A 55,292-nucleotide genomic window follows, 5' to 3' on the forward strand; every position below is an offset into this window, starting at 1 on the left:
CGAATTTCGGGCGGCTCGTCGTCGGGCGCGGCCGCGTCGGTCGCCGACGGGATGGCGGCCGTCGCGCTCGGCACCGACACCGGCGGCTCGATCCGGATTCCGGCCGCGCTGTGCGGGCTGACGGGCTTCAAGCCGACCGCGAGCCGGATCCCGACGCAAGGCGGCGTGCCGCTGTCGACGACGCTCGACTCGTTCGGGCCGATCGGGCTGACGGTCGCGTGCTGCGCGCTCGTCGACCGGATGCTCGCGGGGCTCGAGCCGCACGTGCCGGCCGCCCGGCCCCTCGAAGGCGTACGGCTCGGCGTGCTGACGAACTACGTGACGGACGGCGTCGATGCCGACGTCGCGGCCGCGCTCGACACCGCGCTCAAGCATCTCGAAGCGGCCGGCGCGATCGTCACCGAAGTGCGCTTCCCCGCGCTCGACCGGTTGCCGGAGATCAACCGTTTCGGCTTCTCGCCGATCGAGGCGTACGCGTGGCATCGTCCGCTGCTCGCCAAGCATCGCGACCAGTACGACCCGCGCGTACTGACGCGAATCCTGAAGGGCGAACCCGCGAGCGCGGCCGACTATCTCGATCTGCTCGCCGCGCGCGCCGCGATGCTCGACGAAGCCGCGCACACGGTCTGGGCGCGCTTCGATGCGCTCGTCGCGCCGACGGTGCCCGTCGTGCCACCGCGCATCGCCGACCTCGAAACGGACGACGACGCGTTCACGCGCACCAACGCGCTGATCCTGCGCAACCCGAGCGCGTTCAACTTCCTCGATGCGTGCGGGCTGTCGCTGCCGTGCCACGCGCGCGACGCGGCGCCGGTCGGCCTGATGCTCGCGGCGGCGCCGCATCGCGACGACGCGCTGCTGGCGATCGGCCAATCGGTCGAGGCCGTGTTGAACACGATCCGCTGACCGCCAGTCAGCCGCCGGCGGGCAACGCGCGCGGTGCGGCAGGTTGCCGCACGCGCGCTGTCAGTTTCGTGCCAGATCATTCGCGCTAAAATCGCGCGATTGTTTTCCGGACCGACCGACGAGGAACCCCGCCGACATGAACGACTACACGCTTGCACTCCGCCGCGAACGCCATCTGCTGATGCTGCTCGGATGGGTGTGCATCGCCCTGCTGGCCGGCGCGCTGTACCTGCAGTACGTGAAGAACGAAGACCCGTGCCCGCTGTGCATCATCCAGCGCTACTTCTTCTGCGCGATCGGGATCTTCGCGTTCCTGGCCGCCGGGATCCGCAACTGGCGCGGTGTCTGGGTGCTCGAGCTGCTGATCGCGATCGCCGCGGCCGGCGGTGTCGGCACGGCCGCGCGGCACCTGTCGATTCAGATGAATCCGGGCTTCAGTTGCGGCTTCGACACGCTGCAGCCGATCGTCGACAGCCTGCCGCCCGCGCAGTGGTTCCCCGGCATGTTCAAGGTCGCCGGGCTGTGCGAGACCGTCTACCCGCCGATCTTGGGCATCCTGCTGCCCGGCTGGGCGCTGATCGGCTTCGCCGCGATCCTGATCGCGGTCGTCGCGAGCCTCTGGCGCCATCGCCGCAAGCTCGCGGGCTGACCGAGCCCGCGTTGCCGGCCGACAGCATGCACGGCCCGACCGAATGGGCCGCGCGCCGCCGGCGAGTCGCCACCGGGCGCCGGCCGATGCGTGCGCCGGCCCCGCCCCGTCGTCGCGCGTAAACACCTACCCCGCCGCCGCGCGGATGTCCGGGCCGGCGGCGCGTCGCGCGATCGCCGCGCCTCGCCCCGTCACACGTGCGTTTCGGCCCGATGCGCATGCATCGGCACCCCGATCCGGCGCGGCGGGCCTATGATCGACATGATCGCCGCCTGATACCCCGGATCACCGCCCGGCCATGTTCCCGCCGCGTGGCGATGCTATCTTCGGGACTGGATGGCGATCTACGTGCGCGAGGCCAGGCGGTCCCACCGCTGCCTGCGTAACGCGCGCCCGATCCGCAATGTCGACTGGATTCATCATGACAACGCAAACCATCCGCATCCATCACCCTCATGGCGTCCGCGCGTCCGGCGGCGCCGTTCGCGCACGCCGGTCCGCGGCCCCCGCATGGCATCAGCCGTGCCGCCGGCCTGCCCCGCTCCCGTCCGTCCTCGTTGCCGCCACGCCCGCCAGCCCGCGCCGCGCGTCGTGCCGCGTCGTCCCGAACGGAGCGTGCTGATGGAAGCCTGGCTCGGCGATCTGCAGCAACTGCTCGCGCACGGCGAAGCGGCCGTGCTCGTGACGGTCGCGCATACCGACGGCTCCGCGCCGCGCGAAGCCGGCACCAAGATGCTCGTCACGCGCGACACGGCCCGCCATACGATCGGCGGCGGTCATCTGGAATGGAAGGCGATCGAGATCGCGCGGCACCTGCTGAAGGACGGCGCGCACGTGCCGCACGCACGCCGGCTCGAGCGGCTCGCGCTCGGCCCGAGCCTCGGCCAGTGCTGCGGCGGCGCCGTGGTGCTCGCGTTCGAACGGCTCGACGTCGGCGACCTCGGCTGGATCATGTCGCTCGCCAAGCGCGTCGCGGCCGGCGCCGCGACCGTGCGTAGCGTATCATTCGGCCCCTCGCCGGGCGCGCCGCTGCTGAGCGAGCCCGAATCGGAAGCCGCGCGGGCCGACTGCCTGCTGTGGGAAACCGGCGGCGTGTCGCTGATGACCGAAACGATCGCGCCGTATGCGTTCCCCGTCGTGCTGTTCGGCGCGGGGCACATCGGCACCGCGCTCGTGAAGGTGCTGGCGACGCTGCCGTGCCACGTACGCTGGATCGACGGGGCCGACGCCGCGTTCCCGCCGGCCGACGCGCTCGCCGGCATCGGCAACGTCACGATCGACGCGACTGCTTCCCCGGCGGACGCGGTCGACGCGGCGCCGCCGCGGTCCTACTTCGTCGTGATGACGCACGACCACGCACTCGATTTCGTGCTGGCCGAGCGCATCCTGCGACGCGGCGACTATGCGTACTTCGGGATGACCGGCTCGCGCACGAAACGCATGCAGTTCGATCACCGGCTCGCGGCGATCGGCATCGACCCGGCCCAGGTCGCGCGGATGCGCTGCCCGATCGGTGTCGAAGGCATCGTCGACAAGGCGCCCGAAGTGATCGCGATCTCGGTGGCCGCGCAGTTGCTGCAGGCCGTCGAGGCGAATGCGGCCGCGCAAGCTTCCCCTACCTACTGACCGACCAAGAACGACGCCATGACCCCGACATTCAAGGACAAGATTGCCCGCGCGCCGAAAGCGGAGCTGCACATCCATATCGAAGGCTCGCTCGAGCCCGAACTGATCTTCGCGCTCGCGCAGCGCAACGGCGTGAAGCTCGCGTACGATTCGATCGATGCGCTGCGCGCCGCGTACGCGTTCACCGACCTGCAGTCGTTCCTCGACATCTACTACGCCGGCGCGAGCGTGCTGCTCACCGAGCAGGATTTCTACGACATGACGGCCGCGTACTGCGAGCGCGCGCTCGCCGACAACGTCGTCCACACCGAGCTGTTCTTCGACCCGCAGACACACACCGAGCGCGGCGTGCCGATCGAGACGGTCGTCGCGGGCATCGAGCGCGCACTCGCCGATGCCGAGCGACGCGGGCTGTCGAGCAAGCTGATCCTGTGCTTCCTGCGCCACCTGTCCGAAGCGGACGCGCTCGCGACGTTCGAATCCGCGTTGCCGCTGTTCGAGCGCTATCGCCATCGGCTGATCGGCGTCGGCCTCGATTCGTCCGAGCTCGGCCATCCGCCGGCAAAGTTCGCTCGCGTGTTCGACAAGGCGCGCGCGCTCGGGCTGAAGCTCGTCGCGCATGCGGGCGAGGAAGGTCCGCCCGCGTACATCTACGAAGCGCTCGACGTGCTGAAGGTCGACCGGATCGACCACGGCGTGCGCAGCATCGAGGATGCGGCGCTCGTCGAGCGTCTCGCGAAAACGCGCACGGCACTCACCGTCTGCCCGCTGTCGAACCTGAAGCTGTGCGTGTTCGACGACATGACGAAGCACACGCTGAAGGCACTGCTCGACCGCGGCGTGGCGGTGACGATCAACTCCGACGATCCGGCCTATTTCGGCGGCTACGTCAACGAAAACTACTTCGCGACGGCCGAAGGGCTGCAACTGACGGATGCCGAAGTCCATGCGGTGATCCGCAACGGCTTCGAGGCGTCGTTCATCGAACCGGCGCAGCGCGACGCACTGTACGCGCGCCTCGACGCGTACTGGCAGGCCGCGTGACGGCCCGCATCGAGGCCCGCTAGACAGATGAAACACGGCAACGGCATCCGCTTCGCGTTTCCCCGTTCGGCCTCGCGCCGGGCCGGCCGCCTGCGTGCTCGCGAAGCGGCGGCGCGGCGCGTCGTCGCCCGCATGCGCGCTCCGTCGTGGCTTGCCGTACCGTTCGCTGCCGCACCGGTTGCGCGCGCAACGGCCGCGCGGTGCGCGGGCAACCACGCGCTGGCGGCTTCGGCCGCCACGTTCGCCCGCGCCATCGCCGCCGGTCGTGGCGCACGCAGCATGCCGCCGCTCGTGCAGCACCGCGCCGCCCCCGTGCGGTGTCGACCGTTTTCTTCTGTTCGCCTTACCTTGATGCAGGACCCTTCGTCATGACGCAAACCGCTTTCCGTTCCCAACTGCTGACCTTCAACGGCGACCCGGCGCAATCGAGCCAGGCCGCGAACTACGAGACCGACGGGCTCCTGATCGTCGACGACGGCAAGGTCGTCGCGGCCGGCCCGTATGCGCCGCTCGCGGCGACGCTCGCGCGCGATGCGGCGGTCCACGACCTGCGCGACAAGCTGATCGTGCCCGGCTTCATCGACACGCACATCCACTATCCGCAGACGGACATGATCGCGTCGCCGGCGCCGGGCCTGTTGCCGTGGCTCGACAAGTACACGTTCCCGACCGAGCGCCGGTTCGGCGACCCCGAGCATGCGCGCGAAGTCGCCGACTTCTTCGTCGACGAACTGCTCGCGTGCGGCACCACGAGCGCGCTCGTCTACTGCACGGTGCACAAGCAGTCGGCCGACGCACTGTTCGCGGCGAGCGACGCGCGCGACCTGCGGATGATCGCGGGCAAGGTGCTGATGGATCGCAACTGCCCCGAATTCCTGCGCGACACCGCGCAGTCGGGCTACGACGACAGCGCCGAACTGATCGGCCGCTGGCACGGCAAGGGCCGCCAGATGTACGCGCTCACGCCGCGCTTCGCGCCGACGTCGACCGAGGCGCAACTCGAGGCGTGCGGCGAACTCGCGCGCCGCCATCCGGACGTGTTCGTGCAAAGCCACGTCGCGGAAAACGTCGACGAGGTGAAGTGGGCGGCCGAGCTGTTCCCCGGCCACCGCAGCTATCTCGACATCTACGACCGCTACGGGCTGCTGCGTCCGCGCGCGGTGTACGGCCATTGCATCCACCTCGACGACGAGGATCGCCGCCGGATGGCCGAGACGCGCACCGTCGTCGCGCACTGCCCGACGTCGAACTTCTTCCTCGGCAGCGGCCTGTTCGATTTCGACAAGGCCGGCGAATACGACGTGCCCGTCACGCTCGCGACCGACGTCGGCGGCGGTACGTCGTTCTCGATGCTGCAGACGATGAACGAGGCGCACAAGGTCGCGCGGCTGTCGGGCTACCACCTGAGCGCCACGCGGATGTTCTGGCTCGCGACGGCCGGCGCCGCGCAGGCGCTCGACCTCGCCGACACGGTCGGCACGCTCGCGCCGCGCACCGAGGCCGATTTCGTCGTGCTCGATCCGCAGGCGACGCCGCTGCTCGCGCGCCGCACGAAGCGCGCGGATTCGCTCGAGGAACTGCTGTTCGCGTTCGCGCTGCTCGGCGACGACCGCGCGGTGTACCGCACCTATGCGGCCGGCAAACTCGTGCACGAGCGCGGCGCCGCGCGCGGCCCGGCCGCCGCGTAGCGACCCGCGCCGCGCTCCGGCATGCGCGGCCGCTTCGCCGTCGTCATGCCGGCAGTCGAATGCGGTGCGGTGCGGCGCGCCGCACCGCGGCCCGGCCGCTTTCCGACGCGCGATGCGCCGTGCTAGAATTCGCCGCTCATTGGGGAGTAGCCGCTCCGCTCGATGTCCCGCGCCCCCGGCGCGCATCGTGACGGAGGCGTCCGTCAACAGACTTGGCCGTTCGGCCATGGCGGGCGCAGCCACGTTGGCCTGGCGAGACCGATGGTTCACTGCGCGCCGCATCAGGGCCCGGCGCGCGGTGGATCGTCGCTCGCTTGCACAACATCGGCCCGTGGAACCCCATACGTGTCTCAAGCCTTCCTGATCTCCACCGGCGCCGTCGCCCTCGCTGAAATCGGCGACAAGACCCAACTGCTTTCCCTCGTTCTGGCCGCGCGCTATCGCAAGCCGGTGCCGATCATTCTCGGCGTACTCGTCGCGACGCTCGTCAACCACGGTTTCGCCGGTGCGTTCGGCGAATGGCTGGGCGTGCTCGTCACGCCGTCGATCATGCGCTGGGCGCTCGCGTTCTCGTTCATCGCGATGGGCTTGTGGATCCTGGTGCCGGACAAGCTCGACGAGGACGAAGCCCATGCGACCCGCTCGCGGCTCGGCGTGTTCGGCGCGACGCTGGTGGCGTTCTTTCTCGCGGAAATGGGCGACAAGACGCAGATCGCGACCGTCGCGCTGGCCGCGCGCTTCCAGGATTACATCGGCGTCGTGGCCGGCACGACGTTCGGGATGATGCTCGCCAATGTGCCGGCGATCCTGCTCGGCGACCGCTTCGCGCACAGCCTGCCGACGAAGCTCGTGCACGGGATCGCGGCCGTGCTGTTCGTCGTGCTCGGCGCGCTGGCGCTGCTCGGCATCGGAATCTGAAAGGAATCGGGCCGGCGCGGCCGGGCGGCCGCGCCGACGCGAATGCCGCGCTACTTTGCGACGGCCGCGCCCGAGGCCGGCGCCGCCGGCACCGCGCGCTCGTTGGCGGCCGGCGCCGCCGGCCCGCCACGCTTGTCGACCGGCAGCCGGACCGTGCGGACCGCACCGTTCGACAACGGAAAATCGGCGAGCGCGCTACGCGCGAGGAACGGCATCGCGTACAGCAGCGTGCCGTTGTCCCCGGTCGTGCGCGCGGTCACGTTGTAGACCTCCTTGCCCGTCGCGCGCTCGGTGATACGGATGCCGAGCACGTAGTCGAAGACCTGGTACGTCTGCGCGACGTAGCCGGCCGGCATCGGCCCCCAGGGCCCCCACGGGCCCCAGGGGCTCCACGGCCCGCCTCGCCAGTACGGCCCCGGCCCCATGAACCACGGGTCATAGTAGACCGGCTGCGGCACCGTCACGAGATCGCTGCCGACCGAATAGGTCAGCCCGACCAGATAGCGTGCCTGCGACTGCGGCACCTGCCGGAACGCATACGCGGACAGCTCGTTCGCGACGATCGGCTCGTAGGTCGACTGCTCGATGCTGTTCTTCTGCGCGTCCGTGCGCGTGAACGCATAGGTGCGGGTCGCGTCGCTGCCGCTCCAGTCGGAGAAGGCCGTGACCCGGGTGGTCACGTAGCTGGTGCAGCCGGTCAGCAGCGCGACGCACAGCACCGCCGCCCAGCCCGCACCGCGAAAAATCCATTCGCGTTTCATGTTGATCCTCGTCGATCCGTCACCCGTTCGTCGCACCGCGCGAACGACAACGGGATGTCGATAATACGCGGACTGCCGGAAGCGGTAAAAAGTTCGCCCGACACGCCGCCGCAAGCCTTTGTACAATGACCCGGTTCGCCTGGCCCGCGCGACGGGCCCGTCCCCCACTCCACCGATCTCGACGACCATGTCCGACAACGCCTCCTCCACCGTGATCCGCCGCGCCGACTACACGCCGCCGGCCTTCCTCATCGATTCCGTCGCACTCGAATTCGATCTCGCCCCGGCCCGCACGATCGTCAGGAATACGATGCGCGTGCGCCGCAATCCGGACGCCGCGCCCGCGCCGCACCTGGAGCTGATGGGCGAGGCGCTCGAATTCCTCGGCGCGCGGCTGGATGGCGCGCCGCACGGCGCGGTGCGCGCGCACGAACACGGGCTGACGGTCGAGAACGTGCCCGACGCCTTCGAGCTGACGCTCGAAAGCGCGTGCGCGCCCGACCAGAATACGACGCTGTCCGGCCTCTACGTGTCGAGCGGCAACTTCTTCACGCAGTGCGAAGCCGAGGGCTTTCGCCGCATCACCTACTTCCTCGACCGCCCCGACGTGATGGCGTCGTACACCGTCACGCTGCGCGCCGACAAGGCCGCATACCCGGTGCTGCTGTCGAACGGCAACCTCGTCGATTCGGGCGACCTGCCCGACGGCCGCCACTTCGCGAAGTGGGAAGACCCGTTCCGCAAGCCGAGCTACCTGTTCGCGCTCGTCGCCGGCAAGCTCGTCGCGATCGAGGAGAAGATCACGACCGGCTCCGGCAAGGAAAAGCTGCTGCAGGTGTGGGTCGAGCCGGCCGACCTCGACAAGACGCGTCACGCGATGGATTCGCTGATCCACTCGATCCGCTGGGACGAGAAGCGCTTCGGCCTCGAGCTCGATCTCGACCGCTTCATGATCGTCGCGGTCGGCGACTTCAACATGGGCGCGATGGAGAACAAGGGGCTCAACATCTTCAACACGAAGTACGTGCTCGCAAACCCCGAGACCGCCACCGACACCGATTTCGCGAACATCGAGTCGGTGGTCGGCCACGAGTACTTCCACAACTGGACCGGCAACCGCGTGACCTGCCGCGACTGGTTCCAGTTGAGCCTGAAGGAAGGGCTGACGGTGTTCCGCGACCAGGAATTCTCGGCCGACATGGCGGCCGGCGACGACGTCGAATCGGCGGCTCGCGCGGTCAAGCGCATCGAGGACGTGCGCGTGCTGCGCCAGTTGCAGTTCGCCGAGGACGCGGGCCCGATGGCGCACCCGGTGCGCCCGGAGAGCTACGTCGAGATCAACAACTTCTACACGATGACCGTCTACGAGAAGGGCTCGGAAGTCGTGCGGATGTACCAGACGCTGTTCGGCCGCGACGGCTTCCGCAAGGGGATGGATCTCTACTTCAAGCGCCACGACGGCCACGCGGTGACCTGCGACGACTTCCGCCACGCGATGGCCGACGCAAACGGGCGCGACCTCGCGCAGTTCGAGCGCTGGTACAGCCAGGCCGGCACGCCGCGCGTGTCGGTGCGCACCGCTTACGACGCGGCCGCGCGCCGCTATACGGTCACCCTCGCGCAAGGCTACGGCGACGCGTCGCCGGCCGCGCGCGAAACGCAGCAGGGGCCGCTGCTGATCCCGTTCGCGATCGGCCTGATCGGCCGCGACGGCCGCGACCTGCCGCTGCGTCTGGACGGCGAGGCCGCCGCATCGGGCACGACGCGCGTGCTCGAGTTCACCGACACCGAGCAGACCTTCACGTTCGTCGACGTGCCGGAAGCGCCGCTGCCGTCGCTGCTGCGCAACTTCTCCGCGCCGGTGATCGTCGAGTACGACTACAGCGACGACGATCTCGCGTTCCTGCTCGCGCACGACAGCGATCCGTTCAACCGCTGGGAAGCCGGCCAGCGCCTCGCGACACGCGCGCTGCTCACGCTCGCCGCGCGTGCCGCGGCCGACGCGCCGCTCGCGCTCGGCGAGAACTTCGTCGCCGCGTTCCGCCGCGTGCTGACCGACGAAAGCCTGTCGCCGGCGTTCCGCGAACTCGCGCTCACGCTGCCGTCGGAAACCTACCTCGCCGACCAGATGGCCGAGGCTGACCCGGCCGCCGTGCATCGCGCGCGCCAGTTCGTGCGCCGCCAGCTCGCAACCGCGCTGCGCGCCGACTGGCTCGCCGCATACGAGCAGCAGCAGACGCCGGGCGCCTATGAGCCGACGCCGGAAGCGTCGGGCCGCCGCGCGCTGAAGAACCTCGCGCTCGCGTATCTCGCCGAGCTCGACGATCCGGCCGATGCCGTACGCCTCGCCACGGCCCAGTACGACGCGGCGAACAACATGACCGATCGCGCGGCCGCGCTCGGCGCGCTTCTGTCGGCGTCCGCCGCGGGGGCGAACGGGCCGGCCGAGCATGCGCTCGACGACTTCTACCGTCGCTTCGAAAAGGAAGCGCTCGTGATCGACAAGTGGTTCGCGATGCAGGCGGCCCAACGCGGTACGCCCGCGCAGCCGACGCTCGCGAAGGTGCGCAAGCTGCTCGCGCACCCCGCGTTCAACCTGAAGAACCCGAACCGCGCGCGCTCGCTGATCTTCAGCTTCTGCGCGGCGAACCCCGCGCAATTCCACGCGGCCGACGGGTCGGGCTACGCGTTCTGGGCGGAACAGGTGCTCGCGCTCGACGCGATCAACCCGCAGGTCGCGGCGCGCCTCGCGCGCTCGCTCGAACTGTGGCGCCGCTTCACGCCGGCGCTGCGCGACCGGATGCGCGAAGCGCTCGAGCAGGTCGCCGCCGGCGCGAAATCGCGCGACGTGCGCGAGATCGTCGAGAAGGCGCTCGCGTAAGTCACGCGATCGCCCGCTGTCGCGTCCGCGCGATCGAGCCGGTGCCGCCTCACGCGGCGCCGGCTTTTTCATTGCGCGGGCGCGGCTGAAACCGCTCGCGATCGCGGGGTCGGACCGCCCGGCCGGCCGCCGCTGCGATAAACGCCCCCGCCCGCCGGCGTCGCCCGATACCGCGCCGATTCGGCGGCCCGGCCATGTAACCGGACGAAAAAAGCCGGCGGCACCGCAGGCGCGACGGGTAAAATTGCGGCCATTCAAGGATTCTTTCGCCTTTCGGAGTCTGTCATGTCCATTGCCCGCCGCACCACGCTGTCGAAGTTCCTGATCGAACAGCAACGTGAGACCAACAACCTCCCCGCCGACCTGCGCCTGTTGATCGAAGTCGTCGCCCGCGCGTGCAAGGCGATCAGCTACAACGTGTCGAAGGGCGCGCTCGGCGAAGCACTCGGCACCGCCGGCAGCGAGAACGTCCAGGGCGAGGTGCAGAAAAAGCTCGACATCCTGTCGAACGAAATCCTGCTCGACGCGAACGAATGGGGCGGCAACCTCGCCGCAATGGCGTCGGAGGAAATGGAAACGTTCTTCCCGATCCCGGCGAACTACCCGCGCGGCGAATACCTGCTCGTGTTCGACCCGCTCGACGGTTCGTCGAACATCGACGTGAACGTGTCGATCGGCACGATCTTCTCGGTGCTGCGCTGCCCGGACGGCAAGCAGGCGACCGAGGAATCGTTCCTGCAGCCCGGCACGCAGCAGGTCGCGGCCGGCTATGCCGTGTACGGCCCGCAGACGGTGTTCGTGCTGACGACCGGCAACGGCGTGAACTGCTTCACGCTCGACCGCGAAGTCGGCTCGTGGGTGCTCACGCAGAGCAACATGCAGATCCCGGCCGACACGCGCGAATACGCGATCAACGCATCGAACGCCCGCCACTGGTACGACCCGGTCAAGCGTTACGTCGACGAGCTGAACGCCGGCAAGGACGGCCCGCGCGGCGACAACTTCAACATGCGCTGGATCGCGTCGATGGTCGCGGACGTGCACCGGATCCTGAACCGCGGCGGCATCTTCATGTACCCGGCCGACAAGCGCACGCCCGATCGTCCGGGCAAGCTGCGCCTGATGTACGAAGCGAACCCGATGGCGTTCATCGTCGAACAGGCGGGCGGCGCCGCGACGACCGGCACGCAGCGCATCATGGAAGTGCAGCCGACCGGCCTGCACCAGCGCGTGCCCGTATTCCTCGGCTCGAAGAACGAAGTCGAGCGCGTGACCGGCTATCACGACGAAGCAAAATAATTGCACTGCAGCACTGGACGGAGGCGCGAGACATCAGTACAATCGCGCCTTCGCGATGTGGCCCTAACGGGTCGCATCGCGGTGAAGTGAAAGCGGAAAGTCCGCCGGATCGAGGGTTTCGCGAAGCAGTAGCAGCAAGCTGAAAAAATTTCGCAAAACCTATTGCCAAGATCGCGGATTTGACCATATAATTTCATTTCTCTGCTGCCGGTGTAGCTCAGTTGGTAGAGCAGCGCATTCGTAATGCGAAGGTCGTAGGTTCGACTCCTATCTCCGGCACCAAGACATAAAGGTCTGACAAGCATCGCTTGTCAGACCTTTTCTCTTTTCCGGCGCCGAAATCGTGAGGCCGGTCGACGACGCCCTGCCGATCGCGCAGCGCGCGATCCTCGCGGCGGCCGTTATCTGCGCCACCTCACCGACACCTCCCGCACGACTTCTCCCCACTCGGCGGCGGCCATGGCCCCGACGGCCGGCTGTCCGACCTGTACGGCGCAAGCAACAGCATCGTCCATCACGTGCCCGGCCGCCGGCACGCCTCGCACATTGACGCCATGGCCGCCGCGCTCGATCGCGCTCCATCCACCTACTTCGACCAATGCCAGTCAGTCAGGATACCGAATGATGACGGACGCCGAATGCGACGCCCTCTACGCCGCCGCGCGGGCCACACGATGCCCCGGATCGGTGAAGCCGATACGTCGCTCTTGCTCGCCCTTGCCTGCCCGTTTCGCACTGCTGGCGATCGGCGATGCCGTGACCGTTGCGCGGCTGACACCCGACGCTGCCGACGGACGGCCCGAGGTGCCCATGCACGCCACGATGCGCCCGATCGACGAATTTTCGGCCGCGCCTCATTCCTGCAGACCGGCTTGGCCGCGCGCCATGCGCGGTGCGCGCACGAATCGAGCCGTACGCAGACAAATCTCCCTGGAAAATCTCCTTAAGGGTGCATAACATTACTTAACGATTCCGACCCGCCTATCGCGTTACATTGCGTGGGCGGTGCGGCGGCCGCAGCCGCTTTCAACCAGCTTGCGGCGCGCGACCGCCCGTGCCCGGTCATTTCGACTCAACCCAAGGAGAGCACCACCATGACTCATGGCTTGATTATGTGGCTCATCATCGGCGCGATCGCCGGCTGGCTGGCCGGCTTGCTCGTGAAGGGCGGCGGCTTCGGGCTGATCGTCGACATCATCGTCGGGATCGTCGGCGCGGTGATCGGCGGCTGGCTTGCCGGACTGCTCGGCATCAGCATCGGCAGCGGCTTCATCGGCTCGGTGATCGTCGCGGTCATCGGCGCGGTGATCCTGCTGTTCGTGATCCGCCTATTCAGGCGAGCGGCCTGACGTTTTCTCTCCACGCGCCTTCGGGCGCGTTTTCGCATCGGGCCGGCGCGCGGCGCGTTCGCCGCGCGCCACCGGCTCCGTCAACGCTTCGCGTGCCGCAAGCCGCCGTCGAGCACGTCGGCCGTCAGCAATCCGCTGCAAGCTTCACGCACACCATCGCGCCCGATCCACAGGGTGCGCGGCATCTCCCCTCTCCATTGCGCATCGAGCGCCACCCGCAGCCGCTGGGGTATCGGCTCCGCGTTCGCACACTGCACGCCCTGCGAATCGGCGGCTTTCGGGCCGCCGAGCGCCTCGTGCGCGCCGGCGGACGACGGCGTCGCAAGCCGCGGCGCGCAGCCTGCCGCGAACGGTTTCACAGCGACCACTTCAGTTCTCCATAGAACGTGCGGCCCGGATACGGGTGGAACACGTAGTAGCGGCGGTCCGTCAGGTTGTCGATGCCCGCCGACGCGCTCCAGTGACGATCGAAGCGGTAGCGCGCCTTCAGATCGACGACCGTAAACGAGCTCGTGCCACCGTAGACGTCCGGATTCACGTCGCTGTTGTCGAGCGTGTTGAACTGACGGCCCGAGTAGCGCACGCCGACGCTCGCCAGCCAGTGCTCGTCGAAGCGATACGACGCGAGCAGGTTCGCGCGCATGCGCGGAATCCGCGGAAAGCGCGAACCGACGTAGGCCGGGTTCGCGGCATCGGCGAGAATCTGCGCGTTGCTCGCCGATACGTTCGCGTCGATGTTCAGCCCGCGCAGCCCGACGTTCTCGCCGCTGAACGCCAGTTCGACGCCGCGTACGCGCACGCGGTCGACGTTCGACACGTTGGTGACGGTGGTCGCACCCGCCACCGTCGTCTGGCTGTAGATCGAATCGCGCAGGTCGCTCTGGAACACGCTGGCGCGCACGACGCCGACACCCACGTCGCGTTCGGCCGTGAAATCCCAGTCGATCGCCTTTTCCGGCCGCAGGTTCGGGTTGTTGTTGACGATCGCGTTATTCGAAATCGTGCCCTGGAACAGCTCGCCGACCGTCGGAAACCGCGTGCCGGTCGCGAACGAAAGCCGGAAGCGCCAGACATCCGTCGCGTCCCATTGCAGCGCGACTTTCGGCGATAGCGCGTTCGCGCTCCGGTCCGCATAGCCGAGCGTGCCGTTCGCATTGCCGAGCGCGCCGCCATACGCGTCCCAGCGCTCGTAGCGCAGCCCGAGCGTCGCGAGCCAGCCCGGCGCGAAGCGCCACGCGTCCTGCCCGAACAGCGCCTGCGTGCGCGTATCGCCGCGATAGACGCTCGCGAGCGACGTGGTCGGCCCGGCCAGCCAGTCGGCCGTGTTGTACGTGGCGTTGCGCAGGAAGTAGTTGTCGTAGTGATAGCCGAACGTGAACGTATGGCCTTTCACTTCCGGCGCCTCGGCCTTCAGGTCGAGCGTGCGCCAGCCGGTGCCGTCGCCCTCGAACAGCGTACCCGCCCCGCCCTGCACGGTCGAGGCCGCGCGCAGCACGTCGCGCGAGACGTCGTACGCGGACACGACGCCCGACAGCCGCCAGCCGGAATCGAGCCGGCCGTTCAACCCGAGCGCGTACAGCCAGTTCTCCTGGTCGCCGCGCTGCGGCGCGAACGCGTTCGGCGCGACAGTCATGTTCTGGCCGCCGATCGACACGTTGCCGCCGTAGACCGGCTTGCCCGTCGCGTCGCGCAGGAAGGTCTCGCCGTGCTGCCGGTAATGGTTCTCCCAATGCCCGAGCGTCAACGTCGCATCGACGTGATCGGAAAACGCATAGCCCATCCGCACCGTCTCGTTGAGCTGCTCGGTCCGCTCGATCGTCTGCGCGCCGACGATGGTCCGCCGCTTGCCGTTGGGTCCGATGTCGGTCGCCGCGCCCGCCACCGGGACGGCGGCGCCCAGCTTCGGGTTGTAGGCGGAATTGGGGCTCGCATACTGCATCGGCTGGCCGTCGTTTTCCAGCCGGTCGAGCGACAGCGCGAACCAGAACCGGCCGACGCGGTTCGCGATCCGCGCGGTCTGGTGATTGCCGCCGAAGCTGTCCGCGAATCCGTAGCCGTCGTGGTAACGCTGCGTGAAGAACTGCGTCGACAGCGACGCCTCGAGCTGTTCCGGGCGGCGCGTGGTGAGCAGCACGGTCGAGCCGATCGAGTTGCCCGGATACAGCGCGGAAAACGGGCCATAGAGCACGTCGACGCGCGCGATGTCGTCGGGCGGAATCAGCGACCAGCGCGGCGGGTACGCATAGCTCGAACCGAGCAGGTTCGACAGCAGCACGCCGTCGGCATAGACGAGCCCGCGCGCGCTCTGCAGTTCATTGAAGTCGCGGCCCGCGAATACGCTGTTGCGGTCGCCGATGTAGCGCTTGCGAACCATCAGGTTCGGCGCGTACTTCAGCGCGTCCTCGGTGGTGGCGTTGGTGTGCGCATCGATCTGCTCGCGGGTGATCGACGTGACGACGGCCGGCGTATCCGGGTCGACGGGTTGCCGCTGCGCGGTCACGCTGACGGCGGACAGCGTCTCGCCGGCCGGCGGGGCCGATGCGGCGACACCGGCGGAGGCCGGCGCGGTGGCGGCAGGACGATCGGCGTGACCGCCGCGGGCGGCCTCGGCACGGACATCGTCGGCTGAAGCCGCGTAAGCGGCCGGCCATGCGAAAGCGGCCGCGCATGCGAGCGCGAGCTGGCCGCGCGACGGCCGCGCGGCAAGGGGAGACGACATGAGTGAGTTCCTGAAAACGTGATCGGACGCCGCCGGACACCGGGGCGCGAATCGCGCACGAACGACGCGACGCGCGGGCCGGGGCCGCGGGCGGCTCGCACGCCACCAGGGCGCGCGGACGACATCAATCAGACCGGAACGTTTTCAGGCGGGGCGCGCGGCTGCGCGAGACGGATGCCCTTGCAGCGCACGTCGGGAACGAGCGGCGCAGCCACCCGATACGCGAACGTGCGCACGAAACCCGGCATCGCGGGCAGGCTCGCGCCCAGCGCGACGTTCGCCGCGAAGCCGGGGCAGTACACGCAATGCGGGACGCCGGCGTGGTCGAACGACGACGTGTCGCGGTCGTCGCCCGCTTGCGCGAGCACGACCTGACGGGCGCCCGCTGCACTGCACAACTCGAGCGTGAGCGTGCCGGAGCCGTTCGACGCAAGACGCGCGTAGCCGACGACGGGCGACAGTACGTTCAGTACCAGCGCCAGCCATACGAGGCCGATCCATCGCGTCGTTCGTCTCATCGCGGTCCAGGAAAAAGTGCGCGCAAGTATAGCAAGCGGCCCGATCGTTGCCGATCGCGCGGTTGCCATACCGGGCATCGCACCGCGCGTCGGAGCGCATGTGCCGTTAATACAACAGAGACAAAATCTAACGATTCGACGCTGGCATAAATCCGAGCGCGAGGTTGATAATCATTGAACCTGCTGGAGAAACGATCATGGACGAAAGACCAACTCGCATGCCACCACCCGAGCAAGTGATGAGCCCGGATCCGGAACCCGTCGGCGTGGAATTCCTCGCCGAGTTGCCCGAGCACGTTCGGGCATTCTTCGACGAGCAGCACAAGCTGTACTCGCCGAAGTGAACGTCAGTTCGGTTCTGTAACCGCCACGTGTCGATCATCGCTATCGTGCGGTTCATCCGTGCGCCTCGCGCGCCATTCGCCTCGCACCCGGGCCGCAACAGCCTGACGGTGCCGGATCGGCTCGCCTGCTGATTCTGCTGTCGCGACGCTACGCCGCGCGACTGTCTTCGTCTATCCTTCTGGTTTTCCACGTCCGGCCCGCCCGGCTCTCCCGATCGTTCCGATGAAGCAAGCCATTCGTGCCAGCCTCGCTGTCGCCGCGCTCGGCGTCGCCCTCTTCTCCCCGCATACCGCCCGTGCAGACGGCGACGACACCGCCCTCACCAACATCGTCGCGCTCGCGTCGCAGCGGCTCGCGCTCGCCGAACCGGTCGCGCGATGGAAATGGGCGAATCACAAGGCCATCGAGGACCAGCCGCGCGAAGCGGCGCTGCTCACCGCGGTCGAAAAACGCGCCGTCCAGGCCGGCGTCGATCCCGCGTTTGCCCGAACCTTCTTCGAGGATCAGATCACGGCGAGCAAGGACGTGCAGAACGCACTGTTCGCGACCTGGCGCACGACGCGGCCGCCGGAAGGCACGCCGCCCGACCTCGCGACCAGCACGCGGCCGGCACTCGACCGGCTGACGCAGAAAATGCTCGCCGGTCTCGCGCAGGTCGCCCCGCTGCGCGAGGCGCCCGATTGCCAGGCGCGGCTCGCGCGCAGCATCGCGAACTGGAAGACGCTCACGCGTTACGATTCGAGGCAGACGCAGGCCCTCGATACCGCGCTGTCACACGTGTGCGCCGCCGGCGGGGCCAGCGCGATCGGCTGACGCAGGCGAGGCGACGGACCCGGGCCGCCGCGCTCAATCGGCCGGCGTGAGCGCCGCGAGCGGAATCATCTGCAAGCCGCGCGCGAGATGCGTCTGCAGCAGGCGATGGGTGAAGGGTTCGAACGCCCCGCCCGCCGTGTCGGCCACGAGCCGCGCGGCCGCATCGAGCGATTCCGCCGAACCGAGATAGCACCAGCCGTCGATCACGTGAAACAGGCGGCGCTCGCCGTTCGCCTCGAACGCGACGGCGCCGTCGAACGGCCAGGGCGCACCGCCCGCGCGAGCGGCGTCGGCTGCGGGGCGCCGGTTGTACGACGGACGCAACCGCGCGATCCATTGCGCTTCGGCAAGCATCGCCCCGAGCTCGTTGCCGGTCTCGCGCCACTCGACGCGCCGCACCTGCTGCGCCAGCCGCATTTCCTTCGACGACCGGCGCTCGCCGGTCAGCAGCGCGCGCAGCCGCTGCCGCACGCGCACGCTGCGGCCGACATACAGCGCTTCGTCGCGCTCGCCGAACAGCGCATACGCGCCGCACCCTGCCGGCGCGGTATCCAGCCACGCCTCGGTCAGGTCGCCGCCCAGACGGAAGTGGCGCGTCGTCCGCGCGATCTGGTCGCGCAGCCGCTCGAGCGGCACGATGTCGTGCAGTTGGCGCCAGAACTGCCAGAGGAGGTCGGCATCGGCCAGCGCCCTGTGGCGCGCGGCCGGCACGAGCCCATGCCGCTCGATCAACGCATCGAGCCCGTGCCGCGATTCGCGCGGAAACAGCGCGCGCGACAGCCTTACAGTACAGAGCACATCGGGATTGAAGGCGAGCCCGGCTCGCTCGAATTCGGCGCGCAGGAAGCCGCGATCGAAGCTCGCGTTGTGCGCGACGAACAGCTTGCCGTCGAGCCGCTCGAACAGCGCCGGCGCGAGCGACGCGAACGTCGGCGCATCGCGCACCATCGCGTCCGAGATGCCCGTCAGTTGCTGGATGAACGGCGGAATCGCCTGCCCCGGATTGACGAGGCTCGTCCACGTCGACACGCCGAGCGGCCCGATTTCGACCACGCCGATTTCGGTGATGCGATGGTCGGCGGACGAGCCGCCGGTGGTTTCAAGGTCGACGAAGACTAGCGGCTGTTCGCTGGCGGGATCGGGCGGACGGGAATCGGACATGAAAAGACTGGGAAACGGTGCTTTCGTGAGTATGCACCGGCATGCGTACTCGCGGCCAGCCCGAGCCGGCATGCTCCGTCCCCGGAAAACAAAAAGCCCCCGCGATGCGGGGGCCGGACGTGATCGGCAATGCGAGGCGCGTCAGACCGCCTGGATATTCGCTGCCTGCTTGCCTTTCGGCCCGACTTTGACGTCGAACGAAACACGCTGGTTTTCCTTCAGCGTCTTGAAGCCGTCCATCCGGATTTCGGAAAAGTGCGCAAACAAATCTTCACCGCCATTGTCCGACGTAATAAACCCAAAACCTTTAGCATCGTTAAACCATTTCACGATACCGGTATCCATGTCTGCGTTCCCCACTCGATAAGATCAAAAAAGCTATTTTTATAGCCGTTACCCGAAATCCCGAAACATTGCGCCGGCATCCGCACCGGCGCGCCGCCCGAGGACGGAGTGCTGACTTTATAAATTGGACAATCCGGGTGCGTCAAGAAAATTTTTGACGTGTGCTTTATCGAAAAGATGCTAATACCGCTGGAATCGGTACACCATCATCCTTGATTAATTGATTCGCATCAAAAACCTGTCAACATTACCGGGATCGGATCCTCGATAATCATCGGGAGCGAAATTTCTACCGGGGACAAATCGACCCGGTAAAATCCTCGGGTTTTTTCCGGGTTGCGGAAATGCGGAGACATTGCGATCCTGAAGCAACGCCGAAAGGAAGGAGAGGGTCATGTGGCTGGACGGAATCAAGCGCTTCGCGAGCCGGCTCGGGCGCGTACGTCGCAAGTCCCGCGCCCTGGCCGAGTCCGCGCGCGAAGCGCCGTGCGACGCCGAATTCGATATGACGTGGCACGGCGATCACTGGCAGAACCTGCTCGCATCGCCTCTGGATGCCCGTCACTACGTGATGGAAGACTGGACCTACACGCCGCCGCCGATCGAAGCAGAAGAAGCCGCGCCTGCAGGCAAGCGCAAGCGCCGCTCGTACACGCGGTAGCGCACCGCGCAGCGGGGCAAAAAAAAGCGCGACTGGGAAGTCGCGCCGACAAAGGTTTGGAGATCTTTTCCGTCAACGAAAAAGTCTGCTTCGGAAAGCAGAGATCGCAGTATAGCGAGAGAACTACCTTTCATTATCCATGCTCCGCACAAACCTCTATTGCCGATGTGTCAATAATCGCGCTATAGAAGCCCCCGCTCGCTGCTGACTGTCTGTCGCGGCCGCGCAACGCCCGTTACGTCGTTCCCATTGCTGCTTCCTTTCGCTGCACCGCCGCAGATCCTTGCGGGACACGCGTTCGCGCGCACCCGTCGATTTTTGCGGATTCCAAAATACATTATTTCTTAAAGCGCCAGCCGCCCTCGCTCGACGCCCTTCATACACTGAAGGTGGCTTTCTGACGATCGCACGGCCGCGCCGCCGGAGCGACTACGGCGTCAGGCGAACACGGCCAGTCCGCCGCAGGTTCGATCGACATCCTGTTTGGAGACAGATCCATGAAAAAGACCTTGATCGTCGCCGCGTTGTCGGGTGTATTCGTCACCGCAGCCCATGCGCAAAGCAGCGTGACGCTGTACGGCCTGATCGACGCAGGCATCACCTACACGAACAATCAGCATGGCCACAGCGCCTGGCAGGAAACGAGCGGTTCGATCAACGGCAGCCGATGGGGCTTGCGCGGCACCGAGGATCTCGGCGGCGGCCTGAGAGCTATCTTCACGCTGGAAAACGGTTTCGGCATCAACAACGGCACGCTCAAGCAGAACGGCCGCGAATTCGGCCGGCAGGCGTTCGTGGGCCTCGCGCACACCACCTACGGCTCGCTGACGCTGGGCCGTCAATACGACAGCGTGGTCGACTATCTCGGGCCGCTGTCGCTGACCGGTACCCAGTATGGCGGCACCCAGTTCGCCCACCCGTTCGACAACGACAACCTGAACAACTCGTTCCGGATCAACAACTCGGTCAAGTACCAGAGCGCCAACTACGGCGGCCTCAAGTTCGGTGCGTTGTACGGGTTCTCGAATTCGTCGGCGTTCGCGAACAACCGCGCGTATAGCGGCGGCGTGTCGTACAGCTACCTCGGCTTCAATTTCGCCGCGGCCTACCTGCAGTTGAACAGCGACGTCAACGCGCTCGCGCAGGCCGCCTCCGATCCGGGTGCGGTCACCGGCGACTGGACCTTCGCGTCGCGCGTGCAGCGTACCTGGGGCGCCGGCCTGAATTACGGGTTCGGCCCCGCGACGGTCGGCTTCGTGTTCACGCAGACGCGCCTTAGCGGCCTGCGCGCGATCAGCGCCGGCCAATCGGGCGTGACGGGCGGCATCACGGGCCTTGGCGACAGCGGCCGCTTCAGCAACTACGAAGTCAACGGCCGCTACGCGCTGACGCCGGCCCTGTCGCTCGCCGGCTCCTACACGTATACGCAGGGCCGCCTGTCCGGCGACAAGCCGACCTGGCACCAGTTCAACCTGCAAGCCGACTACGCGCTGTCGAAGCGCACCGACGTGTACCTGCAGGGCGAGTTCCAGAAGGTCAACAGCGACGGGCTCGACCTCGGCGCCAACATCAACGGGCTGGGCGCCGCATCGTCGACCAACAAGCAGATCGCGGTCACGGCCGGCTTGCGCCATCGCTTCTGAGCGACCGGCACATCGCCGTACGCGGAAAGACGAAGCGCCCCGACGGGGCGCTTTTGCTTTGCCGCGTCGCGCCGGCCGACGCTCAGGCGTCGCCGCGCGCCGGATACCGGACGTCGAGTATGTCGATCGGCTGAGGGCCGGCCGGCGTCATCAGCGTGACGGTATCGCCGATCTTCGCCTTGATCAGCGCACGCGCGACCGGCGAAATCCAGCTGACGCAGCCGCGGTCGAGATCGACCTCGTCGATGCCGACGATCGTCACCGTGTGGTCCTCGCCGTCCGGCGTCTCGTAATCGACCGTCGCGCCGAAGAAAACCTGGTCGACGTTCTCCTGCCGGCTCGCGTCGACGACCTCGGCGAGGTCGAGCCGCTTCGTCAGGAAGCGGATGCGGCGATCGATCTCGCGAAGCCGCCGCTTGCCGTAGATGTAATCGCCGTTCTCCGACCGGTCGCCGTTCGAGGCGGCCCACGACACGAGCCGCACGACCTCGGGACGTTCGACGTCGATCAGGTTCAGCAGCTCGTCCCTCAGCCGCTTGTGGCCGGCCGGCGTGATGTAGTTCTTCGCGCCCGCCGGAATCGCGGGTTGAGCCGGGTCGAGATCGTCGTCGTCACCGTCCGACTCTTTGACAAACGCCTTGTTCATGATGCGGATTCAACGTGAATGACTGATCCTCCAAGGGTACACGAAGGGCGCCCGGCCAAGGCCATCGCACCAAATTCGCGAATAAGGCTTCCCTTTTTATACGACTCTGCTATACTTCCGCTTCTGCGTGCGGCTGTAGCTCAGTTGGATAGAGTACTTGGCTACGAACCAAGGGGTCGTGGGTTCGAATCCTGCCAGCCGCGCCACCTTTTCGAGGGCCTTCCGAACCGAAGGCCCTTTCAGTTCGAAGCAGTGAAGTGTGTTGTTGCGTGCGGCTGTAGCTCAGTTGGATAGAGTACTTGGCTACGAACCAAGGGGTCGTGGGTTCGAATCCTGCCAGCCGCGCCACTTATTTGGGGGCCTTCCCATCGCAGAAGGTTCCGACAGTTGAAGCAGTACCGTTTTGCGTGCGGCTGTAGCTCAGTTGGATAGAGTACTTGGCTACGAACCAAGGGGTCGTGGGTTCGAATCCTGCCAGCCGCGCCACCTTAAAAGGGCTTTCCTCCGGGAAAGCCCTTTTTCTTTTTGCACCCGCCTCCCCTCGTCCGCACCATCGCCTCGCACGCCTTCGGCAAACGTCACGTGCAGTTTCGCCCGCCGCAACGAAAACGGCGGCCATTGGCCGCCGTCCGTGGATCACCGCACTCCCCCCGCGAAGGGGCGCGTGAATGTCAGTAATCCTGCCGCTCGCGCTCGATGCGCATGCCACCGTCGTGGCGCGCATGCGCCCCGTCGTCGGTCGAGCGCTCTCGCATGATCCGCATCACGTCCGGATTGGTTCTCACGCGCCGCATCACGTTCGCGAGATGCACGCGGTCGCTGACCTGGATCACGAAGCGCAGCACCGTCGATTCGTGGGTCAGATCCTCGTCCATCGCGATATGGACGATGTTCGCGTCGGCCGACGTGATGTCCGCCGCGACGCGCGCGAAGATGCCCTTCGTGTTCTTCACGAGCGCCTTCACCGCGACATCGAACAGGCGGCCCGGCTGCGGCGCCCATTCGACGTCGATCCAGCGGCCCGGATCGCGGCGATGGATGCGCTGCGCGACACGGCAATCCGTCGTATGAATCGCCATGCCCAGACCGATGCCGATGTAACCCATGATCGCGTCGCCCGGGATCGGCCGGCAGCATGCGGACAACTGCACGGACATCCCCTCGGTGCCGGTAATCACGACCGGCGGCGCATGATGCGCGGGATGCCGCTCGGACTTCGGCAGATCGTCGTCCGCGTCGCGGCCGCTCATCAGCACCTCGATGCGCTTGGCCATCACCGCGGCGACGCGGCGGCCGAGGCCGATGTCCGCGAAGATTTCCTGCCGGCTCTTGTTGCCCGTCCACTGCACGAGCTTCTCCCACACTTCCGGCTCGACATCGGCCAGCGCGAGGCCATAGCCCTTCAGGCTCTGGTCGACGAGCCGCTCGCCCAGCTGCACGGACTCGTTCAGGCGCATCGTCTTCAGGTAGTGGCGGATCGCCGAGCGCGCCTTGCCGGTACGCACGAAGCCGAGCCACGCGGGATTCGGCTTCGAATACGGCGCGGTGATCACTTCGACGATGTCGCCGCTCTTCAGCTCGGTGCGCAGCGGCAGCAGCTCGTTGTTGATCTTCACGGCCACGCACTGGTTGCCGAGATCGCTGTGGATCGAATACGCGAAATCGAGCGCCGTCGCACCGCGCGGCAGCGCCATGATCTTCGACTTCGGCGTGAACACGTAGACCGCGTCGGGGAACAGGTCGATCTTCACGTGCTCGAGGAATTCGCTCGAATCGCCCGCTTCGCTCTGGATGTCGAGCAGCGACTTCAGCCACTGGTGCGCGCGCTTCTGCACGTCGCTGAGATCGGCGCTGCCGTTCTTGTACAGCCAGTGCGCGGCGACGCCCGCCTCGGCGATCTCGTGCATCTTGCGCGTGCGCACCTGGAACTCGATCGGCGCGCCGAACGGGCCGACGAGCGTCGTGTGCAGCGACTGATAGCCGTTGATCTTCGGGATCGCGATGTAATCCTTGAACTTGCCGGGCACGGGCTTGTACAGCGCGTGCAGCGCGCCGATGCACGTGTAGCAGTCGAGCGGGCTGTCGACGACGACGCGAAAGCCGTACACGTCGAGCACCTGCGAGAACGACAACTGCTTGTCGCGCATCTTGCGATAGACGCTGTAGATGGTCTTCTCGCGGCCGGTGATCTCGGCGTCGATCTTCGCGTCGGCCATCGCACGCTGCGCGGCCTCGAGGATCTTGCTGATCACTTCGCGGCGATTGCCGCGCGCGGCCTTCACGGCCTTCTCGAGCGTCGCGTAGCGATGCGGGTTGAAGTTCGCGAAGCTCATGTCCTGCAGCTCGCGATACGTGTTGTTCAACCCGAGCCGGTGTGCGATCGGCGCGTAGATGTCGAGCGTTTCGCGCGCGACGCGGCGGCGCTTTTCCATCGGTACCGCGCCGAGCGTGCGCATGTTGTGCAGGCGATCGGCGAGCTTCACGAGAATGACGCGCACGTCGCGCGCCATCGCGAGCAGCATCTTGCGGAAGTTTTCCGCCTGCGCTTCCTCGCGGCTGCGGAATTCCATCTTGTCGAGCTTCGACAGGCCGTCGACCAGTTCGGCGACCTTCGGGCCGAACCGCTCGGCCAGCTCGTTCTTGGTCACGCCCTGGTCTTCCATCACGTCGTGCAGCAACGCGGCCATCACGGCCTGCGCGTCGAGCTTCCAGCCGGCGCAGATTTCCGCGACGGCGACGGGATGGGTGATGTAGGGTTCGCCGCTCTGGCGATATTGACCGAGGTGGGCTTCGTCGCTGAAGTGGAACGCCGCCTTGACCTCTTTGATTTCGTCCGGAGCGAGATACTCGGCAAGCGCGGCCGTCAGTTTCGCGATCGAAACGACGCCGTGCTTGCGCGGCTGCTCCGGGGTGGCGGTCGGCCCGAACAGATGCCGGAAGGATTGTTCGAGGACCGCGTCGATGTACTGGCGCGCAGGCGACTGAGCCGTGGCTTCGGTGGTCGGATCCGCGGAGGCGGACGATGGGGTGGTGCTCATATTCGCCTCCAGGTCGAGTCGTTGCGCGCGTGGACTACATGGCTGGAACGGGCCGGATGCGCGTTACACCGGCACCTTCTTCAGCATCTCGACGCCGACCTGGCCGGCAGCGATTTCGCGCAGCGCGACGACGGTCGGCTTGTCGCGGCTTTCGATTTTCGGCGTATGGCCTTGCGCGAGCTGCCGCGCGCGATAGGTGGCGGCGAGCGCCAGTTCGAAGCGATTCGGGATTTGCTTCAGGCAGTCTTCGACGGTAATGCGAGCCATGTTGGTGATTCCTTCTGAATATAGTCCTTATTCTACCTTATGTCCCTCGTGCCCCGCGTCATTCCGCGTGGGGCAGATGGATGCCGAGCTCGATGAACAGCTCCGTGTGTCGCGCGTACTGCGAAGCAAAACGCAGGCGCGTCGCCGCGACGATGCATTCGAGTTCCGCGAGCGCACGCTCGAAATTCTCGTTGATCACCACGTATTCCGCTTCCGACGCGTGCGCGATCTCGCTGCCGGCCGCCAGCAGGCGTCGCGTGATCACGTTCGGCTCGTCCTGGCCGCGCTTCTTCAGGCGCTCCTCGAGCGCGTCGAGCGACGGCGGCAGGATGAAGATGCCGACCGCGTTGCGGAACTGCTTCTTCACCTGCAACGCGCCTTGCCAGTCGATTTCGAGCAGCACGTCGTGGCCGTTCTGCATCTGCTCCTCGATCCAGACGCGCGACGTGCCGTAGTAGTTGCCGTGCACTTCCGCGCTCTCGAGGAATTCGTGCGCCGCGTGACGCGCGCGGAAATCCTCGACGGTCGTGAAGTGGTAGTGCTGGCCGTCCTGCTCGCCGGGGCGCGGCTTGCGCGTCGTGTACGAGATCGACAGGCAGATGTCGCTGTCCTTCGACAGCAGCGCATTCACGAGCGTCGACTTGCCGGCGCCCGACGGCGCGACGACCATGAACAGGTTACCGGGATAGACGCCGCCGTGCAGCGAATGCGACGCGTGGCCGTCGCGATGGGAATCGGTCATGACAGCCTCCGCCGGGCCGCCCCCTCGGAGGGCAGCAAACATAGTGAGCGTGGGGGTCGTTTCATCTCTTTTACTCCAGGTTTTGCACTTGCTCGCGCATCTGCTCGATCAGCAGCTTCAGCGCCATCGACGCGTCGGCGAGTTCCTTCGCCGCCGCCTTCGAGCCGAGCGTGTTCGCTTCGCGATTCAGTTCCTGCATCATGAAGTCGAGACGCTTGCCGACGCGGCCGCCCTTCTCGATCACGTGACGCGTTTCGTTCAGGTGCGCGGTGAGCCGCGACAGCTCTTCCGCGATGTCGATCCGGATCCCGTACATCGTCACTTCCTGACGGATGCGCTCCGCGGCTTCCTCGCGCGTGACGACCGTCGAGCCGCCTTCGGGCGCCGCGATGCCGAGCGCTTCCTGCAGCCGCTCGACGATCTTCTGCTGATGCTTCGCGATCAGCTCCGGCACGAGCGGCGTGATGCGCGCGACGATCGCCTCCATCTCGGTGACGTTCGACAGCAGCATTGCCGCCAGTTGCGCGCCTTCGCGCGAACGCACGACGACGAGCTCGCCGATCGCTTCCTTCCCGCAGGCGAGCACCGCATCGCGGATCGCCTCGGCCGACACGCCGCTCTCGGCGAGCACGCCGGGCCAGCGCAGGATCTCGCCCGCGCGCAGGCGGCCGACGCCCGGGAACGAATCGAGCACCGCGCGTTCGAGTTCGGCAAGCTGGCCGAGCGCCGACTGGTTCAGCGCGCCCGCGCCGATGCTCTGCTCGCCGCGCTGCAGGTTGATACGCACGTCGACCTTGCCGCGCGACAGCTTGTTCATCAGCATTTCGCGCAGCGCGGATTCGCACGCGCGCACGTCGTCCGGCATCCGGAAATTGAGATCGAGGAAGCGCGAGTTCACGGTGCGCAGTTCGACCGACACGCTGGTGCCGCCGTTGCCGGTGGCCGTCGCGAGTTCGCGCGTCGCGCTCGCGTAGCCCGTCATGCTGTAGATCATGGTTCGTCTCGCCGTCTGGTGCCCTCGCGGGCGGGGGATATGTCGAGGCGCCCGGCGCATCGGAAAGCGCGGGGCGGCAAGCGCGCATTATCCCATTTTTGCGGGACACCCCGCCGGGCGCGCGCGGCGTTCGGCGCTAAAATCGGGGTTTCCTCTCCTTCCGCGATTTCCCCATGACGTCTTCCGTTTCCCGCCCGAGCGGCCGCCGCGCCGACGAACTGCGCAAGGTCGCCCTCACGCGCCACTACACGAAACACGCCGAAGGCTCCGTGCTGGTCGAATTCGGCGACACCAAGGTGCTGTGCACCGCAAGCGTCGCCGAGCGCGTGCCCGAATTCCTGCGCGAGCGCAGGCAAGGCTGGCTGACCGCCGAATACGGGATGCTGCCGCGCGCGACGCACACGCGCAGCGACCGTGAAGCCGCGCGCGGCAAGCAGACGGGCCGCACGCAGGAAATTCAGCGCCTGATCGGCCGCGCGCTGCGCGCGGTGTTCGATCTCGAGGCGCTCGGCCCGCGCACGATCCACATCGACTGCGACGTGATCCAGGCCGACGGCGGCACGCGTACGGCCAGCATCACCGGCGCGTTCGTCGCCGCGCACGATGCCGTGTCGACGCTGATCGCGGCCGGCAAACTCGCGCGCTCGCCGATCACCGACCACGTCGCCGCGATCTCGGTCGGCGTGTACGAAGGCGCGCCGGTGCTCGACCTCGACTACGCGGAAGATTCGCGCTGCGACACCGACATGAACGTCGTGATGACGGGCGCGGGCGGCTTCGTCGAAGTCCAGGGCACGGCCGAAGGCGTGCCGTTTTCGCGCGCCGAGATGAATGCGCTGCTCGACCTCGCGCAAGGCGGGATCGCCGAGCTCGTGCAGTTGCAGAAAGCTGTCCTGGGCACGAACCATGCGTGACGACCGCACCCTCGCGCCGCTGTCGCGCATCGTGCTCGCGTCGAACAACGCCGGCAAGCTGCGCGAATTCACCGCGCTGTTTTCCACGGTCGGCATCGAGATCATGCCGCAGGGCGACCTGGCCGTGCCCGAGGCGGAAGAGCCGTTTGGCACGTTCATCGAGAATGCGCTGACGAAGGCGCGCCACGCGTCGCGGCTCACCGGGCTGCCGGCGATCGCCGACGATTCCGGCCTGTGCGTGCGCGCGCTGCGCGGCGCACCAGGCGTCTATTCGGCGCGCTACGCGCAGCGTGCGGGCCGCGACAAGGGCGATGCGGCGAACAATGCGTACCTGGTCGAGCAACTGCGCGGCGTCGACGACCGGCGCGCATACTATTGCTGTGTGCTCGCGCTCGTGCGTCACGCGGACGATCCCGAGCCGCTGTTCGCCGAAGGCCGCTGGGCCGGCGAGATCGTCGATACGCCGCGCGGCGGGCACGGATTCGGCTACGACCCGTATTTCTACCTGCCGTCGCTCGGCGCGACGGCAGCCGAACTCGAGCCGGCCGTCAAGAACACGCACAGCCATCGCGCGCTCGCGCTGAAGGCGCTGCTCGCGCGGCTCGCAGAGGAACCCGCATGATCGTCTTCATCACGCATCCGCAGCGGGAGGCCGCATGAGCCAGGCCGCGGAAACCGGCGCACGCGTCGTCGCGACCTTCACGTCGCCCGGCCAAGTACGCCTCACGTCGCTGCCGCCGCTCGCGCTGTACGTGCATTTCCCGTGGTGCGTGCGCAAGTGCCCGTACTGCGACTTCAATTCGCACGAATGGAAAGGCGAACGGTTTCCGGAAGCCGAGTATCTCGACGCGTTGCGCGCCGACCTCGAGCAGGCGCTGCCGCTCGTGTGGGGCCGGCAGGTGCATACCGTGTTCATCGGCGGCGGCACGCCGAGCCTGCTGTCGGCGGCCGGCCTCGACCGGATGCTGTCCGACGTGCGCGCGCTGCTGCCGCTCGACGCCGATGCCGAGATCACGCTGGAAGCGAATCCGGGCACGTTCGAAGCCGCGAAGTTCGCGCAGTTCCGCGCAAGCGGCGTGAACCGCCTGTCGGTCGGCATCCAGAGCTTCAACGAGGCGCACCTGAAGGCGCTCGGCCGGATTCACGACACCGCGCAGGCACGCGCGGCCGTCGAGATCGCCGCGAAGAACTTCGACAACTTCAACCTCGACCTGATGTTCGCGCTGCCGAACCAGACGCTCGACGAATGCCGCGCCGACATCGAGACGGCGCTGTCGTTCGCGCCGCCGCACCTGTCGCTGTATCACCTGACGCTCGAGCCGAATACGCTGTTCGCGAAATTCCCGCCCGTCGTGCCCGACGACGACGCGTCGGCCGACATGCAGGAATGGATCCATGCGCGCACGGCCGAAGCCGGCTACGGGCGCTACGAAGTGTCCGCGTACGCGAAGCCGAATCATCAGTGCAAGCACAACCTGAACTACTGGCGCTTCGGCGACTATCTCGGGATCGGCGCGGGTGCCCACACGAAACTGTCGTTCCCGAACCGGATCCTGCGGCAGGCGCGCTACAAGCATCCGGCGACCTTCATCGAACAGGCGAAGGCCGGCACGGCCGTGCAGGAAGAGCGTGAGGTCGGCGCGCGCGACCTGCCGTTCGAATTCATGCTGAACACGCTGCGGCTCGTCGAGGGCTTCCCCGTGCACAGCTTCGCGGAACGCACGGGCCTGCCGATGAGCACGATCGAGCCGGCATTGAAGGAAGCGGAACGGCGCGGACTGATCACGCGCGATTTCACGCAAATCGCGCCGACGCCGCTCGGCCAGCGTTTCCTCAACGACCTGCAGGAATTGTTCCTGCGCGACGACTGAACGAATGAACGAGGCGGCATTTCGGTTACAATGCCGCCTCGTGTGGAAGCGTGGCCGAGCGGTTTAAGGCACTGGTCTTGAAAACCAGCGACGGGAAACTGTCCGTGAGTTCGAATCTCACCGCTTCCGCCAGGAAATTCGCCGAACCCCGTCCATTCGCAGAATGACGGGGTTTTTTGTTTGTCCGCCCGCGTGCGCCCCGCACGAGCCGACACGTCGCGCCGGATGCCGTTACAATCCCGCGCTCCGATTCGCGAAACGGGAACTCCACGTCATGAAGCCCTTCCTCGTCTCGTCGCTCGCCGCGCTGCTGGTTGCCGTCAGCACGCATGCGGCGGCCGACACCGCCTCCGGCGACGCGCAAGCATCGTGTGCGATCGCGTACGTGACCGGCGTCGGCGGTTCGCCGCGCGGCCTGAGCGAATACCTCGCGAGCCCGTCGCCATACAACTACCTGAAGGACAACGAGCTTCAATGCAAGGTGGGTGACGACGGACGCACGTCGAACTGCACCGGCGTGACCTATCTGCGCAACGAACAGGTCAGCGTATACGACGATTCCGATCCGGCGACGCTGACCGTCGTCGCGCGCGTGGAACTCGATCACGGCCAGAAGTATCCGGTGATCGTCGTCGTGCAGCGCAAGGACGCGCGCTGCAAGTAATGAAGTCGCGACGCGACACGTTCATCAGTCGAGACGGACGCGCATGCGCGCCGGGCAGCGGCAGGCGGAGCAGCAGGACGACCGACACCACGGCGCCCAACGCAAACGCAATCGCGCTCAGGAATCGGCACCGGATCGGCATGGTACGCGCGCCCGGGCGCATGCCGCCGCGCATCGCCGCACGCCTCCCCACCCCGCTCGCCATCACCTAGAATTCGTTCAACACGGCGACAAACGCCGCCGCGTATTCGATGCCGCACGCGCCACCCGTGCGCGCGGCACACGGAGATCGCCATGACCGACCTGTCGAGCGCGACGGACCACGTCGATTACGAAGGCTTCGAGATCCATGTCGTGCCGGCCGCGATGCCCGGCAGCGACACGCGCTATACCTACACCGGCTACGTGTGCCATCCGGGCGTGAATCCCGCGCTGCCCGGCCATGCGGTGCCGTTCCACGCGGACGGCGAGGAGAGCTTCGCGAGCCTCGACGAGGCGACCCGCGAAGGCGTGCACGTCGGCAAGAGCATCATCGACGGCACGCACCCCGACCTGTCGGTACTGTCGCTCGTGACGCACGGCTTCTGACGCGGCCGGAAAGCATCGCCGGCGATGGCGCGGAAGGCCGGTCGAGGTCACCGCATCGGCTGGCCGCGCCGCGCGGCCGGATGATCGCAGCGTGCCGCGGCTTTCAACCTTGCAACATGCGCGTCCATCGCTGACGCTGTCACATGTCGCGTCACCTCGCGACGCACCGCGCGCGATGCACGTCGCTCGACACAGCGCCCGGCCGTCATCATCAGCGATCGCAGCAACCGATCCCGCGCGCTATGCGTTTCCCCCCATATCGTCTCGCGTCGGTACGCCTATCATTTTTCTATCGTCCCTCCCGCCCATCCCGTCATGCGCCCCCTTCTCCGTCCGCGCGTCGTCCGGCTGCGTGTCGCTGCGCTAGCCGTCGTCGCCCTGCTCGCCGCGTGCACGATCACGCCGCCTTCGTCGCTACGCTCGGTCCTGACGGTTCCGTCGGTCATACGCAGCGGCACGCTCGACCAGTATCGCGTCGAGGTCGCGCATCGCGTCGCCGAGCGCAATCCGTCCGGCATGCTGCACGGCACGCCGCAGGCCATGCTGCGCTCGCTCGTCGTCGTGGCCTTCACCGTCGATGGCAGCGGCCGCGTGATCAACGCGTCCGTCTATCGCAGCAACGGCGACAGCGAGGCGGAAGCGCTCGCGCTCGCGTCGCTGCGCCGCTCGGCGCCGCTGCCGGCGCCGCCGTCGCGGCTGCTCGACGGCAACGGCCGGCTCGAACTGATGGAAGGCTGGCTCTTCAACGACGACGGCCACTTCCAGCTGCAAAGCACCGCGTCCGCGCAGGCGCAGTCGATCGACTGACGCGCCGCCGCGGCCCGATTGCCGGTGCACGGCGCTGCTGGCTATAATTTTCCGCACTCGCGCGGCCATCACGCCGCGCGTGCGTTCGCGCGCCGCACCCGGCAAGCGAGCCGACCACGCCGGCACCGGGCGGCGGCGACGTACCCGTCTCCATCGTCGACCGGCGGGTGACGTCCGCGCCACGGCGCGCGTCCACGCCGCCATCGCGTCATCCGCATCGATCATTTGCCCGGCAGCGCCCGGCAGGCCGTCGCCCGCCGAACGCACGCTCAGCCGGCTGCCCCAACGACAAAACGGAGACATCCATGTCCGCATCCCCCCCGGCCGTTGCACGCGCAACCGGTTCGGCCGGCGCCGTCAGCCACCGGCGCATCGTGTTCGCGAGCTTCATCGGCACCGCGATCGAGTTCTACGATTTCTACGTGTACGCAACGGCCGCCGCGCTCGTCATCGGCCCCGTGTTCTTTCCGCACGGCTCCGCAACGGCGCAGGCACTGTCCGCATTCGTCACGTTCGGCATCGCGTTCATCGCGCGCCCGATCGGCTCGTTCCTGTTCGGACACTTCGGCGACCGTATCGGCCGCAAGTCGACGCTCGTCGCCTCGCTGCTCGTGATGGGCGTATCCACCACCGCAATCGGCTTCGTGCCCGGCTACGACGCGATCGGCACGCTCGCGCCGGTGCTGCTGTGCGTGCTGCGTTTCGGCCAGGGGATCGGTCTCGGCGGCGAATGGGGCGGCGCGGCGCTGCTCGCGACCGAGCATGCGCCGCAGGGCAAGCGCGGCTGGTTCGGGATGTTCCCGCAACTGGGGCCGTCGGTCGGGTTCCTGATGTCGAACGGGCTGTTCTTCGCGCTCGCGCTGTCGCTGTCCGACGAGCAGTTCCGCAGTTGGGGCTGGCGCATCCCGTTCCTCGTCAGCGCGGTGCTCGTCGCGCTCGGCCTGTACGTGCGGCTCAAGATCACCGAAACGCCCGCGTTCCAGGCGGCGCTCGACCGCAACGAGCGCGTGCGCGTGCCGGTCGCGACGCTCGTCACGCAGCACTGGCAGCCCACGCTGCTCGGCGCGCTCGCGATGGTCGTCTGCTACACGCTGTTCTATATCTCGACGGTGTTCTCGCTGTCGTACGGCGTGTCGGCGCTGCATATTCCGCGCCAGAGCTTCCTCGGCCTGCTGTGTTTCGCGGTCGTCTTCATGGGGCTCGCGACGCCGCTGTCCGCATGGGCGTCGGACCGCTTCGGCCGCAAGCCGGTGCTGGTCGCCGGCGCGCTCGCCGCGCTGCTGTCGGGGTTCGCGATGGCGCCGCTGCTCGGCAGCGGCTCGATGTCGCTCGTCGCGCTGTTCCTGACGATCGAACTGTTCCTGATGGGCGTGACGTTCGCGCCGATGGGCGCGCTGCTGCCCGAGTTGTTCCCGACCAACGTCCGCTATACGGGCGCGGGGGTCGCATACAACCTCGGCGGGATCCTCGGCGCGTCGATCGCACCGTATATCGCGCAACTGCTGGCTGCGCGCGGCGGGCTGTCGTGGGTCGGCGGCTACGTGTCGGTCGCGGCGGCGATCAGCCTGATCGGCGTATTGCTGATGCGCGAAACGCGCGACGCGTCGCTCGTCTGACCCTCCGGGGCGACCCGGGTTGTACGGCGGCAGGCGCGCTCTATACTCGATCCTGGGCGCGTCGTCGCGCGCCCGGATATCCCGCCCCGACAGGAGCCGCCGCCATGAATATCCGCCTCGCCAATGCCGATCTCGTCGTGATCCTCGCGCTCGCACTGGGTGGCGCGCTGCTGCTCGCGCTACGGTTCCGGCCGAAGACCTGGCGCGGCCTCGTGTTCGAGGCGCTGCTGGCGAATCTGGCGGCCATCGCCGCCGTCGTCACGGTCGAGATGTTGCTGGCCTGACCACGGCCGCCGCGCCGCGTCAGGCGGACAACCGCGCGCGCAACGTGCCGTAGGCCGGGCAGACCGTATCGATCGCGTCCAGCGCCTCGTCGACGGTCGGCATCGCGCCCGGCTCGCCGATCGACAGCGCGTGCGGCGCGCCGCCGATCCCGCAATGGTGGCGCGACGTCGCGACGAAAATCATCACGGTCGGCCGCTGCAATGCGTGCGCCATATGCACGAACCCCGTATCGACCCCCACCACGAGCGCGGCCCGGCCCAGCGCCGCGCCCAGTTCACGCACCGTCATCGCCGGCAACACGATCGCGCCCGGCGCACGAGCGGCGATATCCCGCGCATCGTCGTGCTCGGCCGCCGATCCCCACGGCAGCAGGACGCGCACGCCGCGCGCCATCATCTCCGTGGCAAGGGCGGCCCAGTGTTCGGCCGGCCACTTCTTGTCGGGGTTGGACGTCGCATGGAACAGCAGCATGAACGGCCCGCCGTCGGTCACGGCCGCGGGCAGGCTCGCGTCCTGCGGCGCGACGATGCCGTACGCGGCAGCCCCTTCGGGCACGTAGCCGAGCGCTTCGCCGGCACTCACGCGCATCCCGTGCCATGCGTCGCAGTCCGGCCGCGGGCCGAAACGATGCGAATACGCGAAGCGCGCGCCCGTTTCGCCAAGATCCTGCGTCTGGTAGCCGACACGGCGCGCGGCGCGCGCCAGCGACGAAATGATCGCGCTCTTGTAGACGCCGTGCAGATCGATGACCGCATCGTAGCGGTGCGCACGCAACGCACCGATCGATGCCGAGATCGCCTTCAGGTCGCCGACATTGCGCATTTTCTTGAAGCGGCGCAGCGGCGCGCACAGGACGGCGCTCACGCCCGGATGCCATCGTACGACCTCCGCGCACGATTCGTCGACGGCCCAGTCGACCGTCACGCCGGGGAAGGCGCGATGCAGGTCGGCGACGACAGGCAGCGTCTGGACGACGTCGCCGAGCGACGTCACTTTCACGATGAGGATGCGTTTCACGATTGGCGGGGTTCTCGACGGGTTATCTCGGCATGCTAACGACGGTTGCTATGTACAGACATTACGCGAGCATTACATTTGCAACAAATTGCATCTCTTTTGTGGATTTTTGTCATTCCCTACCGGCTTCCGAGGTCCCGCTGGCATCCGGTTCTTTTTATAATTCCCTCTTTGCCCTCCGGCCCGAGCCAATGCCGCGCCCCGCCCTTCCCGCGCTGTTTCCCGCCCTCACCCGCCGCTCGCTGCGAATCTGGCGCCAATATGGTGTCTTCTGGCTCGGGGCGATCGTCGTCGGGCTCGCGGCCGTTCTGTACGCCCGGTTGATCGACTGGGGCTACGAGACTTTCCGCGCGATGCGCGATCACGCCGTGTGGCTGCCGCTGCTGCTGACGCCGGCGATCGCCGCGCTGTCGGCATGGATCACGCGCCGCTTCTTCCGCGGCGCCGAGGGCAGCGGCATCCCGCAGGTGATCGCGACACTGCATGCGCGGCCGAGCGCGTTCGGCGCCCGCTTGCTGACGCTGCGCATCCTGTTCGGCAAGGTACTGATCTCGTTCCTCGGCATCCTCGGCGGCTTCACGATCGGCCGCGAAGGGCCGACCGTGCAGGTCGGCGCGGCGCTGATGTTCAACCTGCGGCGCTTCTACCCGCGCTCGAACGCGCAGATCGAACGCCAGCTCGTATTGGCCGGCGCGGCGGCCGGTCTGTCGGCCGCGTTCAATACGCCGCTCGCCGGCATCGTGTTCGCGATCGAGGAACTGACCCGCAGCTTCTCCGCGCGCGCCAGCGGCGTACTGATCACCGCGATCATCCTCGCCGGCGTCGTCGCGCTCGGGCTGAACGGCAACTACACGTATTTCGGCACGATCAACACCGGCCTCCATTTCCCGAAACTGCTGGCGGTGGCGGTGCTGGTCACCGCGATCGTGACGGGCATCGCGGGCGGCCTGTTCTGCTGGCTGCTGCTCAACACGGGGCGCTGGCTGCCCGCGCAACTGCTGGGCCTGTATCGCGAGCGGCCGATCAGGTTCGCCGCGCTGTGCGGCTTCGTGATCGCCGTCGTGGGGCTCGTATCCGGCGGCACGACGTTCGGTAGCGGCTACGCCGAGGCGCGCGGCCTGCTCGACGGCAGTCAGCAACTGTCGGTGTTCTATCCGTTCCTGAAGATGGTGTCGATGGTCGCGTCGTACCTGCCGGGCATCCCGGGCGGGATCTTCGCGCCGTCGCTGTCGATCGGTGCCGGCTTCGGCAACCTGCTGCACGCCGTGTTCAGCAACATGAGCCTGCCGATGCTGATCGCACTCGCGATGGTCGGCTATCTGGCGGCCGTCACGCAGTCGCCGATCACGTCGTTCGTGATCGTGATGGAAATGATCAACGGGCATGCGCTCGTGATTTCGCTGATGGCGACCGCGCTGGTATCGAGCCGGGTCTCGCGCTTTTTCGCGCCGCCGCTCTACGAAACGCTTGCGCAGCGCTATCTCGCGCCTCCCGTCGCGGCCGCTGCAGCGACGGCAGCCACCGCGAGCAACGTTGCCGAACCCCAGGATGAAAACGCGGCCCCCGCCGACCCGCTCGATACGCTGCGCGACGAAGGCGGCGACGAGCCGGCCGCCGCGGCGGCGGCCGACCGCGCCGCGCCGACACCGGCGTCGGACGATACCGGGCCGCCGGCTGCGACCGGCGCAGACGCCCCGGCCCAACCCGGCCCGCGCGACACTCAATAGATCACGACGGGCGCCGGCCGGTAGTAGACCGGCCGCGCCGGCACGACGATGCACCCGGCCAGCGTGATCGCGACGAGCGCGATGGCGATTGCGGTTCTTTTCATCGCACGCCTGCCTCAAGCCCAGTGGCCACGCGTCCAGAACCAGTTCGGGCCGCGCTGATCCCAGTGGCCCGGCACCCAGTGCATGCCGACGCGTTCGGTTTCCCAGTGACCGCCGATCCACACGTAGCGGCCATGATCCCAGCGCCAGTGCCCGCGCTCCCACACGTAGCCCACGCGCGTGGCCGGCACGACCTCGTAGCGCACGGGCGGCGGCGCATTCGGCGCGACGACGACGACTTCCTCGGTACGCACGGCGACCGGCTCGGCGATGACCATGCGCCCCTGCGGCGCGATCACGGGCGTGCCGACGAGAATTTCGTCCGCATGCGCGGCAAACGGCGCGACGACGGCTGACAGGCCCGCGGCGAACAGCGCGAGCGAAACGAGACGACGTGAAACGGTAGAGACAGCCATCACAACCTCCTGGTTGAACAAGTTACGCGAGCGTATTCGTTCAATGCGCGACGGGGGATGACGGCCGACAGGCGCCGTGTTACGGCGTGCCCGAAAGTGCAACAGGGCGTAAGACGCGCACGGCGGCGGGCGCCGCCGTGCGGAGGGACACGCGCAAGCGTCAGGCTTGCGGAATCTCGATCTTCACTTCGAGGACTTCGAGATCGTCCTGGCGCTCGAGGCTCACGCGGATGTCATCGTCCGAAATATGGACGTACTTCGAGATGACCGCGACGAGTTCCTTCTGCAGCGCCGGCAGGTAATCGGCCGGCGGCCGGCCGCCGACCCGCTCGTGCGCGATGATGAGCTGCAGGCGCTCCTTCGCGACCGATGCGGACTTCTTCTTCTCGCCGAGGAGAAACGAAAGGATGGACATGGGCGGCCTCCGTTACTTGCTGCCGAAGAGGCGCTGCAGCAGGCCCGGCTTCTGGTAATCGGTGAAGCGCAGCGGCTTGTCCTCGCCGAGAAAGCGGGCGACGACGTCCTTGTACGCTTCGGCGACGTCGGTACCGTCGATATGCACGGCCGGCAGACCCTGGTTCGATGCGTGCAGCACGGCTTCCGACTCGGGCACCACGCCGATCAGCTTGATGCGCAGGATCTCGCTGATGTCCTCGAGCGACAGCATCTCGCCTTCGCTCACGCGCTTCGGGCTGTAACGCGTGATCAGCAGGTGTTCCTTGATCGGCTCCTTGCCTTCCGTCGCGCGCTTCGTCTTCGACGACAGGATGCCGAGAATGCGATCCGAATCGCGCACCGACGACACTTCCGGGTTCGTGACGATCAGCGCTTCGTCCGCGAAGTACATCGCGTGCAGCGCGCCGGCTTCGATACCGGCCGGCGAATCGCAGACGATGTATTCGAAGTCCATCGCGACGAGGTCGTTCAGCACCTTCTCGACGCCGTCGCGCGTCAGCGCATCCTTGTCGCGCGTCTGCGACGCCGGCAGGATGAACAGGTTCTCGCACTTCTTGTCCTTGATCAGCGCCTGGTTCAGGTTCGCTTCGCCCTGGATCACGTTCACGAGGTCATACACGACGCGACGCTCGCAGCCCATGATGAGATCGAGGTTGCGCAGGCCGACGTCGAAGTCGATCACGGCCGTCTTGTGGCCGCGCAGCGCGAGACCCGACGCGAAGCTCGCGCTCGTCGTCGTCTTGCCCACGCCGCCCTTGCCCGAGGTCACCACGATGATTTTTGCCATTTACCCAATACCCTGTGTTCGTCAATGAGAGCCGATCGACCCGGAGCGCACCGCGTGAATTACGTCAGGCGCAGCGGTTCGATCATCAGTTTTTCCTCTTCGAGCCGGATCTGCACCGATTTGCCCAGTACGTCGGCGGGCAGCGGGTTCTCGGTGGTTCGATAGATACCCGCGATCGAAATCAGTTCCGGTTCGAGACACGTGCAGAAAATGCGCGCGTCGTGATTGCCGTGCACGCCGGCGAGTGCACGGCCGCGCAACGGCGCGTAGATATGAATATTGCCTTCCGCGATGATCTCCGCGCCGTGACTGACCGGCGCGAGCACCACGAGGTCCCCTTTCGCGTAAATCTGCTGCCCCGAACGCAACGGCCGGTCGATCACCAGCGTCTGCGCACCGGCTTGCCCGAGCGCCGGCGCGGGTTCCGGCGACTGTTCGGGCGCCGCTTCGGCTTCCCCGGCGGCGGCGGTGTCGACGGCTGGCACGGCCGCCGGTTCCGCTTCGTCGGCAGGTTTCGCGGCCGGCGCGCGGCGATCGCGCGCCTCCAGCAACGGCAGGCCGGCTTCCCCCGCCCAGCCCTGCGTGGCCAGCGCGACGACGCCCACCGGACGCATCCGCACGTCGTTCAGCATCTGGCGGATGTCCGCGAGCGCGACGCGTTCGCCGTCAGCCAGGCGGCGGACGTCGATCGCGACGACATCGTCGGCAAAAAACTCGGGAGTCGCTTCGAAGCGCTTGACCAGTTCGGCACGCAACGCATCGAGATCGGTCGTCTTCACGGTGAACAGCAACGTATCGACCGATCCGCTGCGCAGCTCGAAGAATGGCGATTTTTTAAGCGACATGGACACTCTGCAAAAATTTTTTGCGTATTTTACAGGCGTCCACGCGTGCGGCCATTATTTTTGGGACTCGGGGTTGCGGCGGCCCGGGCGGACGCGCAACCGGCAGGCGGGCAGGCCAGCGGCCGATCGCGCTGTCATCGCGCCGCCCGGCTGGCGTGTCGGGACAGCGTCAGTGCTTTACCTGCGACACGAACAGCGATTTCATCGCGCCGGGCATCCGCGCGATCGGCGCATGTTCGCCGGTGTTGCCGAAACCCGCACGCTCGTAGAAACGGATCGCGTTGCGGTTCGCATCGGCGATCCACGCGTAGACGTCGGTGGCGCCGCGCTCGGCGAGCCATGCAGTGGCCGTCTCCAGCAGCAGCACGCCACCGCGCAGGTGACGCACCGCATGCGCGACCCACAGTTCGCTGACGAACGCGCGCCGATCGGGCGTGTTGTCGAAATACGCGCCGATCATGCCGGCCGGATGGCCTTCGGTGTACAGCAGGAAAGTCGTCGACTCGTCGGACACGGCGCGCTGCGCGGCGATCGCCGACGCTGCGTCCGTTTCGACGGTCAGCAATTCGGCCTCCGGCGCTTCGCCGGGCGCGTAGGGCTCACGCAGCGATGCAGCGCGGAGTTCGCGATACACGCCGCCCTGATCGGCAGCGATACGACGAACGGTCAAGGTCGAACTCATGCAGGCACAGCCCCCTTCGGACAGCAAGCTAGTAGCTTCAACCGAAAGCGGGGCATGAGTCAAATCGTAATTTTCAAACGGCGGCGCGGATCGAAAGGCGGCGGAGGTCATCGGCGACGACCCGCACCGATCGGTGTGCACGTGCAGCATCGGCGCATCGGCGCAGATTGTTGGACGGTAAATGTGCTGTCGTGATCCAGCGCTTCGCCTCGTTCTCCTTGCGATGCGCGGCCCCCCGGTTTCGAGCCGCGTTGCATTGCCTTGCCGCGGCCGTAATGCGACGTAATACAAGCAAACGAAACACGCGCTGCAGCAATACTTCGCTGGCCTTTTTATTGCGATGCAACATTTGTTGCCGCCGCATCACATCGGCATGCGCGCATCACGCGCCGGGCCATTCATCTGACGAACGCGCCAACCCACGGACAGATTCGCCCCTACCTGCATGTTTCAATCGGCGCGCCTGGGCGCTTCGATACGCGCGTGGTGCATGCTCCGGCGTTTGGAGCGTCACGCCTAGCGCGGGGGTTTGGCAAGCGCGCACGCCGGTCGTATAACAGGCAGATCCGGGCGACGATCCGGGGGCCGCCGCGCGCGTCGCGGACCACGAGGATTCGAAGATCTTGCATGCGGCCGCCTGCGGGCCGGCCGGCTGGAGGGAGACAATGGCAACGACCGACGGATCGGCTTCGGGCTGGTCGGATGGCAAGCGTTACCTGTGGCTGCTCGGCGCGCTGACGATCACGCTGCCGATCCTCGCCGCGCAGCTCGCGCTGTCGACGGGCTTCCATGTGTTCTGGTGGTTCGGTCCGCTGTTCGCGTTCGGCGTGATCCCGATTCTCGACACGCTCATCGGCGACGATCGCGACAATCCACCCGAAGCCGTCGTGCCGCATCTCGAACGCGAGCGCTATTACCGGTACATCGTCTATCTCGCGACTTTCGTCGAATACGTCGCGTTCTTCATGTGCGTGTGGATCGTCGGCACGCACGCGCTCGCTTGGTACGACTATGTCGGCTTCGCGCTGTCGCTCGGCGCCGCGACGGGCATCTCGATCAATACCGCGCACGAGCTCGGGCACAAGACCGACCGCTTCGAACGCTGGCTCGCGAAGATCACGCTCGCACCGGTCGCGTACGGCCACTTCTACGTCGAGCACAACCGCGGCCATCACGTGCGCGTCGCGACCGCCGAGGACCCGGCGAGCGCGCGCTATGGCGAATCGTTCTGGGCGTTCCTGCCGCGCACGGTGACGGGCAGCATCCGCTCGGCATGGCGACTCGAAAAAACCCGCCTCGAGCGCCTCGGGCGTTCGCCTTGGACGTGGCGCAACGAAGTGCTGCACGCGTGGGCGATGACCGCGATCGTATGGGGCATCGCGATCGCGATGGCCGGCAAGATCGTGATCCCGTTCCTCGTGATCCAGGCCGTCTACGGCGCTTCGCTGCTCGAAGTGGTGAACTACGTCGAGCACTACGGGCTCGGCCGCCGCAAGCTGCCGAGCGGCCGCTACGAACGCTGCACGCCGCAGCATTCGTGGAACAGCAATCACGTCGTCACGAACCTGTTCCTGTACCAGTTGCAGCGACACGCCGACCATCACGCGAATCCGACGCGCTCGTACCAGGCGCTGCGCCACTTCGACGATGCGCCGCAATTGCCGGCCGGCTACGCGACGATGATCCTGCTCGCGTACGTGCCGCCGCTCTGGTATCGCGTGATGAACCCGCGTGTCGTCGCGCACTATCGCGGCGACATGGCGCAATCGAACATCAAGCCGTCGATCCGCGACAAGGTGCTGGCGCAGTATCCGGCTGCGGCGTGAGGGTTCGGTGGGGACGGTGTAGAAACCGGCGGGCACTGCTTGAAACGGTCGATGCGCCGGTAGCCGGCCCGCTGTCACTGCATCGGCAATCGGCACATTGCACCGGCGATCTAAAACGAAAAACCCCTTGATCCTTCCGGATCAAGGGGCTTCGTATTTTGGCGGAGAGGGTGGGATTCGAACCCACGGTACGGGGAAACCGTACGCCTGATTTCGAGTCAGGTACATTCGACCACTCTGCCACCTCTCCTTCCTTACTGCATTTCGCGGCTGGTCGTTTCCGCGAGAAAAAGATTATAAGACGATCTCTTCGTGGCCGACAAGCCCTTTTTGCAAATTTTTTGCGAAGGCGCCGAACGGCCGCGTTACGACGCCTGCGCCGGCGCGTCGATACGCTCCATGCCGCCCATGTACGGACGCAGCACTTCCGGCACCGTGACCGAGCCGTCCGCGTTCTGGTAGTTCTCCAGCACCGCGACGAGCGTCCGGCCGACCGCCAGACCCGAACCGTTCAGCGTGTGCACGAGTTCGGGCTTGCCCTGTGCGTTGCGGAACCGCGCCTGCATCCGGCGCGCCTGGAACGCCTCGGTGTTCGAGCAGCTCGAGATTTCGCGATAGGTGTTCTGCGCGGGCAGCCACACCTCGAGGTCGAACGTCTTCGCGGCCGAGAAGCCCATGTCGCCCGTGCAGAGCGTGATCACGCGGTACGGCAGGCCGAGCTTCTGCAGGATCGCTTCCGCGTGGCCGACCATCTCGTCGAGCGCCGCATACGACGTTTCGGGCGCGACGACCTGCACCATCTCGACCTTGTCGAACTGGTGCTGACGGATCATCCCGCGCGTGTCGCGGCCGTACGACCCGGCTTCCGAGCGGAAGCACGGGGAATGCGCGGTGAGCTTGATCGGCAGCGCGGATGCGTCGACGATCGATTCGCGCACGGTGTTCGTCAGCGAAATCTCGGACGTGGAGATCAGGTATTGCGTGACCTTGTTCTCCTCGCCGCCCTTCTCGACGCGGAACATGTCGTCCGCGAACTTCGGCAGTTGGCCCGTGCCGTACAGGATCTCCGGGTTCACGATGTACGGCGTGTACGTTTCGGTATAGCCGTGCTGCTGCGTGTGCGTGTCGATCATGAACTGCGCGAGTGCGCGATGCAGGCGCGCGATCGGGCCGCGCAGCATCGTGAAGCGCGCGCCGGCGAGCTTCGCGCCCGTCTCGAAATCGAGGCCGAGCGGCGTGCCGACGTCGACGTGATCCTTCACCGCGAAGTCGAACTGGCGCGGCGTGCCCCAGCGGCGCACCTCGACGTTGTCGGCTTCGTCCTTGCCGACCGGCACGCTTTCGTGCGCGACGTTCGGCATGCCCAGCATCAGCTCGGACAGGCGCGCCTGGATGTCGCCGAGCCTGGCTTCCGACGCCTTCATTTCGTCGCCGATCCCGCCGACCTCGGCCATCACGGCCGACGTGTCCTCGCCCTTCCCCTTCATCGCGCCGATCTGCTTCGACAAGCTGTTGCGGCGCGCCTGGAGCTCTTCGGTGTGGGTCTGGATCGCACGGCGTTCCGCTTCGAGTGCGGAGAACGCGGCGACGTCGAGGGTGTAGCCGCGATCGGCGAGGCGCTTGGCGACGCCGTCGAGGTCTTTGCGCAGCAACTGGATGTCGAGCATGGGAGGACTTGGAAAATCGTTGTGTAAGACGGGAATTCTAACGCACCCCGCGGCCGCCACGGCGTTGGCCGGACGGACAATGCCGCAAACGGCCGGCCATGGCAGTATCGCATTGCCGGGCCGCCGCATCGGCGGACGGCGAATTGCCGCGCGCGTCGTCATGACGGATCGCAACATGTCCGCCCCGGCGGGCGGCAACCGTATCAGGCGGAGCGCCGGCTCCGCGTCACAGCACGCGAAGGAATCCGATGACCATCGAACTCGACAAGGACGTGCGCGACCGCGCGATCACGTCGCTGCAACGTTATTTCACGGAAAACATGGACGAGCCGATCGGCAACATCCAGGCCGGCGCGCTGCTCCATTTCTTCATTCAGGAGATCGCACCGGCGATCTACAACCTCGCGATCGCCGACGCGCAGGAACGCCTGCATGCGCGGGTCGCCGAACTCGATATCGAATGCCACGAAGAGCCGTTCGAATACTGGAAGAAACAGCAGCCGGGCCGCAAGCGCTGATGCGTCCCCGGCTGCGCGGATCGAACCGGCCCGCGCGGCGCCATCAGTCCGATCAGTCCTTCTTGCCCGCCTCGCGATCGAGCTCGCGCAGCCACGCGAGCTTCTCGGCGATCTTCGATTCGAGCCCGCGCGGCACCGGCTGGTACCAGCGCGGCTCGCGCATTCCGTCCGGCAGATACGTCTCGCCGGCCGCGTACGCGTTCGGCTCGTCGTGCGCGTAACGATAGGCGTGGCCGTAGCCGAGTTCCTTCATCAGCTTGGTCGGCGCGTTGCGCAGATGCACGGGCACCTCGCGCGACTTGTCCTGCTTCACGAACGCCATCGCCTGGTTGAACGCGTTGTACCCGGCGTTGCTCTTCGCCGCGCACGCGAGATAGATGACGGCCTGCCCGAGCGCGAGTTCACCTTCCGGCGAGCCGAGCCGCTCGTAGGTTTCGGCCGCGTCGTTCGCCACCTGCAACGCGCGCGGATCGGCCAGACCGATGTCTTCCCACGCCATCCGGACGATGCGCCGCGCGAGATACTTCGGATCCGCGCCGCCGTCGATCATCCGGCAGAACCAGTACAGCGCGCCGTCCGGGCTCGAGCCGCGCACCGACTTGTGCAGCGCCGAAATCTGGTCGTAGAAGTTGTCGCCGCCCTTGTCGAAGCGGCGCGCATTCAGCGTCATCGCGCTGCCGACGAAATCGGCATCGATCGTCGCGACGCCGGCCGACGTCGCCGCCGTCTGCGCCTGTTCGAGCAGGTTCAGGAAGCGGCGCGCGTCGCCGTCCGCATAGCCGATCAGCGTATCGACCGCCTTGTCGTCGAACGCGAGGCCGTCGAGCGCGATTTCCTGCGCACGCTTGAGCAACTGGCGCATCTCGTCGTCGTTCAGCGACTTCAGCACGTACACCTGCGCCCGCGACAGCAACGCCGAATTGACCTCGAAACTCGGGTTTTCGGTCGTCGCGCCGATGAAGGTCACGAGGCCCGATTCGACGAACGGCAGCAGCGCATCCTGCTGCCCCTTGTTGAAACGGTGGATCTCGTCGACGAACAGGATCGTGTGGCGGCCGGTGCGGTTCAGCGTGTCCTTCGCCTGCTCCATCGACTCGCGGATGTCCTTCACGCCGCCGAGCACCGCGGACAGCGCGATGAATTCGCAGTCGAACGCGAGCGCGGTGAGCCGCGCGAGCGTCGTCTTGCCGACGCCGGGCGGCCCCCACAGGATCATCGAATGCGGCTTGCCGGATTCGAACGCGAGCCGCAGCGGCTTGCCTTCGCCCAGCAAATGCGTCTGGCCGATCACCTCGGCGAGCGTTTTCGGCCGCAGCGCCTCGGCGAGCGGGCGGCGCGGCTCGACTTGAAACAGGTCGGACATGAACCCTCGCTCCACATCAAACGGTAGCGGCCGAACCGGCCGCCGGACCCGACATTATGACAGCCGAGCGAGCGCGCCGCCGGGGCTGGTACACGCGTCTGGTGCCCGCGCCGGTACTCGCGTCTGTCGCACGCGTCCGTTACACGCGTCTGTTGCACGCGCCCGTTACACGCGTCTGTTGCACGCGCCCGTTACACGCTCTGTTGCACGCGCCCGTTACACGCGTCTGTTGCACGCGCCCGTTACACGCGTCTGTTGCACGCGCCCGTTACACGCGTCTGTTGCACGCGCCCCCAAACAACACGGGCCTGCCGTTGACGGCAGGCCCGTGTCGGGAAAACGGCGCAACGAACGTCAGCCGTTGATCACGTCCGCACCCTTCGGCACCACGAACTTGAACGTATCCCCCTTCAGCGACGGGTTCGTCTGGATGTTCGTGAAGGTCAAGAGCGTGACGTTGCCGAACACGTCGTGCAACTCCATCGCGGCGAGCGTGCCGTTGCGGAAGCCGATGCCGATCCGCTGGAACTGCGTGTCCTGCGCCTTCGGCAGCATCTCGAGCCACTCGATGCCGCCCTTCTCGCCCGCATCGCGCAGCGTGTAGCTCTTGTCGAGATCGTTGCTGCCGAACAGGATCGCGGCCGGACTCGCGCCCAGCGCGCCGTTCAGCTTGCGCTCGGTGACCTGGTTCAGGTCGCGGTCGTACACGTAGAGCTTGTCGCCGTCGGCCTGCAGCACCTGCTGGTACGGCTTCTGATACGTCCAGATGAACTTGCCCGGCCGCGCGAACACGAACGTGCCGCTCGAATTGTCGGTGGGCTTCGGCGCGGCCTGCGCGGCGCTCGCGCCCTTGGCGGGCGCCTTGACGATCTGCTGCGTGAAATCGCCCTTCGCCGAACGCACCTGCGACACGAAGGCCTTCAGTTGCTCGGTGCCGCCCGCGAACGCGTGCGTCGCCGCGAGCATCAGCGATGCGCCGGCGAGCGCCGCGCCGAGCCAGCGCCGCGTCGAACGAAGGGAAGGGACGAACGAAAGTTGCTGCATATTGCGGTTTTCTCCCTGGGTGGCCGGCGCTGCGGGCGCCGCGGACTCATTCCGCGTCGCGCGCCGGCACAAGAATTTCGCGGTTGCCGCTCGACGACATCGCCGACACGAGCCCCGATTGCTCCATCTGCTCGAGCAGCCGCGCCGCGCGGTTGTAGCCGATCCGCAGATGACGCTGCACGAGCGAGATCGACGCGCGGCGGTTCTTGATGACGATCTCGACCGCCTGGTCGTACAGCGGATCAGACTCGCCGCCGCCTTCGCCGGTTCCCGCACCGGCCGAGCCCTCGTCGCCGTCGGCGGTGCCGCCCTCGAGCAGGCCCTCGACGTAATTGGGCTCGCCCTGCTCCTTGAGCTTCTCGACGACGCGATGCACTTCGTCGTCGGCGACGAACGCGCCGTGCACGCGCACCGGCAACCCGCTACCCGGCGGCAGATAGAGCATGTCGCCCATGCCGAGCAGCGATTCGGCGCCCATCTGGTCGAGGATCGTGCGCGAGTCGATCTTCGACGACACCTGGAACGCGATCCGCGTCGGCACGTTCGCCTTGATCAGGCCCGTGATCACGTCGACCGACGGGCGCTGCGTCGCGAGAATCAGGTGGATGCCGGCCGCACGCGCCTTCTGCGCGATCCGCGCGATCAGTTCCTCGACCTTCTTGCCGACGACCATCATCAGGTCGGCCAGCTCGTCGATCACGACGACGATGTTCGGCAGGCGGCCGAGCGGCTCGGGATCGTCCGGCGTCAGGCTGAACGGGTTCGGAATCTTCTCCTCGCGCTTGGCCGCGTCGTCGATCTTGTTGTTGTAGCCCGCGAGGTTGCGCACGCCGAGCTTGCTCATCAGCTTGTAGCGGCGCTCCATCTCCGCGACCGTCCAGTTCAGCGCATGGCCGGCCTGGCGCATGTCGGTGACGACCGGGCACAGCAGGTGCGGAATGCCTTCGTAGACGCTCATTTCGAGCATCTTCGGATCGATCAGGATCAGGCGCACCTGCTCGGCGGTGGCCTTGTACAACAGCGACAGGATCATCGCGTTGATCCCGACCGACTTGCCCGAGCCGGTCGTGCCGGCCACGAGCAAGTGCGGCATCTTCGCGAGATCCGCGCACACCGGCTTGCCGCCGATGTCCTTGCCGAGGCTCAGCGTCAGCGCCGACGGCGCGGCCGCATACACCTCGGAGCCGATGATCTCGGACAGATGCACCGTCTGGCGGCGCTGGTTCGGCAGCTCGAGCGCCATGTAGTTCTTGCCGGGAATCGTCTCGACCACGCGGATCGACACGAGCGACAGCGAACGCGCGAGATCCTTCGCGAGGTTGACGATCTGGCTGCCCTTCACGCCGGTGGCCGGCTCGATTTCGTAGCGCGTGACGACCGGGCCCGGATACGCGGCGACGACGCTCGCCTCGACGCCGAAGTCCTTCAGCTTCTTCTCGATCAGGCGCGACGTGAATTCGAGCGTATCGGCGGAAATCGCTTCCTGCGTCTTCGGCGCCGGGTCGAGCAGCGACACCGGCGGCAGCGTCGAATCGCCGGGCAGGTCGGTAAAGAGCGGCACCTGGCGCTCGCGCTCGACGCGCTCGGACTTCGCCGGCGTGACGACCGGCGGCACGATCGTCACCGGCTCGTGATCCTCGATGCGCACGCGCTCCTCTTCGACCTTGCCTTCGCGGCGCACCGCCGCGGCCTCGCCGAGCTTGCGGTCGCGCTCGGCCTCGCGGCGCAGCTTCGCGACGTTGACGGCGGACAGGATCGCGCCGCCGACGCGCTCGGCGACCGACAGCCATGAGAAGCGGAAATACAGCGACAGGCCGATCGCGAGCGCGATCAGCAGCAGCAGCGTGCCGCCCGTGAAGCCGAACGCATGCGACATCGCGCCCGCGACGGCCTCGCCGACGACGCCGCCCGGCGCGCGCGGCAACTGCACCTTCAGCGACCACATGCGCAACGCCTCGATGCCGTCGCAGGCGAGCACGACCAGCACGAACGCAAAGATTTCGGTGAGCCAGCCGATCGGCCGCTCCGGTTCGTCGGGAATCGCCTCGTGACGCGTGATGCGGCGGTAGTTGACGGCGATGCGCCGCCCGAGCGGCACGATCAGCCAGTAGGCCGACAGGCCGAACAGCAGCAGGATGATGTCGGCCGTCCACGCGCCGACGCGGCCGGCCCAGTTCGAGATGTGATCGACCTGGGCGGCATGCGTCCAGCTCGGATCGCGCCGGCTGTAGCTCAGCAGGGCCATCACCAGAAAGGCGCAGAGCGCGACCTGGAGAATCCAGCGGATCTCCGTGAGGAGCTTCGACATCCGGTGCGGCAACGCCTGTGCCTGGGCGGAATAAGGAGCTTTTGCCATGAATCCGTATAAAGAGGACGGGCCGTGCGCCCGCCTGTCGTTCGATCGCGCTTATTGTAAACGCTGCATCGCGCCGCCAAGTGTAAATGACGGTTACATGACGGAAACGGGGCGCCCAACCGGCGCGGCCGGCGGCTGCCAGCCGGCCGGATGCCCGCCCCTGCGACAACGCGCCGCCACATGGCAAACCGCCGCCCGCCCCGCCGCCCCGGTACGGACGACAGGCCGCCAAACGCTATCGCCACGATTGAAACTCTCGTTCGGCAGCGCAGCAACGGGGCCTTTATAATGCGCGTCTGATACCCATCTATGACGGCATCCCGGTCAACCCGGATCGTACGGCGAGCCCTACCCCGCCCGCCGCGGCCGCCTTTTACGGATTCGCATATGTCCACGCCCAAACACGCCAAAGTCCTGATTCTCGGTTCCGGCCCCGCCGGCTACACGGCCGCCGTCTACGCAGCACGCGCCAATCTGTCCCCGGTGCTGATCACCGGCATCGCGCAGGGCGGCCAGCTGATGACCACGACCGATGTCGAAAACTGGCCGGCGGACGCGAAGGGCGTGCAAGGCCCGGAACTGATGGCGCGCTTCCAGGAGCACGCGGAGCGCTTCAACACCGAAATCGTCTTCGACCACATCCACACCGCGAAGCTGCACGAAAAGCCGATCCGCCTGATCGGCGACTCGGGCGAATACACGTGCGACTCGCTGATCATCGCGACCGGCGCATCCGCGCAGTATCTCGGCCTGCCGTCCGAGGAAGCGTTCATGGGCAAGGGCGTGTCCGCCTGCGCGACCTGCGACGGCTTCTTCTACCGCAACCAGGAAGTCGCGGTGATCGGCGGCGGCAATACGGCCGTCGAGGAAGCGCTGTACCTGACCGGCATCGCGAAGAAGGTCACCGTGATCCACCGCCGCGACAAGTTCCGCGCGGAGCCGATCCTGATCGACCGCCTGCTGGAGAAGCAGAAGGAAGGCGTCGTCGACATCAAGTGGGATCACGTGCTCGACGAAGTGACCGGCGAGGAGTCGGGCGTCACGGGCCTGCGCATCAAGAACGTGAAGACCGGCGCGACGGAAGACCTGCACGTGCAGGGCGTGTTCGTCGCGATCGGCCACAAGCCGAACACCGACCTGTTCCAGGGCCAGCTCGAAATGAAGGACGGCTACATCCTGACGAAGAGCGGCCTGCAAGGCAACGCGACGTCGACGAGCGTGCCGGGCGTGTTCGCGGCAGGCGACGTGCAGGACAACGTGTATCGCCAGGCGATCACCAGCGCGGGCACGGGCTGCATGGCCGCGCTCGACGCGCAGCGCTACCTCGAGAGCCTGCACGACAAGAAGTGAGCCGGGAGCCTCGCCGCGGCGGGCGCTACAATGGCGTCCGCTGCCGCGAAGCGGGCTCGACCGGAAAGCCGCTGCCGCCGCGCAGCGGCTTTTTTTCTGCCCGCGCGCCCGAACGCGCCTGCCCCGTTACCGAATCATGGCGAAGAACCAGCCCCACCCGAGCGATCCCGCGAAGCGGAAGATCGCTGCCCGCCCCGTGACCCCGGCGCCCGAGGCGCCGCCGCCCGCCCTCGACGCGGCCGCGTTGCGCGGCCAGGGCCTCGCGGGCCTCGGCGCGCTGCGCAAGTCGCTGCAAGGCGAAGCCGATCGTCGCGAACGCGCGCGCATCGAAACCGAGAAGGCCGAGCGCAAGGCGGAAGCCGACGCGAATCTGTTCCGCAACGAGATCGGCGCGATCCGGCCGCTGAACGCGCCGCCGCGCGCGTCGTCGGGCCGCACGCCGCCCGACCCGGTGCCGAAGCAGACGCAGCGCGACGAGCAAGCCGTGCTGAACGCGACGCTGTCCGACGAGTTCGATCCCGAGACGCTGCTCGACAGCGACGACTCGCTGTATTACCACCGCCCCGGCATCAGCCGCGACGTCGTGCGCAGGCTGAGGAGCGGTGCGTGGATCGTGCAGGCGCAGATCGATCTGCACGGCATGCGGCGCGACGAAGCGCGCGACGCGCTCGCCGAATTCATCCGCGAAGCCGGCAAGAAAGGGCTGCGCTGCCTGCGCGTGATCCACGGCAAGGGGCTCGGCTCGATCGGCAAGGAACCCGTGCTGAAGGGCAAGGTGCGCGCCTGGCTCGTGCAGAAGGAGGAAGTGATCGCATTCTGCGAGGCGCGCGGCCACGACGGCGGCGCGGGCGCGGTGCTCGTGCTGCTGCAGCCGCATGCGACGCCGGCCGACCGGGGGCCGCGTGCCGCATCCTAGGCTGACGCTCGCGATCGCGGTACTGGAGGCGATCGCCACGCTCGCCTTCGCGATTTCGGGGTTCATCGAGGCGCGCAAGAACCGCCTCGACTCGGTCGGCACGTTCGTCGTCGCGCTCGCGACCGCCTTCGGCGGCGGCACGCTGCGCGACATCCTGCTCGAGCGCCGGCCGTTCTACTGGGTCGTGCACGACGACTACGTGATCGCGATCTTCGTGCTCGCGCTGTTCGCGCCGTTCGTACTGCGGATGCTGTCGCGGCTGTCGGCCGAACGGCTGCTGCTGATCGCCGACGCGATCGGGCTCGGCATCTTCAGCATCTCGGGCACGTCGATCGCACTCGACGCCGAAATGCCGCGCTTCATCGCGGTGATGATGGGCGTGATTACCGGCGTGGTCGGCGGGATCGTCCGCGACGTGCTGTGCAACGACATCCCGCTGATCCTGCGCGATTCGCGGCCGTACGCGACCTGCGCGTTCGTCGGCTGCTGGTTCTACCTGCTGCTCGTGTGGCTGCAGTTCGACTCGGTGTACAGCGTGCTGCTCGCGACCGGCTTCATCCTCGCCGCGCGGCTCGCGACGTTCAAGTTGGATGTGCGGTTGCCGCATTGAATCCGGGCATTGTTTGAGGCACGAGGGGCCGTCGAAACCGGCTTCTCGTCGCCGCACGCCGGTGATCCGAAAACGCCCGATCGATCGGACACAGTTTTTTACAATTCCCTTTCGCAATCGACAACCCCGTGCTACGTTTCGCCCGACAAACGCGAACGGGTGCGGCATGACTATTTTTTACGCGGTAGTTGAAGGCGATCCGCTGGATAGCGGCGGCTACGTACTCGATGGCGGTAAGTGCGGAACGATCGTCGATGACGACGGCAAACGCCGGAAAATCACGTTCGTCGGACAACGCGCGTGGTGCAGCACATGCGAGAGCGTCGGGACAATTGAGGCGGCCCCTGGCGCGCCGAGCAAAAAGCGACTGCGCGACTTCACTTCCGCGGGACGAGTTCAAGCCCTGAGCAACGATTGGGTCAGATGTGGCTGTGAGCGCCCTCCCCGCATCATTTCCCGATACGGCCGTCGATGGAAAATAGACGCTTCGGATTGCAACATTGGCATCGAATCCGTGCTCGTCGCAACAGATACGGTCACGCCAACGGCCCAGCTCGTCTACACCGATCGCTTCATTCTTCGGGACACCGCGGGTACCCCGCTGAGCGACGTCGCTTACGCATTGCAGCGAGACACCGGGGCGTTTGAATACGGACGAACGGACGCGCACGGACAAACGCACTTGCTCGCGTCCACTTCCTGTGCCGAAAACATCACGATCTATCTCGCGGAATAGTCATGCCCGAACGCGTCCACATTTCTCCTGAAGGCAATCGATACAAACGGATCGCGGCACGTAAGACCACGCCGACAAACGAGCCGTCGCCGAAACCCGTCACCGTCCGATTCAAGACATTCTGGAAAACGGTCCGCAGATGGACCGACGCCGACGTCGGCGAATACCAGCGCGCAATTCCGCAACTGGCACAACAGCTGCAGAAGGAAACGTACTGGGACCGCAACGGCAGTACGCGTGAGAATCGATTTACATGCGAGGACTTCGCGCTACGGTTACTCGTCCAGTTCGCGGCCCTGCGCGGGTTGCCGCTCAAGTTGACCACCGGTGTGCGCAGTTATCGAAACATGGAAATCTACGGCGAATCGGAACACCAGCGATACGATTCGACGATGTACGGTTTCGCCGAGATGGTCGCGCTGACTTTCGGCGCACCGGACACACAACGCACCGGTTCGAATACCGTACGGCTTACGACGGCCGACTCGCTCCGCCCGGGAGACATGCTCGTACAGGCCAATGATCGCGCAGGCATCGGGCATCACGTTCAGTTGGTCACGCGCACCGCGCCCTCGTCCGTTTCGATCATGCAGGGCAATTCGAGCGGTGTGATCGTCCGTCCATTCACGACGATCATGAGGATATTCGGCCACAATCGTGCAGATCCGCAAAGCGCCAGTTATGCAGGTATGAGCGTCGAAAACGGGTACTACACCCCCGGCGAGGAAGGGTGGGACTACAGAAACGAGACCACAGGCGCCGAAGTGAAGGACTTTCTAAAGCAATTCCAGCTGTATCGCTGGAATTTCGCTGCATTCAATCAGTAATGCCGAGGCAAGGATGCGTGCGTTCTTTTCGGTAATCGCAGATAGCGACCTGTTCGGTACACTCGCGACCGTTTGTTTGGTCGTCGCCGTGGCCGGCCTGTTCTCCACCGTCCGCCGCTCGAGATTTTATTTTCCGGCCGTCTTCGCGTGCCTTCTGTTCATGCCGCTCATGCATGCGATCGGTTCGTATCTCTTGTCATTGCCGAGTCCGTGATTGCCTCCATACAGCGTGCTGCTCGCGACCGGCTTCATCCTCGCCGCGCGGCTCGCGACGTTCAAGTTCGACGTGCGGTTGCCGCATTGACGCGGCACCGGCATGCACAGACGAAAGGGGCCGTTTCGAAACGGCCCCTTCTTCATTCAGCGCATCCAGTGCCTCACGCGATCCGTTCTTCCGACGCCGGATCGAACAGCACGGCCTTCGACACGTCGAACAGCAGCGACTGCGTCTGCCCCGGCTGCGGGTTCGCGGCCGGATGCACGCGGCTCACGATCCGCTTGCCGTTCACCTGCGCGAACACGTGCGTGTCCGGCCCGGTCGGCTCGGTCACGTCGACGCGCACGTCGATCGGCTGCAGCTTCGACGCCTCGCCGTGATGTGCGTTGCGCGCGTCGGTGATGCGCTCCGGGCGCAACCCGAGAATCACCTCGCGGCCCACGTGCGACTTCAGCTTCGCCGCGTCGAACGGCAGGTTCAGCGCGCTGCGCGCGAGGCCCGTGTCGATCTCGAGCGCGATGCCGCTGCCCTGCTCGACCAGGCGGCCGTTGATGAAGTTCATCGGCGGCGCGCCGATGAAGCCCGCGACGAACAGGTTCGACGGCGAATCGTAGATCTCCTGCGGCGCGCCGAACTGCTGGACCACGCCGTCCTTCATCACCGCGATCCGGTCGCCGAGCGTCATCGCCTCGATCTGGTCGTGCGTCACGTAGACGATCGTCGTGCCGAGACGCTGGTGCAGCAGCTTGATTTCCGCGCGCATCTCGATGCGCAGCTTCGCGTCGAGGTTCGACAGCGGTTCGTCGAACAGGAACAGCGACGGATCGCGTGCGAGCGCGCGGCCCATCGCGACGCGCTGGCGCTGGCCGCCCGACAGCTGGCCCGGCTTGCGGTCGAGCAGATGCTGGATCTGCAGCATCGCCGACACGCGATCGACGATCTGCTGCTGCTCGTTCTTCGGCACCTTGCGAATGTTCAGACCGAACGAGATGTTCTCGCGCACCGTCATCGACGGATACAGCGCGTACGACTGGAACACCATCGCGATGTCGCGATCCTTCGGCGACAGGTCGTTGACGACCTTGCCGTCGATGCAGATCTCGCCGCTCGTGACCGTCTCGAGCCCGGCGATCATGTTGAGCAGCGTCGATTTCCCGCAGCCCGAGCCGCCGACCAGGATCAGGAACTGTCCGTCCTCGATCTCGATGTCGACACCCTTCAGGACCGGCACCCCGTTCGGGTAGGTCTTGTACACGTCACGGATGGAAAGGCTTGCCATGCTGTGAATCCTCTGTCTCGTCTCGCGCGGCGCACGCCGGCGCCGCGTCGGGTTCGTTTCGATGCGCCGCGCGGGGTGCGCGGCCGGTTCGTCGTATCGGAAAAGCCGCGCTTACCCCTTCACCGCGCCTGCCGTCAGCCCGCGCACGAAGTAGCGGCCGGCGACGATGTAGACGAGCAGCGTCGGCAGCGCCGCGATGATCGCGCCGGCCATGTCGACGTTGTATTCCTTCACGCCCGTCGACGTGTTGACGAGGTTGTTCAGCGCGACCGTGATCGGCATCGAATCGACGCCGGAGAACACGATCCCGAACAGGAAGTCGTTCCAGATCTGCGTGAACTGCCAGATCAGGCACACCATGAAGATCGGCAGCGACACCGGCAGCAGGATCTTCGTGAAGATCGTGAAGAAGCCCGCGCCGTCGATGCGCGCGGCCTTCACGAGTTCGGCCGGCACGCTCACGTAGAAGTTGCGGAAGAACATCGTCGTGAACGCGATCCCGTACACGACGTGCACGAACACGAGGCCCGGAATCGTGTTCGCGAGGCCGAGCATCCCCTGCAGGCGCGCCATCGGCAGCAGGATCACCTGGAACGGAATGAAGCAGCCGACCAGCATCATCGTGAACAACGCGTCCGCACCGCGAAAGCGCCAGTGGGTGAGCACGTAGCCGTTGAACGCGCCGATCAGCGACGAGATCAGCACGGCCGGGATCACCATCTGCAGCGAGTTCAGGAAGAACGGCTTCATCCCGTCGCAGCGCACGCCGGTGCAGGCGCCGCTCCATGCCTTC

55 protein-coding genes, 6 tRNA genes, 2 pseudogenes and 1 riboswitch (2 of these 64 running past the window's edge) are annotated in these 55,292 nt (G+C 66.8%); of the genes and pseudogenes, 38 read left to right on the top strand and 25 right to left on the bottom strand.

Annotation, left to right across the window (positions count from 1 at the left end):
* From KPB06_RS19735 to KPB06_RS19765, 7 genes are all read left to right on the top strand, one after another.
* A protein-coding gene (locus tag KPB06_RS19735) for an amidase (RefSeq protein WP_275906234.1) crosses the window boundary here: on the top strand, positions 1-906 show its 3' portion. Its footprint begins 471 nt before the window's first position; the window shows 906 of its 1,377 coding nt (coding positions 472-1,377); its start codon lies beyond the left edge, outside the window; its stop codon occupies positions 904-906.
* Positions 907-1,042: 136 nt separating this feature from the next.
* Positions 1,043-1,555 carry a disulfide bond formation protein B gene (locus KPB06_RS19740; RefSeq protein ID WP_059574088.1) on the top strand — a complete coding sequence of 171 codons (513 nt, stop codon included), beginning with the start codon at positions 1,043-1,045 and terminating at the stop codon, positions 1,553-1,555.
* Positions 1,556-2,176: 621 nt separating this feature from the next.
* Positions 2,177-3,181: a xanthine dehydrogenase accessory protein XdhC gene (gene xdhC / locus KPB06_RS19745; RefSeq protein ID WP_059574089.1), complete on the top strand. Its 1,005-nt coding sequence runs from the start codon at positions 2,177-2,179 to the stop codon at positions 3,179-3,181.
* A gap of 18 nt (positions 3,182-3,199) precedes the next feature.
* A complete protein-coding gene (locus tag KPB06_RS19750) occupies positions 3,200-4,225 on the top strand; it encodes an adenosine deaminase (protein WP_089464616.1) in 1,026 nt (341 codons plus the stop codon).
* Between the two features lie 27 nt (positions 4,226-4,252).
* Positions 4,253-4,597: a hypothetical protein gene (locus KPB06_RS19755; RefSeq protein ID WP_275906235.1), complete on the top strand. Its 345-nt coding sequence runs from the start codon at positions 4,253-4,255 to the stop codon at positions 4,595-4,597.
* Positions 4,594-5,913, top strand: coding sequence for a guanine deaminase (gene guaD / locus KPB06_RS19760; protein WP_275906236.1), 1,320 nt, complete (start codon positions 4,594-4,596; stop codon positions 5,911-5,913). Before KPB06_RS19755 ends, guaD begins: the two co-directional genes overlap by 4 nt.
* A 129-nt stretch (positions 5,914-6,042) precedes the next feature.
* A riboswitch (yybP-ykoY riboswitch) is annotated at positions 6,043-6,164 on the top strand.
* 94 nt (positions 6,165-6,258) lie between these two features.
* On the top strand, positions 6,259-6,831 hold the full coding sequence (locus KPB06_RS19765) for a TMEM165/GDT1 family protein (protein WP_226222057.1): 573 nt from the start codon (positions 6,259-6,261) through the stop codon (positions 6,829-6,831).
* Between the two features lie 50 nt (positions 6,832-6,881).
* On the opposite strand, the gene KPB06_RS19770 is transcribed toward KPB06_RS19765, so the two are convergent.
* The gene (locus KPB06_RS19770) at positions 6,882-7,592 is read right to left on the bottom strand and encodes a DUF4136 domain-containing protein (RefSeq protein WP_059574093.1); all 711 of its coding nucleotides are present in this window, start codon (positions 7,590-7,592) and stop codon (positions 6,882-6,884) included.
* 187 nt (positions 7,593-7,779) lie between these two features.
* Between KPB06_RS19770 and pepN the strand changes: the two genes are divergently transcribed.
* From pepN to KPB06_RS19795, 5 genes are all read left to right on the top strand, one after another.
* Positions 7,780-10,473, top strand: coding sequence for an aminopeptidase N (pepN, locus tag KPB06_RS19775; RefSeq protein WP_275906237.1), 2,694 nt, complete (start codon positions 7,780-7,782; stop codon positions 10,471-10,473).
* A 285-nt stretch (positions 10,474-10,758) separates the two neighbouring features.
* A complete protein-coding gene (locus tag KPB06_RS19780) occupies positions 10,759-11,772 on the top strand; it encodes a class 1 fructose-bisphosphatase (RefSeq protein ID WP_059574095.1) in 1,014 nt (337 codons plus the stop codon).
* A 206-nt stretch (positions 11,773-11,978) separates the two neighbouring features.
* Positions 11,979-12,054: transfer RNA gene (locus tag KPB06_RS19785), tRNA-Thr, on the top strand.
* Between the two features lie 339 nt (positions 12,055-12,393).
* Positions 12,394-12,729: a hypothetical protein gene (locus tag KPB06_RS19790; protein WP_275920506.1), complete on the top strand. Its 336-nt coding sequence runs from the start codon at positions 12,394-12,396 to the stop codon at positions 12,727-12,729.
* Between the two features lie 137 nt (positions 12,730-12,866).
* Positions 12,867-13,121: a GlsB/YeaQ/YmgE family stress response membrane protein gene (locus tag KPB06_RS19795; protein ID WP_006476609.1), complete on the top strand. Its 255-nt coding sequence runs from the start codon at positions 12,867-12,869 to the stop codon at positions 13,119-13,121.
* 80 nt (positions 13,122-13,201) lie between these two features.
* On the opposite strand, the pseudogene KPB06_RS19800 reads toward KPB06_RS19795, so the two are convergent.
* The 3 genes and pseudogenes from KPB06_RS19800 to KPB06_RS19810 form a co-directional block, all read right to left on the bottom strand.
* Positions 13,202-13,384 (bottom strand): annotated as a pseudogene (locus KPB06_RS19800) (TlpA family protein disulfide reductase); the annotation flags it as partial.
* Between the two features lie 92 nt (positions 13,385-13,476).
* Positions 13,477-15,840, bottom strand: coding sequence for a TonB-dependent receptor (locus tag KPB06_RS19805; protein WP_275906238.1), 2,364 nt, complete (start codon positions 15,838-15,840; stop codon positions 13,477-13,479).
* Between the two features lie 128 nt (positions 15,841-15,968).
* Positions 15,969-16,358: a DUF2946 domain-containing protein gene (locus KPB06_RS19810; protein WP_059574097.1), complete on the bottom strand. Its 390-nt coding sequence runs from the start codon at positions 16,356-16,358 to the stop codon at positions 15,969-15,971.
* Between the two features lie 239 nt (positions 16,359-16,597).
* On the opposite strand from KPB06_RS19810, the gene KPB06_RS19815 reads away from it, so the two are divergent.
* Positions 16,598-16,702, top strand: a complete 105-nt coding sequence (locus tag KPB06_RS19815) for a chorismate mutase (protein WP_162484450.1) — start codon at positions 16,598-16,600, stop codon at positions 16,700-16,702.
* 223 nt (positions 16,703-16,925) lie between these two features.
* Positions 16,926-17,516: a chorismate mutase gene (locus KPB06_RS19820; protein WP_059574099.1), complete on the top strand. Its 591-nt coding sequence runs from the start codon at positions 16,926-16,928 to the stop codon at positions 17,514-17,516.
* Positions 17,517-17,549: 33 nt separating this feature from the next.
* On the opposite strand, the gene KPB06_RS19825 is transcribed toward KPB06_RS19820, so the two are convergent.
* Positions 17,550-18,677: an exonuclease domain-containing protein gene (locus KPB06_RS19825; protein ID WP_099316169.1), complete on the bottom strand. Its 1,128-nt coding sequence runs from the start codon at positions 18,675-18,677 to the stop codon at positions 17,550-17,552.
* A gap of 141 nt (positions 18,678-18,818) precedes the next feature.
* Positions 18,819-19,022, bottom strand: a complete 204-nt coding sequence (locus KPB06_RS19830; protein ID WP_006476615.1) for a cold-shock protein — start codon at positions 19,020-19,022, stop codon at positions 18,819-18,821.
* A gap of 394 nt (positions 19,023-19,416) precedes the next feature.
* On the opposite strand from KPB06_RS19830, the gene KPB06_RS19835 reads away from it, so the two are divergent.
* Both KPB06_RS19835 and KPB06_RS19840 read left to right on the top strand, forming a co-directional pair.
* Complete coding sequence (locus KPB06_RS19835) at positions 19,417-19,683, top strand: hypothetical protein (RefSeq protein ID WP_059574101.1); 267 nt, start codon at positions 19,417-19,419, stop codon at positions 19,681-19,683.
* 497 nt (positions 19,684-20,180) lie between these two features.
* Positions 20,181-21,326, top strand: coding sequence for a porin (locus KPB06_RS19840; protein ID WP_059898421.1), 1,146 nt, complete (start codon positions 20,181-20,183; stop codon positions 21,324-21,326).
* Between the two features lie 82 nt (positions 21,327-21,408).
* Here the strand turns inward: KPB06_RS19840 and greB are convergent, their stop codons facing one another.
* Positions 21,409-21,972 (bottom strand): transcription elongation factor GreB, encoded by a 564-nt coding sequence (gene greB, locus KPB06_RS19845; protein ID WP_006486618.1) that lies wholly within the window; start codon positions 21,970-21,972, stop codon positions 21,409-21,411.
* 129 nt (positions 21,973-22,101) lie between these two features.
* Here greB and KPB06_RS19850 point away from each other — a divergent pair.
* The 3 genes from KPB06_RS19850 (at position 22,102) to KPB06_RS19860 (ending at position 22,458) form a co-directional block, all read left to right on the top strand.
* A tRNA-Arg gene (locus KPB06_RS19850) sits at positions 22,102-22,178 on the top strand.
* Positions 22,179-22,243: 65 nt separating this feature from the next.
* Positions 22,244-22,320: transfer RNA gene (locus KPB06_RS19855), tRNA-Arg, on the top strand.
* 61 nt (positions 22,321-22,381) lie between these two features.
* Positions 22,382-22,458 (top strand) — tRNA-Arg (locus tag KPB06_RS19860).
* Positions 22,459-22,643: 185 nt separating this feature from the next.
* On the opposite strand, the gene KPB06_RS19865 is transcribed toward KPB06_RS19860, so the two are convergent.
* From KPB06_RS19865 to KPB06_RS19880, 4 genes are all read right to left on the bottom strand, one after another.
* On the bottom strand, positions 22,644-25,010 hold the full coding sequence (locus KPB06_RS19865; RefSeq protein WP_027783823.1) for a RelA/SpoT family protein: 2,367 nt from the start codon (positions 25,008-25,010) through the stop codon (positions 22,644-22,646).
* Positions 25,011-25,073: 63 nt separating this feature from the next.
* Entirely contained in the window at positions 25,074-25,277 is a 204-nt protein-coding gene (gene rpoZ / locus KPB06_RS19870) for a DNA-directed RNA polymerase subunit omega (RefSeq protein ID WP_006025620.1), read from the bottom strand.
* Positions 25,278-25,335: 58 nt separating this feature from the next.
* A complete protein-coding gene (gene gmk, locus KPB06_RS19875) occupies positions 25,336-26,019 on the bottom strand; it encodes a guanylate kinase (protein WP_059574102.1) in 684 nt (227 codons plus the stop codon).
* A 70-nt stretch (positions 26,020-26,089) separates the two neighbouring features.
* On the bottom strand, positions 26,090-27,013 hold the full coding sequence (locus KPB06_RS19880; protein ID WP_059574103.1) for a YicC/YloC family endoribonuclease: 924 nt from the start codon (positions 27,011-27,013) through the stop codon (positions 26,090-26,092).
* A gap of 173 nt (positions 27,014-27,186) precedes the next feature.
* Here KPB06_RS19880 and rph point away from each other — a divergent pair, with 173 nt between their 5' ends.
* The 9 genes from rph to KPB06_RS19925 all read left to right on the top strand — a co-directional run bounded on the left by rph (position 27,187) and on the right by KPB06_RS19925 (position 33,757).
* The gene (gene rph / locus KPB06_RS19885; RefSeq protein ID WP_275906239.1) at positions 27,187-27,927 is read left to right on the top strand and encodes a ribonuclease PH; all 741 of its coding nucleotides are present in this window, start codon (positions 27,187-27,189) and stop codon (positions 27,925-27,927) included.
* Positions 27,920-28,549 (top strand): RdgB/HAM1 family non-canonical purine NTP pyrophosphatase, encoded by a 630-nt coding sequence (gene rdgB, locus KPB06_RS19890; RefSeq protein ID WP_060313074.1) that lies wholly within the window; start codon positions 27,920-27,922, stop codon positions 28,547-28,549. The genes rph and rdgB overlap by 8 nt, the downstream gene beginning before the upstream one ends.
* 34 nt (positions 28,550-28,583) lie before the next feature.
* A complete protein-coding gene (gene hemW / locus KPB06_RS19895) occupies positions 28,584-29,798 on the top strand; it encodes a radical SAM family heme chaperone HemW (RefSeq protein WP_060313069.1) in 1,215 nt (404 codons plus the stop codon).
* A gap of 44 nt (positions 29,799-29,842) precedes the next feature.
* Positions 29,843-29,930 (top strand) — tRNA-Ser (locus KPB06_RS19900).
* 142 nt (positions 29,931-30,072) lie between these two features.
* Entirely contained in the window at positions 30,073-30,462 is a 390-nt protein-coding gene (locus KPB06_RS19905) for a hypothetical protein (protein WP_059638897.1), read from the top strand.
* 294 nt (positions 30,463-30,756) lie between these two features.
* Positions 30,757-31,050, top strand: a complete 294-nt coding sequence (locus KPB06_RS19910; protein ID WP_060313063.1) for a hypothetical protein — start codon at positions 30,757-30,759, stop codon at positions 31,048-31,050.
* A 315-nt stretch (positions 31,051-31,365) separates the two neighbouring features.
* Positions 31,366-31,857: an energy transducer TonB family protein gene (locus KPB06_RS19915; RefSeq protein WP_275906240.1), complete on the top strand. Its 492-nt coding sequence runs from the start codon at positions 31,366-31,368 to the stop codon at positions 31,855-31,857.
* A gap of 305 nt (positions 31,858-32,162) precedes the next feature.
* Complete coding sequence (locus tag KPB06_RS19920; protein WP_275906241.1) at positions 32,163-33,473, top strand: MFS transporter; 1,311 nt, start codon at positions 32,163-32,165, stop codon at positions 33,471-33,473.
* Positions 33,474-33,577: 104 nt separating this feature from the next.
* Positions 33,578-33,757, top strand: coding sequence for a hypothetical protein (locus tag KPB06_RS19925; protein WP_059574111.1), 180 nt, complete (start codon positions 33,578-33,580; stop codon positions 33,755-33,757).
* A 19-nt stretch (positions 33,758-33,776) separates the two neighbouring features.
* Here the strand turns inward: KPB06_RS19925 and waaC are convergent, their stop codons facing one another.
* On the bottom strand, positions 33,777-34,775 hold the full coding sequence (waaC, locus tag KPB06_RS19930) for a lipopolysaccharide heptosyltransferase I (protein ID WP_060965696.1): 999 nt from the start codon (positions 34,773-34,775) through the stop codon (positions 33,777-33,779).
* Between the two features lie 191 nt (positions 34,776-34,966).
* On the opposite strand from waaC, the gene KPB06_RS19935 reads away from it, so the two are divergent.
* On the top strand, positions 34,967-36,502 hold the full coding sequence (locus KPB06_RS19935) for a chloride channel protein (protein WP_275906242.1): 1,536 nt from the start codon (positions 34,967-34,969) through the stop codon (positions 36,500-36,502).
* Positions 36,503-36,618: 116 nt separating this feature from the next.
* On the opposite strand, the gene KPB06_RS19940 is transcribed toward KPB06_RS19935, so the two are convergent.
* From KPB06_RS19940 to KPB06_RS19965, 6 genes are all read right to left on the bottom strand, one after another.
* Positions 36,619-37,020: a YXWGXW repeat-containing protein gene (locus KPB06_RS19940; protein ID WP_059574114.1), complete on the bottom strand. Its 402-nt coding sequence runs from the start codon at positions 37,018-37,020 to the stop codon at positions 36,619-36,621.
* A gap of 160 nt (positions 37,021-37,180) precedes the next feature.
* Positions 37,181-37,435, bottom strand: a complete 255-nt coding sequence (minE, locus tag KPB06_RS19945; RefSeq protein ID WP_006476634.1) for a cell division topological specificity factor MinE — start codon at positions 37,433-37,435, stop codon at positions 37,181-37,183.
* A gap of 12 nt (positions 37,436-37,447) precedes the next feature.
* Positions 37,448-38,263, bottom strand: a complete 816-nt coding sequence (minD, locus tag KPB06_RS19950; RefSeq protein ID WP_006476635.1) for a septum site-determining protein MinD — start codon at positions 38,261-38,263, stop codon at positions 37,448-37,450.
* A 59-nt stretch (positions 38,264-38,322) separates the two neighbouring features.
* Entirely contained in the window at positions 38,323-39,108 is a 786-nt protein-coding gene (gene minC / locus KPB06_RS19955; RefSeq protein WP_059574115.1) for a septum site-determining protein MinC, read from the bottom strand.
* Between the two features lie 169 nt (positions 39,109-39,277).
* Entirely contained in the window at positions 39,278-39,901 is a 624-nt protein-coding gene (locus tag KPB06_RS19960; protein WP_226093718.1) for a GNAT family N-acetyltransferase, read from the bottom strand.
* The gene (locus tag KPB06_RS19965; RefSeq protein WP_226093717.1) at positions 39,864-40,139 is read right to left on the bottom strand and encodes a hypothetical protein; all 276 of its coding nucleotides are present in this window, start codon (positions 40,137-40,139) and stop codon (positions 39,864-39,866) included. Before KPB06_RS19965 ends, KPB06_RS19960 begins: the two co-directional genes overlap by 38 nt.
* A gap of 316 nt (positions 40,140-40,455) precedes the next feature.
* On the opposite strand from KPB06_RS19965, the gene KPB06_RS19970 reads away from it, so the two are divergent.
* Positions 40,456-41,616, top strand: coding sequence for an alkane 1-monooxygenase (locus KPB06_RS19970; RefSeq protein ID WP_099316165.1), 1,161 nt, complete (start codon positions 40,456-40,458; stop codon positions 41,614-41,616).
* A 159-nt stretch (positions 41,617-41,775) separates the two neighbouring features.
* On the opposite strand, the gene KPB06_RS19975 is transcribed toward KPB06_RS19970, so the two are convergent.
* Positions 41,776-41,866, bottom strand: a tRNA-Ser gene (locus KPB06_RS19975).
* A 115-nt stretch (positions 41,867-41,981) separates the two neighbouring features.
* Complete coding sequence (serS, locus tag KPB06_RS19980) at positions 41,982-43,283, bottom strand: serine--tRNA ligase (RefSeq protein ID WP_099316164.1); 1,302 nt, start codon at positions 43,281-43,283, stop codon at positions 41,982-41,984.
* Positions 43,284-43,531: 248 nt separating this feature from the next.
* On the opposite strand from serS, the gene KPB06_RS19985 reads away from it, so the two are divergent.
* Positions 43,532-43,801 (top strand): DUF2164 domain-containing protein, encoded by a 270-nt coding sequence (locus KPB06_RS19985; protein ID WP_059574118.1) that lies wholly within the window; start codon positions 43,532-43,534, stop codon positions 43,799-43,801.
* A 52-nt stretch (positions 43,802-43,853) separates the two neighbouring features.
* Here KPB06_RS19985 and KPB06_RS19990 read toward each other — a convergent pair whose 3' ends face one another.
* The 3 genes from KPB06_RS19990 to KPB06_RS20000 form a co-directional block, all read right to left on the bottom strand.
* A complete protein-coding gene (locus KPB06_RS19990; protein WP_059574119.1) occupies positions 43,854-45,164 on the bottom strand; it encodes a replication-associated recombination protein A in 1,311 nt (436 codons plus the stop codon).
* A gap of 354 nt (positions 45,165-45,518) precedes the next feature.
* Positions 45,519-46,208, bottom strand: a complete 690-nt coding sequence (gene lolA, locus KPB06_RS19995; protein ID WP_059574120.1) for an outer membrane lipoprotein chaperone LolA — start codon at positions 46,206-46,208, stop codon at positions 45,519-45,521.
* Positions 46,209-46,254: 46 nt separating this feature from the next.
* Positions 46,255-48,564, bottom strand: coding sequence for a DNA translocase FtsK (locus KPB06_RS20000; protein WP_059574121.1), 2,310 nt, complete (start codon positions 48,562-48,564; stop codon positions 46,255-46,257).
* Positions 48,565-48,951: 387 nt separating this feature from the next.
* Between KPB06_RS20000 and trxB the strand changes: the two genes are divergently transcribed.
* The 7 genes and pseudogenes from trxB to KPB06_RS20035 form a co-directional block, all read left to right on the top strand.
* Positions 48,952-49,914, top strand: a complete 963-nt coding sequence (gene trxB / locus KPB06_RS20005; RefSeq protein WP_059574122.1) for a thioredoxin-disulfide reductase — start codon at positions 48,952-48,954, stop codon at positions 49,912-49,914.
* A gap of 136 nt (positions 49,915-50,050) precedes the next feature.
* A complete protein-coding gene (locus KPB06_RS20010; protein ID WP_059574123.1) occupies positions 50,051-50,830 on the top strand; it encodes a Smr/MutS family protein in 780 nt (259 codons plus the stop codon).
* Entirely contained in the window at positions 50,790-51,440 is a 651-nt protein-coding gene (locus KPB06_RS20015; protein WP_275906243.1) for a trimeric intracellular cation channel family protein, read from the top strand. Before KPB06_RS20010 ends, KPB06_RS20015 begins: the two co-directional genes overlap by 41 nt.
* Before the next feature lie 166 nt (positions 51,441-51,606).
* Positions 51,607-52,176 (top strand): PAAR domain-containing protein, encoded by a 570-nt coding sequence (locus KPB06_RS20020; RefSeq protein ID WP_146075204.1) that lies wholly within the window; start codon positions 51,607-51,609, stop codon positions 52,174-52,176.
* A 2-nt stretch (positions 52,177-52,178) separates the two neighbouring features.
* The gene (locus KPB06_RS20025; protein ID WP_275906244.1) at positions 52,179-53,003 is read left to right on the top strand and encodes a hypothetical protein; all 825 of its coding nucleotides are present in this window, start codon (positions 52,179-52,181) and stop codon (positions 53,001-53,003) included.
* Between the two features lie 13 nt (positions 53,004-53,016).
* Positions 53,017-53,217 (top strand): hypothetical protein, encoded by a 201-nt coding sequence (locus tag KPB06_RS20030; RefSeq protein ID WP_059574127.1) that lies wholly within the window; start codon positions 53,017-53,019, stop codon positions 53,215-53,217.
* A 9-nt stretch (positions 53,218-53,226) separates the two neighbouring features.
* Positions 53,227-53,307 (top strand): annotated as a pseudogene (locus KPB06_RS20035) (trimeric intracellular cation channel family protein); the annotation flags it as partial.
* Positions 53,308-53,380: 73 nt separating this feature from the next.
* Here the strand turns inward: KPB06_RS20035 and KPB06_RS20040 are convergent.
* Both KPB06_RS20040 and KPB06_RS20045 read right to left on the bottom strand, forming a co-directional pair.
* Positions 53,381-54,499 (bottom strand): ABC transporter ATP-binding protein, encoded by a 1,119-nt coding sequence (locus KPB06_RS20040; RefSeq protein ID WP_059638886.1) that lies wholly within the window; start codon positions 54,497-54,499, stop codon positions 53,381-53,383.
* A gap of 111 nt (positions 54,500-54,610) precedes the next feature.
* Positions 54,611-55,292: the 3' portion of a carbohydrate ABC transporter permease gene (locus tag KPB06_RS20045; RefSeq protein WP_011544828.1), read on the bottom strand. The gene runs 176 nt beyond the window's last position; only the last 682 of its 858 coding nucleotides appear in the window; its start codon lies beyond the right edge, outside the window; it ends in the stop codon at positions 54,611-54,613.

It is taken from the genome of Burkholderia semiarida (assembly GCF_029268935.1).
Taxonomy (GTDB): Bacteria; Pseudomonadota; Gammaproteobacteria; order Burkholderiales; family Burkholderiaceae; genus Burkholderia; species Burkholderia semiarida.

Coding starts and splice junctions, on each gene's coding strand:
- KPB06_RS20030 (WP_059574127.1), top strand. CDS start 53,017: ATGCGTGCGTTCTTTTCGGTAATCGCAGATAGCGACCTGTTCGGTACA.
- KPB06_RS19740 (WP_059574088.1), top strand. CDS start 1,043: ATGAACGACTACACGCTTGCACTCCGCCGCGAACGCCATCTGCTGATG.
- xdhC (WP_059574089.1), top strand. CDS start 2,177: ATGGAAGCCTGGCTCGGCGATCTGCAGCAACTGCTCGCGCACGGCGAA.
- KPB06_RS20040 (WP_059638886.1), bottom strand. CDS start 54,499: ATGGCAAGCCTTTCCATCCGTGACGTGTACAAGACCTACCCGAACGGG.
- KPB06_RS19880 (WP_059574103.1), bottom strand. CDS start 27,013: ATGATCTACAGCATGACGGGCTACGCGAGCGCGACGCGCGAACTCGCG.
- KPB06_RS19940 (WP_059574114.1), bottom strand. CDS start 37,020: ATGGCTGTCTCTACCGTTTCACGTCGTCTCGTTTCGCTCGCGCTGTTC.
- KPB06_RS19750 (WP_089464616.1), top strand. CDS start 3,200: ATGACCCCGACATTCAAGGACAAGATTGCCCGCGCGCCGAAAGCGGAG.
- pepN (WP_275906237.1), top strand. CDS start 7,780: ATGTCCGACAACGCCTCCTCCACCGTGATCCGCCGCGCCGACTACACG.
- minC (WP_059574115.1), bottom strand. CDS start 39,108: ATGTCGCTTAAAAAATCGCCATTCTTCGAGCTGCGCAGCGGATCGGTC.
- KPB06_RS19770 (WP_059574093.1), bottom strand. CDS start 7,592: ATGAAACGCGAATGGATTTTTCGCGGTGCGGGCTGGGCGGCGGTGCTG.
- rpoZ (WP_006025620.1), bottom strand. CDS start 25,277: ATGGCTCGCATTACCGTCGAAGACTGCCTGAAGCAAATCCCGAATCGC.
- KPB06_RS19790 (WP_275920506.1), top strand. CDS start 12,394: ATGATGACGGACGCCGAATGCGACGCCCTCTACGCCGCCGCGCGGGCC.
- hemW (WP_060313069.1), top strand. CDS start 28,584: ATGAGCCAGGCCGCGGAAACCGGCGCACGCGTCGTCGCGACCTTCACG.
- KPB06_RS19825 (WP_099316169.1), bottom strand. CDS start 18,677: ATGTCCGATTCCCGTCCGCCCGATCCCGCCAGCGAACAGCCGCTAGTC.
- KPB06_RS20000 (WP_059574121.1), bottom strand. CDS start 48,564: ATGGCAAAAGCTCCTTATTCCGCCCAGGCACAGGCGTTGCCGCACCGG.
- KPB06_RS19755 (WP_275906235.1), top strand. CDS start 4,253: ATGAAACACGGCAACGGCATCCGCTTCGCGTTTCCCCGTTCGGCCTCG.
- KPB06_RS19905 (WP_059638897.1), top strand. CDS start 30,073: ATGAAGCCCTTCCTCGTCTCGTCGCTCGCCGCGCTGCTGGTTGCCGTC.
- KPB06_RS19780 (WP_059574095.1), top strand. CDS start 10,759: ATGTCCATTGCCCGCCGCACCACGCTGTCGAAGTTCCTGATCGAACAG.
- KPB06_RS19920 (WP_275906241.1), top strand. CDS start 32,163: ATGTCCGCATCCCCCCCGGCCGTTGCACGCGCAACCGGTTCGGCCGGC.
- KPB06_RS19840 (WP_059898421.1), top strand. CDS start 20,181: ATGAAAAAGACCTTGATCGTCGCCGCGTTGTCGGGTGTATTCGTCACC.
- minE (WP_006476634.1), bottom strand. CDS start 37,435: ATGTCCATCCTTTCGTTTCTCCTCGGCGAGAAGAAGAAGTCCGCATCG.
- rph (WP_275906239.1), top strand. CDS start 27,187: ATGACGTCTTCCGTTTCCCGCCCGAGCGGCCGCCGCGCCGACGAACTG.
- KPB06_RS19935 (WP_275906242.1), top strand. CDS start 34,967: ATGCCGCGCCCCGCCCTTCCCGCGCTGTTTCCCGCCCTCACCCGCCGC.
- greB (WP_006486618.1), bottom strand. CDS start 21,972: ATGAACAAGGCGTTTGTCAAAGAGTCGGACGGTGACGACGACGATCTC.
- guaD (WP_275906236.1), top strand. CDS start 4,594: ATGACGCAAACCGCTTTCCGTTCCCAACTGCTGACCTTCAACGGCGAC.
- KPB06_RS19810 (WP_059574097.1), bottom strand. CDS start 16,358: ATGAGACGAACGACGCGATGGATCGGCCTCGTATGGCTGGCGCTGGTA.
- KPB06_RS19965 (WP_226093717.1), bottom strand. CDS start 40,139: ATGTTGCATCGCAATAAAAAGGCCAGCGAAGTATTGCTGCAGCGCGTG.
- KPB06_RS20020 (WP_146075204.1), top strand. CDS start 51,607: ATGACTATTTTTTACGCGGTAGTTGAAGGCGATCCGCTGGATAGCGGC.
- KPB06_RS20010 (WP_059574123.1), top strand. CDS start 50,051: ATGGCGAAGAACCAGCCCCACCCGAGCGATCCCGCGAAGCGGAAGATC.
- KPB06_RS19815 (WP_162484450.1), top strand. CDS start 16,598: ATGAGCCCGGATCCGGAACCCGTCGGCGTGGAATTCCTCGCCGAGTTG.
- trxB (WP_059574122.1), top strand. CDS start 48,952: ATGTCCACGCCCAAACACGCCAAAGTCCTGATTCTCGGTTCCGGCCCC.
- KPB06_RS19805 (WP_275906238.1), bottom strand. CDS start 15,840: ATGTCGTCTCCCCTTGCCGCGCGGCCGTCGCGCGGCCAGCTCGCGCTC.
- gmk (WP_059574102.1), bottom strand. CDS start 26,019: ATGACCGATTCCCATCGCGACGGCCACGCGTCGCATTCGCTGCACGGC.
- minD (WP_006476635.1), bottom strand. CDS start 38,263: ATGGCAAAAATCATCGTGGTGACCTCGGGCAAGGGCGGCGTGGGCAAG.
- KPB06_RS19960 (WP_226093718.1), bottom strand. CDS start 39,901: ATGACCTCCGCCGCCTTTCGATCCGCGCCGCCGTTTGAAAATTACGAT.
- KPB06_RS19795 (WP_006476609.1), top strand. CDS start 12,867: ATGACTCATGGCTTGATTATGTGGCTCATCATCGGCGCGATCGCCGGC.
- rdgB (WP_060313074.1), top strand. CDS start 27,920: ATGCGTGACGACCGCACCCTCGCGCCGCTGTCGCGCATCGTGCTCGCG.
- KPB06_RS20025 (WP_275906244.1), top strand. CDS start 52,179: ATGCCCGAACGCGTCCACATTTCTCCTGAAGGCAATCGATACAAACGG.
- KPB06_RS19835 (WP_059574101.1), top strand. CDS start 19,417: ATGTGGCTGGACGGAATCAAGCGCTTCGCGAGCCGGCTCGGGCGCGTA.
- KPB06_RS19990 (WP_059574119.1), bottom strand. CDS start 45,164: ATGTCCGACCTGTTTCAAGTCGAGCCGCGCCGCCCGCTCGCCGAGGCG.
- KPB06_RS19970 (WP_099316165.1), top strand. CDS start 40,456: ATGGCAACGACCGACGGATCGGCTTCGGGCTGGTCGGATGGCAAGCGT.
- KPB06_RS19985 (WP_059574118.1), top strand. CDS start 43,532: ATGACCATCGAACTCGACAAGGACGTGCGCGACCGCGCGATCACGTCG.
- KPB06_RS19915 (WP_275906240.1), top strand. CDS start 31,366: ATGCGCCCCCTTCTCCGTCCGCGCGTCGTCCGGCTGCGTGTCGCTGCG.
- KPB06_RS19910 (WP_060313063.1), top strand. CDS start 30,757: ATGACCGACCTGTCGAGCGCGACGGACCACGTCGATTACGAAGGCTTC.
- KPB06_RS19830 (WP_006476615.1), bottom strand. CDS start 19,022: ATGGATACCGGTATCGTGAAATGGTTTAACGATGCTAAAGGTTTTGGG.
- KPB06_RS19820 (WP_059574099.1), top strand. CDS start 16,926: ATGAAGCAAGCCATTCGTGCCAGCCTCGCTGTCGCCGCGCTCGGCGTC.
- KPB06_RS19865 (WP_027783823.1), bottom strand. CDS start 25,010: ATGAGCACCACCCCATCGTCCGCCTCCGCGGATCCGACCACCGAAGCC.
- KPB06_RS20015 (WP_275906243.1), top strand. CDS start 50,790: ATGCGACGCCGGCCGACCGGGGGCCGCGTGCCGCATCCTAGGCTGACG.
- lolA (WP_059574120.1), bottom strand. CDS start 46,208: ATGCAGCAACTTTCGTTCGTCCCTTCCCTTCGTTCGACGCGGCGCTGG.
- serS (WP_099316164.1), bottom strand. CDS start 43,283: ATGCTCGACATCCAGTTGCTGCGCAAAGACCTCGACGGCGTCGCCAAG.
- KPB06_RS19925 (WP_059574111.1), top strand. CDS start 33,578: ATGAATATCCGCCTCGCCAATGCCGATCTCGTCGTGATCCTCGCGCTC.